The organism is Brevundimonas sp., assembly GCF_965227765.1.
GTDB lineage: Bacteria > Pseudomonadota > Alphaproteobacteria > Caulobacterales > Caulobacteraceae > Brevundimonas.
In genome coordinates this window covers 670,091-725,943 of sequence record NZ_OZ245778.1, presented here as the reverse complement: position 1 = coordinate 725,943, position 55,853 = coordinate 670,091, and the positions used below count along the sequence as shown (strand labels likewise).

At 64.3% G+C, this 55,853-nt stretch carries 54 protein-coding genes, 1 tRNA gene and 1 pseudogene (2 of these 56 running past the window's edge); 24 read left to right on the top strand and 32 right to left on the bottom strand.

Features of this window, described 5'->3' with window-relative positions; all coding sequences use genetic code 11:
• The 5 genes from hemC to ACO05L_RS03570 form a co-directional block, all read left to right on the top strand.
• A protein-coding gene (gene hemC / locus ACO05L_RS03590; RefSeq protein ID WP_421730804.1) for a hydroxymethylbilane synthase crosses the window boundary here: on the top strand, positions 1–792 show its 3' portion. It extends 189 nt beyond the left edge of the window; only the last 792 of its 981 coding nucleotides appear in the window; the start codon falls outside the window, past its left edge; its stop codon occupies positions 790–792.
• A 113-nt stretch (positions 793–905) separates the two neighbouring features.
• A complete protein-coding gene (locus tag ACO05L_RS03585) occupies positions 906–1,511 on the top strand; it encodes a uroporphyrinogen-III synthase (RefSeq protein ID WP_421730803.1) in 606 nt (201 codons plus the stop codon).
• Between the two features lie 161 nt (positions 1,512–1,672).
• Positions 1,673–1,748 (top strand) — tRNA-Thr (locus ACO05L_RS03580).
• A gap of 425 nt (positions 1,749–2,173) precedes the next feature.
• Positions 2,174–2,785 carry a site-specific integrase gene (locus tag ACO05L_RS03575; RefSeq protein ID WP_421731623.1) on the top strand — a complete coding sequence of 204 codons (612 nt, stop codon included), beginning with the start codon at positions 2,174–2,176 and terminating at the stop codon, positions 2,783–2,785.
• Positions 2,786–3,220: 435 nt separating this feature from the next.
• Positions 3,221–3,697, top strand: coding sequence for a thermonuclease family protein (locus ACO05L_RS03570; RefSeq protein WP_421730802.1), 477 nt, complete (start codon positions 3,221–3,223; stop codon positions 3,695–3,697).
• 268 nt (positions 3,698–3,965) lie between these two features.
• On the opposite strand, the gene ACO05L_RS03565 is transcribed toward ACO05L_RS03570, so the two are convergent.
• Positions 3,966–5,579, bottom strand: coding sequence for a GmrSD restriction endonuclease domain-containing protein (locus ACO05L_RS03565; protein ID WP_421730801.1), 1,614 nt, complete (start codon positions 5,577–5,579; stop codon positions 3,966–3,968).
• A 987-nt stretch (positions 5,580–6,566) separates the two neighbouring features.
• Between ACO05L_RS03565 and ACO05L_RS03560 the strand changes: the two genes are divergently transcribed.
• From ACO05L_RS03560 to ACO05L_RS03535, 6 genes are all read left to right on the top strand, one after another.
• Positions 6,567–6,989, top strand: coding sequence for a hypothetical protein (locus ACO05L_RS03560; protein ID WP_421730800.1), 423 nt, complete (start codon positions 6,567–6,569; stop codon positions 6,987–6,989).
• Between the two features lie 95 nt (positions 6,990–7,084).
• Positions 7,085–9,502 (top strand): M10 family metallopeptidase C-terminal domain-containing protein, encoded by a 2,418-nt coding sequence (locus tag ACO05L_RS03555; RefSeq protein ID WP_421730799.1) that lies wholly within the window; start codon positions 7,085–7,087, stop codon positions 9,500–9,502.
• An 84-nt stretch (positions 9,503–9,586) separates the two neighbouring features.
• Positions 9,587–9,817: a hypothetical protein gene (locus tag ACO05L_RS03550; RefSeq protein ID WP_421730798.1), complete on the top strand. Its 231-nt coding sequence runs from the start codon at positions 9,587–9,589 to the stop codon at positions 9,815–9,817.
• Between the two features lie 36 nt (positions 9,818–9,853).
• On the top strand, positions 9,854–10,168 hold the full coding sequence (locus ACO05L_RS03545) for a hypothetical protein (RefSeq protein ID WP_421730797.1): 315 nt from the start codon (positions 9,854–9,856) through the stop codon (positions 10,166–10,168).
• Positions 10,161–10,859, top strand: a complete 699-nt coding sequence (locus tag ACO05L_RS03540) for an SOS response-associated peptidase (RefSeq protein WP_421730796.1) — start codon at positions 10,161–10,163, stop codon at positions 10,857–10,859. Before ACO05L_RS03545 ends, ACO05L_RS03540 begins: the two co-directional genes overlap by 8 nt.
• 468 nt (positions 10,860–11,327) lie before the next feature.
• Positions 11,328–11,600 (top strand): hypothetical protein, encoded by a 273-nt coding sequence (locus ACO05L_RS03535; RefSeq protein ID WP_421730795.1) that lies wholly within the window; start codon positions 11,328–11,330, stop codon positions 11,598–11,600.
• 70 nt (positions 11,601–11,670) lie between these two features.
• On the opposite strand, the gene ACO05L_RS03530 is transcribed toward ACO05L_RS03535, so the two are convergent.
• Entirely contained in the window at positions 11,671–11,868 is a 198-nt protein-coding gene (locus tag ACO05L_RS03530; RefSeq protein ID WP_421730794.1) for a hypothetical protein, read from the bottom strand.
• 648 nt (positions 11,869–12,516) lie between these two features.
• On the opposite strand from ACO05L_RS03530, the gene ACO05L_RS03525 reads away from it, so the two are divergent.
• The gene (locus tag ACO05L_RS03525) at positions 12,517–12,681 is read left to right on the top strand and encodes a hypothetical protein (RefSeq protein ID WP_421730793.1); all 165 of its coding nucleotides are present in this window, start codon (positions 12,517–12,519) and stop codon (positions 12,679–12,681) included.
• A 605-nt stretch (positions 12,682–13,286) separates the two neighbouring features.
• Here ACO05L_RS03525 and arsH read toward each other — a convergent pair.
• From arsH to ACO05L_RS03510, 3 genes are read right to left on the bottom strand one after another with little or no spacing between them, the layout of a single operon-like run.
• Complete coding sequence (arsH, locus tag ACO05L_RS03520) at positions 13,287–14,030, bottom strand: arsenical resistance protein ArsH (RefSeq protein ID WP_421730792.1); 744 nt, start codon at positions 14,028–14,030, stop codon at positions 13,287–13,289.
• The gene (gene arsC, locus ACO05L_RS03515) at positions 14,027–14,452 is read right to left on the bottom strand and encodes an arsenate reductase (glutaredoxin) (protein ID WP_421730791.1); all 426 of its coding nucleotides are present in this window, start codon (positions 14,450–14,452) and stop codon (positions 14,027–14,029) included. Before arsC ends, arsH begins: the two co-directional genes overlap by 4 nt.
• 7 nt (positions 14,453–14,459) lie before the next feature.
• Positions 14,460–14,795, bottom strand: a complete 336-nt coding sequence (locus ACO05L_RS03510) for an ArsR/SmtB family transcription factor (RefSeq protein WP_421730790.1) — start codon at positions 14,793–14,795, stop codon at positions 14,460–14,462.
• An 82-nt stretch (positions 14,796–14,877) separates the two neighbouring features.
• On the opposite strand from ACO05L_RS03510, the gene ACO05L_RS03505 reads away from it, so the two are divergent.
• Positions 14,878–16,161, top strand: coding sequence for an arsenic transporter (locus tag ACO05L_RS03505; protein WP_421730789.1), 1,284 nt, complete (start codon positions 14,878–14,880; stop codon positions 16,159–16,161).
• Positions 16,162–16,242: 81 nt separating this feature from the next.
• Here the strand turns inward: ACO05L_RS03505 and ACO05L_RS03500 are convergent, their stop codons facing one another.
• Positions 16,243–18,222 (bottom strand): hypothetical protein, encoded by a 1,980-nt coding sequence (locus tag ACO05L_RS03500; protein ID WP_421730788.1) that lies wholly within the window; start codon positions 18,220–18,222, stop codon positions 16,243–16,245.
• A 395-nt stretch (positions 18,223–18,617) separates the two neighbouring features.
• Between ACO05L_RS03500 and ACO05L_RS03495 the strand changes: the two genes are divergently transcribed.
• Together ACO05L_RS03495 and ACO05L_RS03490 are read left to right on the top strand one after the other, a co-directional pair.
• Positions 18,618–19,019 carry a hypothetical protein gene (locus ACO05L_RS03495; protein ID WP_421730787.1) on the top strand — a complete coding sequence of 134 codons (402 nt, stop codon included), beginning with the start codon at positions 18,618–18,620 and terminating at the stop codon, positions 19,017–19,019.
• A gap of 95 nt (positions 19,020–19,114) precedes the next feature.
• Positions 19,115–19,486 (top strand): helix-turn-helix domain-containing protein, encoded by a 372-nt coding sequence (locus ACO05L_RS03490; RefSeq protein WP_421730786.1) that lies wholly within the window; start codon positions 19,115–19,117, stop codon positions 19,484–19,486.
• 28 nt (positions 19,487–19,514) lie between these two features.
• Here ACO05L_RS03490 and ACO05L_RS03485 read toward each other — a convergent pair whose 3' ends face one another.
• The 3 genes from ACO05L_RS03485 to ACO05L_RS03475 are packed head-to-tail and all read right to left on the bottom strand — an operon-like array spanning position 19,515 to position 27,641.
• Positions 19,515–22,190: a hypothetical protein gene (locus ACO05L_RS03485; RefSeq protein WP_421730785.1), complete on the bottom strand. Its 2,676-nt coding sequence runs from the start codon at positions 22,188–22,190 to the stop codon at positions 19,515–19,517.
• Positions 22,191–22,192: 2 nt separating this feature from the next.
• Positions 22,193–24,934: a hypothetical protein gene (locus ACO05L_RS03480; protein ID WP_421730784.1), complete on the bottom strand. Its 2,742-nt coding sequence runs from the start codon at positions 24,932–24,934 to the stop codon at positions 22,193–22,195.
• Positions 24,935–24,938: 4 nt separating this feature from the next.
• Positions 24,939–27,641, bottom strand: a complete 2,703-nt coding sequence (locus tag ACO05L_RS03475; protein ID WP_421730783.1) for a transglycosylase SLT domain-containing protein — start codon at positions 27,639–27,641, stop codon at positions 24,939–24,941.
• A gap of 420 nt (positions 27,642–28,061) precedes the next feature.
• Here ACO05L_RS03475 and ACO05L_RS03470 point away from each other — a divergent pair, with 420 nt between their 5' ends.
• Entirely contained in the window at positions 28,062–29,543 is a 1,482-nt protein-coding gene (locus tag ACO05L_RS03470) for a hypothetical protein (protein WP_421730782.1), read from the top strand.
• A 141-nt stretch (positions 29,544–29,684) separates the two neighbouring features.
• On the opposite strand, the gene ACO05L_RS03465 is transcribed toward ACO05L_RS03470, so the two are convergent.
• Positions 29,685–29,930: a helix-turn-helix transcriptional regulator gene (locus ACO05L_RS03465; protein WP_421730781.1), complete on the bottom strand. Its 246-nt coding sequence runs from the start codon at positions 29,928–29,930 to the stop codon at positions 29,685–29,687.
• A 153-nt stretch (positions 29,931–30,083) separates the two neighbouring features.
• Here ACO05L_RS03465 and ACO05L_RS03460 point away from each other — a divergent pair, with 153 nt between their 5' ends.
• Positions 30,084–30,731 (top strand): hypothetical protein, encoded by a 648-nt coding sequence (locus ACO05L_RS03460; RefSeq protein WP_421730780.1) that lies wholly within the window; start codon positions 30,084–30,086, stop codon positions 30,729–30,731.
• Positions 30,728–30,952, top strand: coding sequence for a hypothetical protein (locus ACO05L_RS03455; RefSeq protein ID WP_421730779.1), 225 nt, complete (start codon positions 30,728–30,730; stop codon positions 30,950–30,952). Before ACO05L_RS03460 ends, ACO05L_RS03455 begins: the two co-directional genes overlap by 4 nt.
• 194 nt (positions 30,953–31,146) lie before the next feature.
• Here ACO05L_RS03455 and ACO05L_RS03450 read toward each other — a convergent pair whose 3' ends face one another.
• The 8 genes from ACO05L_RS03450 to ACO05L_RS03415 all read right to left on the bottom strand — a co-directional run bounded on the left by ACO05L_RS03450 (position 31,147) and on the right by ACO05L_RS03415 (position 38,585).
• Entirely contained in the window at positions 31,147–31,812 is a 666-nt protein-coding gene (locus ACO05L_RS03450) for a hypothetical protein (RefSeq protein ID WP_421730778.1), read from the bottom strand.
• 249 nt (positions 31,813–32,061) lie between these two features.
• Positions 32,062–32,664 carry a hypothetical protein gene (locus ACO05L_RS03445; RefSeq protein ID WP_421730777.1) on the bottom strand — a complete coding sequence of 201 codons (603 nt, stop codon included), beginning with the start codon at positions 32,662–32,664 and terminating at the stop codon, positions 32,062–32,064.
• Positions 32,654–33,064: a hypothetical protein gene (locus tag ACO05L_RS03440; protein WP_421730776.1), complete on the bottom strand. Its 411-nt coding sequence runs from the start codon at positions 33,062–33,064 to the stop codon at positions 32,654–32,656. Before ACO05L_RS03440 ends, ACO05L_RS03445 begins: the two co-directional genes overlap by 11 nt.
• A 49-nt stretch (positions 33,065–33,113) precedes the next feature.
• Entirely contained in the window at positions 33,114–33,491 is a 378-nt protein-coding gene (locus ACO05L_RS03435; RefSeq protein ID WP_421730775.1) for a hypothetical protein, read from the bottom strand.
• A 422-nt stretch (positions 33,492–33,913) separates the two neighbouring features.
• The gene (locus ACO05L_RS03430) at positions 33,914–36,376 is read right to left on the bottom strand and encodes a bifunctional DNA primase/polymerase (protein ID WP_421730774.1); all 2,463 of its coding nucleotides are present in this window, start codon (positions 36,374–36,376) and stop codon (positions 33,914–33,916) included.
• Positions 36,373–36,900, bottom strand: a complete 528-nt coding sequence (locus tag ACO05L_RS03425) for a hypothetical protein (RefSeq protein ID WP_421730773.1) — start codon at positions 36,898–36,900, stop codon at positions 36,373–36,375. Before ACO05L_RS03425 ends, ACO05L_RS03430 begins: the two co-directional genes overlap by 4 nt.
• 176 nt (positions 36,901–37,076) lie before the next feature.
• Positions 37,077–38,266 (bottom strand): IS3 family transposase gene (locus ACO05L_RS03420; RefSeq protein ID WP_421729385.1). Its coding sequence is split into 2 segments (ribosomal slippage): positions 37,077–38,014 and positions 38,014–38,266, totalling 1,191 coding nucleotides; the frame shifts between segments, so codons are not numbered across the junction.
• 127 nt (positions 38,267–38,393) lie between these two features.
• Entirely contained in the window at positions 38,394–38,585 is a 192-nt protein-coding gene (locus tag ACO05L_RS03415; RefSeq protein WP_421730772.1) for a helix-turn-helix transcriptional regulator, read from the bottom strand.
• A 94-nt stretch (positions 38,586–38,679) separates the two neighbouring features.
• On the opposite strand from ACO05L_RS03415, the gene ACO05L_RS03410 reads away from it, so the two are divergent.
• Complete coding sequence (locus ACO05L_RS03410; protein ID WP_421730771.1) at positions 38,680–39,087, top strand: hypothetical protein; 408 nt, start codon at positions 38,680–38,682, stop codon at positions 39,085–39,087.
• On the opposite strand, the gene ACO05L_RS03405 is transcribed toward ACO05L_RS03410, so the two are convergent.
• The 3 genes from ACO05L_RS03405 to ACO05L_RS03395 form a co-directional block, all read right to left on the bottom strand.
• Positions 39,077–39,283 (bottom strand): hypothetical protein, encoded by a 207-nt coding sequence (locus ACO05L_RS03405; RefSeq protein ID WP_421730770.1) that lies wholly within the window; start codon positions 39,281–39,283, stop codon positions 39,077–39,079. The genes ACO05L_RS03410 and ACO05L_RS03405 overlap by 11 nt on opposite strands.
• 58 nt (positions 39,284–39,341) lie before the next feature.
• Positions 39,342–39,659, bottom strand: a complete 318-nt coding sequence (locus ACO05L_RS03400; protein ID WP_421730769.1) for a hypothetical protein — start codon at positions 39,657–39,659, stop codon at positions 39,342–39,344.
• Positions 39,660–40,520: 861 nt separating this feature from the next.
• A complete protein-coding gene (locus ACO05L_RS03395) occupies positions 40,521–41,774 on the bottom strand; it encodes a tyrosine-type recombinase/integrase (protein WP_421730768.1) in 1,254 nt (417 codons plus the stop codon).
• 339 nt (positions 41,775–42,113) lie between these two features.
• Between ACO05L_RS03395 and ACO05L_RS03390 the strand changes: the two are divergent.
• Positions 42,114–42,362, top strand: a pseudogene (locus ACO05L_RS03390) (transposase); the annotation flags it as partial.
• A 50-nt stretch (positions 42,363–42,412) separates the two neighbouring features.
• Here ACO05L_RS03390 and ACO05L_RS03385 read toward each other — a convergent pair.
• From ACO05L_RS03385 to ACO05L_RS03360, 6 genes are all read right to left on the bottom strand, one after another.
• Positions 42,413–43,036, bottom strand: a complete 624-nt coding sequence (locus ACO05L_RS03385) for a methyltransferase family protein (protein WP_421730767.1) — start codon at positions 43,034–43,036, stop codon at positions 42,413–42,415.
• A gap of 61 nt (positions 43,037–43,097) precedes the next feature.
• Positions 43,098–44,492 (bottom strand): sensor histidine kinase, encoded by a 1,395-nt coding sequence (locus ACO05L_RS03380; RefSeq protein ID WP_421730766.1) that lies wholly within the window; start codon positions 44,490–44,492, stop codon positions 43,098–43,100.
• Positions 44,489–45,163 (bottom strand): response regulator, encoded by a 675-nt coding sequence (locus tag ACO05L_RS03375; RefSeq protein WP_421730765.1) that lies wholly within the window; start codon positions 45,161–45,163, stop codon positions 44,489–44,491. The genes ACO05L_RS03380 and ACO05L_RS03375 overlap by 4 nt, the downstream gene beginning before the upstream one ends.
• Positions 45,144–46,676 carry an ArnT family glycosyltransferase gene (locus ACO05L_RS03370; protein ID WP_421730764.1) on the bottom strand — a complete coding sequence of 511 codons (1,533 nt, stop codon included), beginning with the start codon at positions 46,674–46,676 and terminating at the stop codon, positions 45,144–45,146. The genes ACO05L_RS03375 and ACO05L_RS03370 overlap by 20 nt, the downstream gene beginning before the upstream one ends.
• 89 nt (positions 46,677–46,765) lie before the next feature.
• Positions 46,766–47,053, bottom strand: a complete 288-nt coding sequence (locus ACO05L_RS03365; protein WP_421730763.1) for a lipid-A-disaccharide synthase N-terminal domain-containing protein — start codon at positions 47,051–47,053, stop codon at positions 46,766–46,768.
• Positions 47,050–47,808, bottom strand: a complete 759-nt coding sequence (locus ACO05L_RS03360) for a glycosyltransferase family 2 protein (RefSeq protein ID WP_421730762.1) — start codon at positions 47,806–47,808, stop codon at positions 47,050–47,052. The genes ACO05L_RS03365 and ACO05L_RS03360 overlap by 4 nt, the downstream gene beginning before the upstream one ends.
• Positions 47,809–48,064: 256 nt before the next feature.
• Between ACO05L_RS03360 and ACO05L_RS03355 the strand changes: the two genes are divergently transcribed.
• Both ACO05L_RS03355 and ACO05L_RS03350 read left to right on the top strand, forming a co-directional pair.
• Positions 48,065–49,687: an NAD(P)/FAD-dependent oxidoreductase gene (locus ACO05L_RS03355; protein WP_421730761.1), complete on the top strand. Its 1,623-nt coding sequence runs from the start codon at positions 48,065–48,067 to the stop codon at positions 49,685–49,687.
• Between the two features lie 168 nt (positions 49,688–49,855).
• Positions 49,856–50,161, top strand: a complete 306-nt coding sequence (locus ACO05L_RS03350) for a hypothetical protein (protein WP_421730760.1) — start codon at positions 49,856–49,858, stop codon at positions 50,159–50,161.
• A gap of 76 nt (positions 50,162–50,237) precedes the next feature.
• Here ACO05L_RS03350 and ACO05L_RS03345 read toward each other — a convergent pair whose 3' ends face one another.
• From ACO05L_RS03345 to ACO05L_RS03325, 5 genes are all read right to left on the bottom strand, one after another.
• Positions 50,238–50,609: a hypothetical protein gene (locus ACO05L_RS03345; RefSeq protein ID WP_421730759.1), complete on the bottom strand. Its 372-nt coding sequence runs from the start codon at positions 50,607–50,609 to the stop codon at positions 50,238–50,240.
• A 4-nt stretch (positions 50,610–50,613) separates the two neighbouring features.
• Positions 50,614–51,939 (bottom strand): homogentisate 1,2-dioxygenase, encoded by a 1,326-nt coding sequence (hmgA, locus tag ACO05L_RS03340; protein WP_421730758.1) that lies wholly within the window; start codon positions 51,937–51,939, stop codon positions 50,614–50,616.
• Between the two features lie 133 nt (positions 51,940–52,072).
• Complete coding sequence (locus tag ACO05L_RS03335; RefSeq protein ID WP_421730757.1) at positions 52,073–53,194, bottom strand: acyl-CoA dehydrogenase family protein; 1,122 nt, start codon at positions 53,192–53,194, stop codon at positions 52,073–52,075.
• Positions 53,195–53,331: 137 nt separating this feature from the next.
• Positions 53,332–54,516, bottom strand: coding sequence for an acyl-CoA dehydrogenase family protein (locus ACO05L_RS03330; RefSeq protein ID WP_421730756.1), 1,185 nt, complete (start codon positions 54,514–54,516; stop codon positions 53,332–53,334).
• Between the two features lie 72 nt (positions 54,517–54,588).
• The gene (locus tag ACO05L_RS03325) at positions 54,589–54,843 is read right to left on the bottom strand and encodes an Lrp/AsnC family transcriptional regulator (protein WP_013268338.1); all 255 of its coding nucleotides are present in this window, start codon (positions 54,841–54,843) and stop codon (positions 54,589–54,591) included.
• A gap of 44 nt (positions 54,844–54,887) precedes the next feature.
• Between ACO05L_RS03325 and ACO05L_RS03320 the strand changes: the two genes are divergently transcribed.
• Together ACO05L_RS03320 and ACO05L_RS03315 are read left to right on the top strand one after the other, a co-directional pair.
• Complete coding sequence (locus ACO05L_RS03320) at positions 54,888–55,724, top strand: alpha/beta hydrolase (protein ID WP_421730755.1); 837 nt, start codon at positions 54,888–54,890, stop codon at positions 55,722–55,724.
• A gap of 83 nt (positions 55,725–55,807) precedes the next feature.
• Positions 55,808–55,853, top strand: the 5' end (the start) of a protein-coding gene (locus tag ACO05L_RS03315) for a bifunctional 4-hydroxy-2-oxoglutarate aldolase/2-dehydro-3-deoxy-phosphogluconate aldolase (protein WP_421730754.1). The gene runs 626 nt beyond the window's last position; 46 of the gene's 672 nt are visible here — the first part of the coding sequence; it begins with the start codon at positions 55,808–55,810; its stop codon lies beyond the right edge, outside the window.

The window sequence follows — 55,853 nt, the reverse complement described above, 5'->3', positions numbered from 1 at the left end:
AAGGCCCTGTTCACCAAGGAAATCGAAGAGGCCCTGCTGGACGGCCGCATCGACGTCGCCATCCACTCGATGAAGGATGTTCCCGCCGAACAGCCCCCCGGCCTGATGATCGCCGCCATCCCTGAGCGCGAGGACGCCACCGACGCCTTCATCTCCAGCCAGTATGAATCCTTTGACGCCCTGCCCGTTGGCGCGCGCCTGGGTACGGCATCCCTGCGTCGCCAGGCCCAGGCCTTGGCCCTGCGCCCCGACCTGAAGATCGAGATGCTGCGCGGCAATATCGACACCCGCCTGCGCCGTGAGGCCGAGGGCGAGTTCGACGCCATCCTTCTGGCCACCGCCGGGTTGAATCGGCTGGGTCGGTCCGAAGCCATCCGCGAGCGCTTGTCGCTCGACGCCTTCCTGCCCGCGCCGGGCCAGGGCGCCCTGGCCATCCAGACCCGCGAGGGCGAAAACAACGCCGCCTGGGTGCAGGCCCTGAACCACCCCATGACGGCCCTGGCCATCGCTGCCGAACGCGGCGCCATGACGGCGCTGGAGGGCTCCTGCCGCACCGCCGTGGGCGCCCACGCTACCTTCGGCGACGGCCATCTGCTGCTGACCACCGAGATGCTGAGCCCTGACGGTTCGGCCCGCTGGCGCCGGTCGGGGACCCTGGGCGACATCCACGCCGCCGACGCCGAGGCCGGCGCCCGGACGCTGGGCGAGACCCTGGGCGGTCAGGTCCACGCCATGGCCGGCGATCAACAGGTCAGCGATCAGCAAGTCAGCGATCAACAGGCCCAGCCCTGACCGAGGCCGCCACCCCCGCTCCGACCGGCAAGGAGCCGCGCGTCTGGATCACCCGCGCCCAGCCCGGCGCCGCGCGCACCGCCGCCCGCCTGACGGCGATGGGCTACCAGCCGGTGATCGCGCCGCTCCTGGCCATCCGCCCCCTGCCCCAGCCCGAACCCGACCTGACCGGCGTCACGGCCCTGGCCTTTACCAGTCCGAACGGCGTCGCCGCCTTCGCCGCCCTCAGCCCCGACCGCAGCCATCCCGTCCTGGCGGTCGGTGACGCCACCGCAGCCGCCGCCATCGACCAGGGCTTCACCGATGTCGCCTCCGCCGCCGGCGACCTGATCGCCCTGGCCGGCCTGATCCGCGCGCAAAACTTCCCTGCTGACGCCGTCGTCCTGAACATCGGCGCGCGCGAACCCGCCGGAGACCTGGCCCAAGCCGTCGGCCCGGCGCCCACAGTGCGCCGCCTGCCGGTCTATGAAGCCATGGAGACAGACATCCCGACGCCCGACGCCTGCGCCGCCGTCCTGATCCACTCGCCTCGCGCCGGCCGCGCCCTAGCGGCCCGCCTGGCCGCGACAGCCGGCGCCCCCGGCCTGTTCTGCATCGCCATTTCCGAAGCCGCGGCTGCGCCCCTGACGGCCCGCTCTGTCACCGCCGTGCACGCCGCACCGCACCCGGATGAAGACAGCCTGCTGGGAACGCTTGGCAAGGCCGTATCCCCCGTATAAAGAGCCCTCCTCCGCGCCGGGCCACGCCCGACGCTAGGGCCGCTTTAGCTCAGCTGGTAGAGCACATCATTCGTAAGTAGCGGGTCGCCCCCTATTTCCGTTGTGGTTCCAGTCAGTTGGGTTTGGGCGGTCAAGTCTAGTAGTGGAATAGTAGGGTTTAAGCCGCTTTAGCTCAGCTGGTAGAGCACATCATTCGTAATGATGGGGTCAGGTGTTCGAGTCACCTAAGCGGCACCACACTTCTCGGGGGAATTGAGCCTCCCGCTACCACCCCGCTGGAAGCTTCCGCTACCACATCGCTACCACGCGCCATTGCCAGCTTGGCGGCTGACCGCGCCCGCCACGCGCGCTCCGCCAATACTCGCCGTGCCTACGCATCGGACTGGCGCGATTTCGAAGCAGCCTGTCTGGCGCTGGGCCTGCCGTCCGAGCCGACGTCGGCAAGCGTGTCGATATACCTCGACCAACTCGCTCGACGCGGCGCGAAGGTTGCTACGATCCGCCGTCGGCTAGCATCCATCAACCATTGGCTTCGTACGGCTGGCAAAGCTCCGCTGTCTGTAAGAGAGGAGCCACTCGCATCTGTTCTACGGGGCATTCGGCGGGACATTGGCGCGCCCGCGTCATTGGCCCGGCCGATTGAAGTGACCGAGGTTCGAGAGATGGCGACTGAGTGCTCGAACTCCTTACGCGGCGTTCGCGACCGGGCCCTAATACTGCTTGGATTCGCGGGAGCCCTCCGCCGCTCTGAACTAGTAGGCCTGGATTGGACAAACGCGGGCACGGGTGGCGGATGGATCGAGGAGGCACCTCAAGGCCTCCGTCTGCACCTCCGTCGCTCCAAAACGAACCAACTGGGCGCTTTGGAGGAGGTTGCGATCTGCCGAGGCGCATTTGCATCGACCTGTCCTGTTGTCGCCCTGGAGGCGTGGCGTGGGCGAGCGGGCGGCGATGGGCCTGTGTTCCGATCCATCAGCAGGGCGGGCGCTTTAGGTGAACGCCTAACGGACGGCAGCGTGTCGCGCATTCTCAAGCAGCGGGCTTCTGCTGCAAGCTTGAGCGCCGGAGCAACGTCTGGGGAAGCTCTCGCTATCGCGAAATCAACATCGGGCCATTCTCTTCGTGCAGGTTTGGTGACCTCGGCCTTCGCAGCCGGCCTGACCGCGGAGGACGTGATGCGGCAGACTCGGCACCGCGACGTGCGCGTCCTTCTAGGTTATCGCCGCCATGCAACGGCGTTCGTGGGCAACGTAAGCGGGAGGGTCGGCCTATGATCATTCCGCTGACGATCCTCGCCATGCAAGTCGCAGCACCCGATGTTGAACTGCGAACCGCAAGTGTCGAGTGGGCCCGATGTGCGGAGAGAGCAGCGGTGTTTACAGCCAGGACGGCTGAGACAGCCGAGACTGCGAATGAGCTTGCCCTAGACCTATGTCCCACAGAGGCAATCGCCGTAAGCCATGCTCTGCAGCGTGCCTATTCCAACCCTGTGGTTCGCGCTGAAGAGGAAGACTTCTATAGAAGGGTTGCTGGAGCAAGAAGCCTGATCCGAATTCTGTTCGAGCGAACTTGTCCGTCCACCGAAATTGAGTGTGCGGCCTTCTTTAAGGATTCTGTCGGGATGGAGAGACCTTGATTGCCTTGCGAAAGACGCGGCTTCAGACCCCGATCTATCCGCTCGGCATGGACTAACCGCTGGCAGTGTTCTGATGATCGCCCTCCCTCCTGAACCGTCCGCCATCGTCGGCCGCGCCTCCGTCATCGACGGCGACACAATCGAAATCCACGGCCAGCGGATCCGCATCTGGGGGATCGACGCGCCGGAGGGTCGGCAGACCTGCACTAGGGGCCAGGAGACGTACCGGTGCGGCCAGGAAGCGGCTAACCAGCTCGCGGTCTACATCAGTGCCCAGCCGGTTACCTGCGAGCCGAAAGGCCGACCAGACCGCTACCGGCGCATTGTGGCCCGCTGCGAGGTGACTGCTCCGTGCGAAGACGCCGACTGCACCAATCCGACCTTCAGGCGCGACCTTGGCGGCTGGATGGTTGGATCAGGCTGGGCCGTCGACTTCCCGCGGTACAGCGACGGAGAGCACTCCGAACAGCAGTTCGACGCCCAGGAAGGGCGCAAGGGCATGTGGGCCGGGGAGTTTCAGATGCCTTGGGATTGGCGGGCGGCGAGGTGACCCGCTCTCTTGCCTTGATAGAGGCGGGCCGAAGTGTGGGCTGAGAGCAACAAGATCGCGCGATGCGGGAGGTGCTGTGTGTCGTCGGCCGCCGTCGAACTTATCGAACAGTGGCTGAGCTGTAATAACGGACAGGAAGCCCAACCCGTGCAAACCGACCCGAGGCAATCGGAGCGGATCTGTCAGGCCTTGCGCGATTTAGAAGCCGCTGGCGAACCAAGCCTCACCGGTGGTGAGGCCGCTCTGGCTAAGGTTCTGCGACCTCCGGTCAAGCACCGAGCGAATCCGACTTAGCTGACGCTTCCTTATAGGTGGTATTGCAATATGGATGGGTGACCTGAGCATTGCCAGAGTGCGCGCCGCCTCCGTCGGCCTTCCGCTCGACGTGATCAGTCGTCATGGAATTGCGATGGAGGAGGCCGTTGCAGATGCCGCAGCGGGCACCGCTTTGGACAAGTTCGCTCACGAACGCCGCAGACTTGGTGCTGCTGCTGAAGTTTCGCTTCGACGCCACGCTTTCTCGAATGGGGGCCGGGGTCGAAAAAAAGCGAAAACGGTGGTCCGTGACCATTCCCGATATAATCTCGTTCTCGCCCTTACCGGCCCACAGTCCTTCCAGCGCAAGCATCATAAAATCCTCGAGGGCCGGCCGACTTCTATGACCTGCACCTAGGTTTTTGACGATGAGCGTGAACGCCTCTTTGCGTGCGACAAGAAAGTCTTCGAACGCCCGTCGCACTCGCGTAAACTCGTTTAGTTGACCTTTGTCATGGAGCTTTTGAACGACCTGTAGGACGGCGAGGAAGGCAACCGGCTGAAACGCTCCGCCGCGAGTATAGAAGTACACCAAGGGATGCAGGCCGAGCGCGGCGGCTGAAGTCGTCGTTACCCGCTCCAGACGCTTTTGGACCGATTGCAGAAATTGCAGGGTCTTTGCACCATCGGCATCGACCATCAGCGGGTCCTTCGGGCCGATGCCATTTACCAGATTAACTAGTTCAAACACAAAAGGCAGAGAACTGTATCCCCGTCCGCCAACTGGCACGTCCGAACTCTTGATTGGCGATCCACCCATAGGGGGAAGATACAAGGCGTCATGAACTGCCTTGCCGACCCTCTCAATCTCCTGTTGAATCTCGAGAGGATACTCCGCCCAGTATTTGTGCCCTGCCCCACCCCTGTTGATGGCACGGGTCGCGATGGCCGTAGCCGAGCGCCTCCCTCTAAGAATCCGCTTCTCAATCGGATCTACCGGGGTCGGGGCCTGATTGATCTTGAAGAATGAATTCTCCGCGCCAATCGCATCACCCGCGGGCACCCACTGCGCAACGAACGCATTGGTGTTCATCATCCCCACACGCTCTCGGCTTTTCTCGTTCGCGTACTGCGTTTTGCTAGAGTCGACGTAGGATGCGTAGGTTCCAATGTTTGTCTCGACTAGCTTCCTGGTCTGTTCAGCCAACCTCTTCTGCTCTTCTGGCACCTGATTTTGAAAATAGTTCACAGATCGAGACTTGTCGCCGTAGTCATCATAAATCCACGCCAGCATCGCGCTCAGCCGATGGGCACCATCAATAACGAAAACATATTGGCCAGAGCGCCAAAGGATGACAGCTGGTATAAGATCGCCGTCGAGGAATGCCGCAACCAAATCTACGATCTTCTGCGGAGTCCAGTTGCTTGTCTCGCGCTGGAAGTCAGGCTTTCTAAGGCTCTGTGCGAAGAATTCTTCCCGCAGCATACCCATGCCTATCGTCCCGATTGGCTGTCCCTTGTGGGGGGCGGTTGGCGCCGCGAAATCTTCCCGCGGAATCAGGGCGTCCAAATTGACTCCGTTCGCCGCCATGCCGTCTGCTCCGCGCAACCTGTTCGAAACGGCCACGCTAGCGCTCTCCGCTGGGGAGTCGAGTTGCTTGGTGACGAGAAGTATAATGATGTCTGTCGATAACTAGAACAAAGAGCGAACATATCGCTTGCCGATCGGCCCCGTCCCGAGCCACAACGTTTGCCGGGTCGGTACATCGGAGAACGTAAATGAACGACGGACCCTTGGCCGCCATGTTGGCGGAGCTGGATGCGGAACTGGCGCAGCAGACCGATCCTTACCGCGTCGCACGACAGGTGCTAACTTGCCTTGAACGGCGGGCGCCGCAAGCAGTCTTAGGTTCTGCTGCCGGTATCGAACTCCGGCAGCTGGGCTGCGCTACCCCGCCACAGTGGGGATGACATGCCCGATCCGAACAAGCGCCGACCGGCGCGGGAAGACGTCGCGCCCGAGCATGGCCAGCGACTGATCGTGCAATGCGATCGACCGAGATGCGGGCATGCCGTGCTGATGGAGCCGGGCCTCATTTTCGGCGACCGGCGAAATTGGCCGGTAGAGGGTCGGTCGTCTCGGTTCCGATGCCGGTGCGGATCGCGTGAAGCCAAAGTCAGCTACACCAGCCACGAGTCCGCCAGGAACGGACCTATCTCGGCCGACGCCCTGAGGCTGTGGTTCTGATGAGCCGGTCGTCCGTCCCCTCCATAACCCTCGTTTGCGAGGTCCGTCGCAATCGCGCCTTGGATGGCGCCGTCTTGGGTCTAACACTCTATGGCTTGGGCCGGCGGACACGCTTTGCGCCCGTAAGTCAGGTGCCGGCGTTCGACGGCGATGTCGCCTGGTTCCAGTTTGTGCGAAAGCCGAAGACCCGGCTGGGCGTAGTCTTCCTCGATCAGGTCGATCAGCCGAACCGCCGGGTCCACTGGTCGCGTCCCTGACATGGGCCTACGTGAAAAACGACCCAGCATGATCCTAGAGTATTCAAGGACCGTGAGCTCACTCAGAGCCCACGGCTCCGACGTCGTCGCGCGCTGCGGCCGATGCAAGATGTCGAAGCCGATCGACCTAGCGGCCATCGAGGTGGAGCATGGGCCGCTCTACAGCTTCTGGAACCATCACCCGCCGTGCCCTGCTGAGGGATGCGACGACACATTGACCTTCATCGCCACCCGGGAGGGCGACGGGGTATGGCCGCTGCATATGAAGGAAGGCGAGCCAGGGCAGGTCCGGTTCATCCAGGCGGCATGGCGGGCCGATCGCCTGAACAATGACCTGGGCGGCCGGCTGGCGCTGCAGCTGATGATCGGGGTGATCCGGCAGCTGAGCCGCTACAGCATGTTCACGATTGAGGAACGGCGGGAGGTGATGCGAGATGCGGTTGCGACCCTACCAACGGCCCGCCAGGACGACGCCACTTGGTTGATCGAGCATTACCTGAATTTGGGGCAGGAACGCCCCGGGTGGCGATGAGGGAACCGTGCCTGATTCCACTACTAGCTGAATTGATCAATGCTTGGTAACGACGAAGCCACTTAAGCCAGTGCCCTGCGAAGGCGGAGATCATCGTGACGGTTTTCAATGGTTCACCCGATGCCGACGTTTTCGTGGGTGGCGCAGCGAATGATACAGCCACGGGCCTTGGCGGAGACGACAGACTGTCTGGAGGCGATGGGTCAGACATCCTTGAGGGCGGAGATGGCGACGACATTCTGTCGGGCGGCGATCAGGATCCGGAATATGAGCCTTCGTGGACCCTATCCAGTTACCTCCTCGATACAGGATCGGATGTCGATTACCTGAGCGGTGGCGACGGAAGCGATGTCGTTTTCGCAGGCTATGGCGATCACGCGGATGGAGGCGCTGACGGTCTATTGGGGGACACGCTGTTTATCAGCTTCCTGGCCGCACCGACCGGCGTAACAGTCGATTTCACACTCTCAAGTCAGACGATCGGTGGAGGTCTTATCACCGGCTTTGAGGATTTGGCCGTGGTCCAAGGGTCGAACTTCGACGACCTCATCGTCGTTGATTCTCAAACCTCTCGCGGCTGGCTTACGGCCGTCTACGGCATGGGCGGCAACGATCAACTTTTCGCCGGATACTACACCGGATCGATGTACGGAGGTGAAGGCGACGATCTGCTGGATGGCCGAGGTCGATACTATCTCCGCTTTCTCGACGGCGGGTCGGGGAATGACGTCATCTATGCGGACAAGAACGGCGTCGAAGCCCACGGTGGAGATGGAGATGACTTTATCCAAACCAGCGGAAGCGCTTTCGGAGGCGCCGGCAACGACACGATCGAAGTCCTGAGCAACTACGCCAATGTTGCGGATGGCGGTTCCGGCGATGACTTGATCCGGTCATCATCACCAGACCGGCTCTCGGTTTTTGGCGGTTCTGGCTCGGATCGTTTCGAGAGCGCTCTGGTTGAAAACACCTTTGACGGCGGCAGTGGCATCGACACCATCGATTACACGATCAGCGAGTACGGCGTCAGCGTGAACTTGCAGAATGGCCAAGGCGGAATGACCGACGTCGAGAATGCCGTTGGGTCTGAGTTTTCAGATACGTTGACCGGCTCATCCCGGGCCAATGTTCTCGATGGTGGTTCAGGCGATGACGTCCTGAATGGCAAGGCCGGCGCTGACACGATGAACGGCGGCGCTGGCGACGACACCTATTATGTCGACAACACGGGCGACGTGGTGGTTGAGGCGGACGTAGCAGGGGCTGATCGGGTGATCAGTTCAATCAGCTATGTGTTAGGGGCCAACGTCGAGAACCTGACCCTATCTGGCAAGGCAGCGATCAGCGGCACGGGCAATGCCTTGGCCAACAGGCTGACAGGAAACGTTGCTGACAATGTCCTTAACGGTGGGCTGGGGTCAGACAGGATGGCTGGCCTAGGCGGAGCGGACATCTATTATGTCGACGATGTCGGTGATGTGGTCGTCGAGTTGGACGGTGAGGGGACCGATCTCATCTACAGCACCGTCACCTATTCCCTGGCGGGACAGTATGTCGAGAAGCTGACGCTTACAGGCTCGGCGAACATCAACGCCACGGGCAACACTTTAGACAACACGATCGTCGGAAACGCGGGCGCCAATGTCATCAATGGCGGCGCTGGCGCGGACATCATGACGGGCGGCAAGGGCGCCGACACCTTCTATGTCCAGAATGCCGGGGACAGGGTGATCGAGCTCAACGAGAGCGGAATCGATCTCATCTACAGCACCGTCACCTACTCGCTTGCCGGGCAATACGTCGAGAAGCTGACATTGACTGGGTCTGCCGCGACCAACGCGACGGGTAACACCCTCGCGAACACCCTGGTCGGCAACTCAGGGGCCAACGTCATCGACGGTGGGACGGGCGCCGACATCATGACCGGCGGCGCGGGGTCGGACGTCTATTACGTCCAGAACACCGGCGATCGGGTGAATGAGATCAATGAAGCCGGCGTCGACCTGATCAACAGTTCGGTCAGCTATTCCCTGGCGGGCCAGTACGTCGAGAAACTGGTCCTCACGGGTTCTGCGAACATCAACGCGACGGGCAACACGCTGGACAACACCATCGTCGGCAACTCGGGTGTCAACATCATCGACGGCGGCAAGGGTGCAGACCGCATGCGCGGTGACGGTGGCGCCGACGTCCTGACCGGCGGATCGGGAGCCGATACATTCGTCTATGACAGCACAGGCGACTCCACTGTGTCGGCATTCGATCGCATCACCGATCTGACAAACAGCGACCGCATCGATCTCTCCGACATCGACGCGCGGACCAATGTCTCGGGCAACAACGCCTTCGTTCTGGTCGACGCCTTCTCTGGCGTGTCCGGTCAGATCACCGTGACCTATGGCGCCTCCGCTAACCTCACCACAATCCTGATGGACACCAACGGCGACAAGGTCGCGGACATGAAGATCGTCGCCACCGGCAACCATGCAGACTTCGACAACTTCGTGTTCTAGAACTGACCTGACACCGCTCAGATCGCCGGCCCCGACTCCACAACCACTGACCTTCGTGGCACGGTTCGGTCGGGAGGTAAGCTGATGCCGATCAAGAAGACGAACCTGAGGACCGAAGCGGGCGTGCGCCTGGATCTGATCGAGAAGATCAGCGCTCACGGCAAGGTGCTGGACCAGCACTACCGCCTGTCCACGATGCGGCCCAACCAGCCGCGCATCATGGCCGCCCGCATCGAGGCCGAGGATGCTTATGATCTGGAGGTGATCGCCTCGCTCATGGACCCCATCGTCCAGAGACTGACCACGCGCCACTGACTACACAACCGACCGGGGGCGTGGCAGGCTCGGGCCATGAATGACGGCATCCTCGCAACCCATGTCGACGAAACTTTCCCGACCATCACGGTCGAGATCGCCCAGGCCGTGTTCGAGGCCATAAGGCCAAGTCTCCGAGAGCCAACCGCTGCGCCGTCAGACGTGGACGCGACCGAGGCCTGGCGCACTGTGGTCCGCTTGGCGTTTGCCATGCCTTTCGCAGACCTGCGCGACACACTGGGGCGGATGCAGCAGGCCGATGGCCCCGTCGCGCGGGATGCGGAGTACGCCTTCACTTGGGGCATCTACCATTCGCGCGCCGAGGATGAGATCGCCCAAGACCATGTGTAACCTCTACCGCCAGAACAACGGCCCCGGCGACATCCTGGCCATGACCCGCGCCCTGTCGAACAACGCCGGTAACCTTGAGCCGCGCGACATCTATCCAGACTACGCCGCGCCGATCGTCAGGCTAGATGCGGACGGTGAGCGCGAACTGGCGCTGGCCCGCTGGGGGATGCCGTCTTCGAAGAAGGCGCTGTTCGACGCCGCGACCAAACGGGCTGACAAGATGCGAGCCAGGGGCGGCGAGGTCGACTTTCCCAAGCTGCTGGAGCTCGAGCCCGACAGCGGCACCACCAACGTGCGCAACACGGTCTCGGCCCACTGGCGGCGCTGGCTTGAGCCGGCCAACCGCTGCCTGGTCCCGTTCACGGCCTTCAGCGAGCCTGGCCGCGACGCGGCAGGGAAATACACGCCCGTCTGGTTCGAGCTACCGGATCAGCCTCTGGCCTTCTTCGCCGGTATCCACCTCCGCGACCACACCTGCGTCCGCAAGATGAAGACCGGGCCGGAGACCTGCGACCTGTTTGCCTTCCTCACGACAGAGCCCAGCGAGCCGGTGAAGTCCGTCCACCCCAAGGCCATGCCGGTGATCCTAACGACCGAGGAAGAGCGGGACATCTGGATGCGGGCACCGTGGGACGAGGCGAAGGCGCTTCAGCGGGCGTTGCCGGATGGAGCGCTGGCAGTCGCCGCATGAAGCCTCATCCAGAGCTGCACTTCAACTCCAATCCCGCTTGGATTCCACTGCTACGAGCTTGGGCCGACGGCCGCTCGGACGTCGCAGAAGTTTGGCTTTTTGGTTCAAGGGTAACAGGCCGGCGCCGGCCAAAGGGAAAGCCGGCCCTAGTCCCAGATCTCGACATCGCCATTGTTCCTGTCGACCGGAGCGACGGAGGCAGCGACCTTCCATGTTTCGACGCGATTTATGAGATCCGTGACCGCTTTATCCCAGTGAGAGCTGAATTTGAGACCCATGATCCGGATGGTAGCCATGATCTAGATGACTGGATTAGGACGACCGGCGTCCGCATCTGGCCCTGAAAACGTCTAAGCCCGCCACCCCGCGAAGGGCGACTGGCTGGAGTCCGTGAGGTAGATCAGGACGTCGCGGCGTGATGTTGGCCAGGGACTCCCGCCCGTTGGCCGACTCGGCTAGGCACACTGCATGACCCTCGACGAACTGAACGATAGACTCGATGCCATGGCAGAGGCTGCCGCCGGCGATCCCCAGCAGATGCCCGGCCTGATCACTATCAACAGTGACCTCTGGGTCAAAGACCTGGCCGACATGCGGGCTCCCTGCAAAGCGATCCATGACGGAATGCGTTATCGCGATGTGGTGGTGCAGGTTTCGAGCGGCGCCAAGACCGAAGTGCTGACCCGAACTCAGGCGGACGGCCGAGGCGAGCCCTACCGCGAGATGATGCCGAGGCCCTGAAACAACGAAGGCCCGCCACCCCGCGAAGGGCGACTGGCCATTGAACTATCCGGAAATCCCGGAGAGTTGGTCAGGGCGTAGCGGGCGACGCCGGACACTCGAACGTCAGCCGCGCGCCGTTCTCCACGACCCAGCGGCAGATGCGCCCGACCGCCTTCCAGCCGTCATTGCCAATCCAAGTGGACTTCATGAACTTGTAGAGGCCCGGGGCCGACGACGAACCCGCCTTCACATAGGGCCAGTCGTTGCTCTCGATCTTGGACAGCATGGGCCAGTAGTCGCCGGGATGAGGTCTGGAGATGGGGTCGCAACGGGCACCCGGGACGTCGAAGCCAGCTCGCGGACCTTCGCGACGGTATCACCACCGGCCCAGCCATCCTCCTTGAGCGCAAACGTTCATTGGAACAGGCGAACGAACTCATCATCGCAGATGGCAGCCGCGGGTCGAACTCCAAGTTGTGGGAGGGGTTGCGCAGTCCGTAAGTCCGACTACTGTCGCCTGCCTAACAGGGGGCTTATCGAGATGACATTGTCTGAACAGGATCGGGAAAAGCTGAAAGCTCTATTGAGTGAGTGGCAAGCTGACGCGGCGACCGGAGGCTTTACCAGTGAACGGGTTAGCCGCACCATGGTCGCGCTGTTGTCATTGTTGACTGCTCCTGACCAGAACAGCAGCTCTTAGGCGAACCCGCGCAGGACTACCGGCGGCCAGGGCGATGCGTCAGTCATCATAGCGCGCCCTGGTCATCCTCGCTGTCGTCGTAGGCCTGATGCTGATCGCGATCAGGCACGGGCTTGGGCGCGGGCGAGCGTCAGCCATGACGGTTCGGTCACGGGTCAGTCTCCGGATTTTCGGGGCGTTATTTGCGGCGACGCTGAAACGCCGGCCACTCGCTCGCATTAGCGAGCTATGTCATTGGCTTCACAGACACTTCGGGATCACGCGGCGCGGTTGCTGCGGCTCAGGCAGCTGCAGCTGGCGACCAATGATCGGCAGACACTCGCCGCGATCGACGAGGTGATTGCCGAACTCGAGGAGATGATCTCGCGGATGGAAGGCAAGTCGCCCGATATTCGGTGATGCGCACGGCGTGCGCGTGGGGCAGGGTGGCGGTACGGCTTGCACTGCCCCGTGCAGGTCGGACGGCTCGGCCAGCCTTCAAGTTCCAGCTGGTCGGGCCGTCAGCTCAGATGATGCAGGGGCGGGGAGGTCGCCTAACGTCGGTCTTCGTGCCACGAAGGGCGATGTCCAAGAATGATGACAATGGCGCGTGGTTAGTCGTCGGAGCCGTCGTCGCTCTAGCCGCCACCAGGCCAGACATATTGGGCCGCTTGATCGGGGTTGGCGCGTGGGCCTTGGTGATCATTCCACTCTTGTTATTTGCCATCGCGGTCGGCTGGTGGATTGCGAGGACTCTTTGGCCAATCATGCTTGGAGTCATCTTAGCGCTAATCGGGTCGCAGCTTGCGGGCCGGTGGGGCTTGGCACTGGGGCTCGCCACCGCGGGATGGCTGATCTGGGCACATGCTTGGTGGCGCGAAGCGTACGGCGACTCTTTCAAAGAAAATGTCCCCGACAGGGGGCAATCGCCGTCGTGACAGGATTCAGAGCGTGGGGGTCCGCTATGCGGACGGGAGCCGATGACCGCTTTCGACCCATTACGGACATTCCGAGAGGAGGCTCCGTTATGGCTGTCCGGCTATTGCGGACAAATCCGCCGATCTATCCACTTGGTGACCTTCTGATTTTCGCTCGGAGTAGCGGTCCACAAGCTGCGCGGCGTGAGGCCGGGTCAGGACCGTGAACCGCACCAGTTCCTCCATCACGTCGACGATGCGGTCGTAATAGGCCGACGGCTTCATCCGGCCCGCGTCGTCGAATTCCATGAAGGCCTTGGCGACGCTGGACTGGTTGGGGATGGTGATCATCCGCATCCAGCGCCCGAGCAGGCGCAGGGTGTTGACGGCGTTGAAGCTTTGCGAGCCGCCAGACACCTGCATGACCGCCAGGGTGCGGCCCTGGGTCGGGCGCATGCCGCCCATGTTGAGCGGCAGGTGGTCGATCTGCAGCTTCATGATCGCCGAAATCTGGCCGTGGCGTTCCGGGCTGCACCAGACCATGCCTTCGGACCACATGGCGTGCTCGCGCAGTTCGTGGACGGCCGGATGGTCGTCTCCGGCGACCTGATCGGTCAGCGGTAGGTCGGACGGATCGAAGATGCGGGTCTCGCAACCCATGGCCTGCAACAACCGCGCCGCCTCCTCGACGCAAAGGCGCGAGAAGGACCGCTCGCGCAGGGAGCCGTAGAGCAGCAGAATGCGCGGCGCGGGATTTCCCGGACCCAGGCCCTGCGCGGGCGTGGTCGAGAGATAGGCCGGATCGAGGGCCGGCAGATGGTCGGGATCGGGCAGGTCGCGAAGGCGGCTCATCGGATCACGCGGCGCCCGTCGGCATCGACCACGACCTCGCCGTCTTCCTTGGCGAAGGGCTTCAGTCCCTCCTGGGGCAGCAGGTCCAGCACCGCCTCGGACGGGCGGCACAGTTTCACACCCATGGGCGTGACGACGATGGGGCGGTTCATCAGGATGGGATGCGCCTCGATCGCATCCAGCAACTGATCGTCCGAGAGGTCGGCGTCGTCCAGGCCCAATTCGGCATAGGGCGTGCCCTTCTCACGCAGGATGTCGCGCACCGAACCGCCCATCCGTTCGACCATCTGCGCCGCCAGCGCCCGGCTGGGCGGGGTCTTCAGGTATTCGACGACGTGCGGCTCGATCCCGACATGGCGGATCAGCGCCAGGGTGTTGCGCGACGTCCCGCAGGCGGGATTGTGATAGATGACGACGTCCATTGGGGCCTCAGTCGCAGCAGGGGGCCAGTTCGGCCAGCAGGGGTTGGCAAAGCTCGGCGCGGCCCTGGCAGCAGTCCTTGAGCAGGAACAGGACGACCTCGCGCAGCCGATCCAGATCGGCGCGGTAGATGATCGAGCGGCTGCGCCTCTGCGCCGTGATCAGCCCGGCGCGGGACAGCACGCCCAGGTGCGCGGACATCGTATTGGTCGGGACGGCGAGCCGGTCGGCGATCTCTCCCGCAGGCAGGCCTTCGGGTTCATGTCGAACCAGCAGACGAAAGGCGTCCAGCCGCGTGGACTGGGCCAAGGCTGCGAGCGCGAGAATGGCGGGTTCCGATTCCATTATTCCAAGATACTGGAAATGCGGTCGAGTGCAAGCTAGAGGGGGGGGCGAGGTCGCAGGTCGGCCGCTGCGGAGCCGCCCCATGATCGTCGCCCTTTTGATCTTCGCGGTCACCATCACCCTGGTGATCTGGCAGCCGAAGGGCCTGCAGATCGGCTGGAGCGCGATGGGCGGCGCGGCGGTCGCGCTGTTGCTGGGCGTCGTCACCATCAACGACATCCCCGTGGTCTGGGGCATCGTCTGGAATGCGACCGCGACCTTCATCGCCATCATCGTCATCAGCCTGTTGCTGGACGAGGCCGGCTTCTTCGAATGGGCCGCCCTGCATGTCGGTAGCTGGGGCGGCGGCCATGGGCGCAGGCTGTTCGTCCTGTTCGTCCTGCTGGGGGCGGCGGTGTCGGCCCTGTTCGCCAATGACGGGGCGGCGCTGATTCTGACGCCCATCGTCATCGCCATGCTGCTGGCGCTCGGCTACGGCCCCAAGGCGACCTTGGCCTTCGTCATGGCGGCGGGCTTCATCGCCGACGCCGCCAGCCTGCCGCTGGTGGTGTCCAACTTGGTCAACATCGTCTCGGCCGACTTCTTCGACATCGGCTTCGACCGCTATGCGGCGGTCATGGTGCCCGTAGACCTGGCGGCCATCGCCGCGACGCTCGCCGTCCTGTTCGCGGTCTTCGGGCGGGACATACCGAAGGCCTATAACATCGATCGCCTCGCCCTGCCGGCGACGGCGATCAGGGATCGTGCGACCTTCGTCGCGGGGTGGATCGTTCTGGCCCTGTTACTGGTCGGCTTCTTCGTGCTGGAGCCCAGGGGCGTGCCCGTCTCGGCCGTCGCGGCTGCGGGCGCAGCCATCCTTCTTGTGGTCGCCGGCCGGGGTGCGGTGATCAGCACAACCAGGGTGCTGCGCGAGGCGCCCTGGCAGATCGTGATCTTCTCCCTGGGCATGTATCTGGTGGTCTATGGGCTGGGCAACGCTGGCCTCACCCGCCATGTCGCAGGGCTGCTGGACGGGTTCGCGCAAGGCGGGGTCTGGGGTGCGGCCTTCGGAACCGGCTTCCTGACAGCCTTCCTGTCGTCCATCGCCAACAATATGCCGACCGTCCTAATCGGCGCCTTGTCCATCGACGCATCGTCGGCGACGGGCGCGGTCAAGGAGGCGATGATCTACGCCAATGTCATCGGCAGCGACCTGGGCCCCAAGATGACGCCGATCGGGTCGCTGGCCACCTTGCTGTGGCTGCACGTCCTGGCGAAGAAGGGCGTGAAGATCGGTTGGGGCTACTATTTCAAGGTCGGCGTGGTCATGACCGTGCCGGTGCTTGCGGTCGCCCTCGCCGCTCTCTCGTTGCGACTGATCGTATAGGCTCAGGCAGTTGGAGAGATGTCCGCTTCCCACCCATAGCAGCCATTCAGCGGGTCCGCTCTGAGGCGAGCCGTTGATCCGCTACCCGTTATTCGAACGGCTGATCTCGGACCAATAGGACCCCTCACAAATCAGCATGAGCTTGTCGCGGATGTTGGTCAGGGTGAAATCGGAGCCGGAGAGGTAGATGTTTCCGCCGCTCGTTGTTCCATCCTTCACCACCACGTTCTGTGCGCTGGTGGCTTGTCGGAGAATGAGGATCGTCCCGATGCGCCGATCTGTCGGGAGGTTGGTCAGATCATCAGAGCCGGCCCCGCCCTCGGTCGCGACGCGGCAGAATGTGGCGCGCGGTTTGAGTAGGCCGCTGGCGATCGTGTCCACAATCGAAGCTCCCACCGACAGGAAACCCGACACGTCCACGTTCCCGCTGCGGACCTGCTGGCTGTAGGGGTCGTTGCCATTGAGCGGAATGCCTAGAGCGCGGCAGGCCTCGACGGCAAAGGCCGCATGGCCAGCGGCTCCGGGGTGGACCGTGTCCACGAGGTTGGCCGGATTCCGAGACGGCTCGCACTGATCAAAGCGGACCAGGCCGTAATAGTTGGCCGCCGCGAAAGCCATGATGGCCTTGCGGTAGTCGTCATAGGTGTAGCCGGGCTCCTGCACCACGGCGCCACCGCCAGGGCCGCCGTTCGAGGGCGGGGAGATCGGGGGTACGGCGATATTGTAGCGAACCCCCGTCACCCGGCTGTTCAGGCCGATGATGAAGGTCTCGATCTCGGTGATCATCGCCGCCGGGGTCAGGTGACTGCCCGAGTAGATGTTGTTCGTGCCGAGCTGAAGCTGAACCACCTTGCTCTGATCGGAGTAGTAGGCGTTCATGATCGCGGCGATCCGGTCGAGCTGGGTCGCGCTGTTCCAGTGCTGATAGCCCGTGCCGGAATCGGCGGCCATGTAACAGAGAGGCCGGCGACTATCTCCGATGGTCACTACGCCTTGAAGCAGGACGTTGCCGCCGGTCGCTCGAAGCTGAACCGTATCAAGCGGATCGACGCTCACAGTCGATGCGATGGGATAGGTCAGGCCCAGACGCTTGACGCCCGTTCCGCCCGCTGTAGCGATGGTCGAGACCACCACGCCGTTGACCACGACCTCGACAGAACCCGGAGAGCCATCCGCGTCATAGAAGGCGTCAATGCGCTGATAGGCGCGCCCCGTGATGGTGATGGACTGTCCGGCTGTCAGCAGGAGGCGATACTCTGCCAGCCCCCCAGCAGTCAGCGTTCCGTCGCTGCTGACGCCGTACTGATCCAGGCTCGTCGCCATGTTCAGGACCACGCCGTGCATTTGGCCACGATCACGACCGGGGCCGTTGTCGGTGAAGTTCATGACCGAGCGAGTGGTCAGCAGGCCGAGGCCGAGCTTGGGATTGGTCCCAGAGCCGCGCGTGATGCTGTCGCCAATGATCATGACGCAGCCAGCTTCGAACCGTCCGATGACGCCCGTTCCGGCCATCCCCCGGTTGTCGACAAAGCGCGGATCGGTCAGGTCTGGCGCCTCGATATTGTGTCGTGCAGCGTCAGGGTCAGCCACGTCGCTCAGGTTCGCGGCCTTGTCCATCTTGCCGTACATGGCCAGCTCGCCGGTGGCCTCAGCCACCGCGTCGTCCAACTGTTCCTGCAGGTCGTCCGCGCGATCATCGACGTAGCGAGCCAGGTCCTGATCGACCGCCGTCAAACGGTTCAGGGCCTGATCGACTGACGACACGGGGGTGCTGGCGGATGGCGCGAAGTTGCTGGTCCGCGCCCGCTTGATATTCCGCTCGATGCGGACTTTCGTGTTCGAGACGGCCGTGTTCAGCGTGACGGTGCCGCCATCGTAGCCGCCGCCGTCGAGGATCGTTCCGCTGAACGTGAACCCCGACTGCAGCAGGGCGACCCCGTTGACCAGGACGGTCAGGTCGGCCTTGGCGAAGATCGAGAAGCTGATCGGAAACGCCGATGTCGAGCCCACAACCGTGAACTGGCGAAAGGTGGGCTCGTCGGGAATGGTAAGTCTAGCCATGCCCGCACGTTGCTGGGTGGGGGTTATTGGCTCAACGCACGCGGCGTCGTGCGTTGAGCGGCATGACTGGTGGTTCATCGTAGGGACGCCTTAGGGCGAACTGCGCGGCGATCCTTGGTTTAGTCTGGCCACAGTCGGCCAGGGGTCGCCGCCTTTACGCGCCCGGTGCCCTCTCACATATCCCGCTGTGTCCCACAGTCGTTTTTTGACGCTGGCTCAGCTGGACGCTGCGTAGGACGCTCCGACCTAGAAGCGGCCGTTTTTTTTAAGTCCCAACATCCCGCGGTTAATCAGGCCCAGATAGTCTGAAGGCGTCCGGGTTCGACCTATGTCGTGGTCATCCCGTGTCCGTGTTTGTGCTATTGCTGGCTGGGTCCCACAGCCTTGGAGGAAACGTGGCCGTTGGTTTCCAAGCAGATGCTGCACGTCAACGGGTTGTGGTCATCGTGCAACCTGGCGCTCGCTGGACAAGGTTTCACGCAGTCGTTCGGGCCGAGCTGCTTGCAAATCCTGAGTGGGCAGACTGGCATTGGATCGTTGTTGATAAGGGGCCGATGGAAGATGTGGATGTCCCAGAGATGGTGGAAACGGGAAACGTGTTTCGCTCTTTGACCCGAAAGCCGGGCATTCAGACCTATACCGTCACGGTCGTTGCAGACCGCCATTTTGGGTTGTGGGCGCCAGTCATTGATCGCTTCTATGGCGGACGCCGCCACCTTTGGTCCGACTCGCTGGAAGCAGCGATCGCCCTGCTCGATCGACACCTAGAAGCCGACAGGCTTTCTAAGAAAGCTTAGCCCCTCAGCAGGCATTCAGAGCGTCCAATTACAGGCATGGCTGACAACGGCGACCATCAGACGTATCGTACGCTGAGTATGGCCAGGTGACGCGCATGACCCGAGATGGACCACACCCTGTAGATATCCATGTCGGAAAACGCATCGTTGAAATTCGGTCGGGACTGGGCCTGACCCAAAGCGACATCGCCCGACACCTTGGCCTGACGTTCCAGCAGGTGCAGAAGTACGAGAAGGGCAGCAACCGCATTTCGGCTTCCAAGCTTTTCGCGATCGCCTCGCTGCTTCAAGTCGATATTGCAGCCTTGTTCACCGGGCTTGGTAAAACTGCAGTGCCCGAGGCCACAGCCGCTCCGCATAACGGCGATACCATGGAAATGATCAGCCTCGTTCAAACCCTGCCGGTTGGCCTTCAGCGCCTCGCCCTCGACTTAATCCGAACCCTCGGCCCGTCAGATCCACGCTGAAGACCTGCTGTGCAGGTGCGGCTGCGGATTAGCCGGGCACCCTCTCCCCCGTTGCCCACCACTGATCCTGGCCATTCTGGGTCTTCATGCGCTGCCGGCGCCGCTGAAAGTCCTCTTCGGCTTCAGGGTCGACCAAGCGCTGGATTTCATCGACGACCAAGCGATTGTAGGCCGCCCGTGAAAACCAGAGGTTTGCTCCGGGCACCCAGGAGCGAAGCAGGTTGGTCCCATCCCGGCCGATGTTTGCGTCGCCGACGGCCTCATCCAGATTCTTGCCCTTTTGCACTCCTTCCGAGATCGAGACAGCATTGCCGATCGTCGCGTCCCAGGCGTCTGCGACCATCTGGCCACCGGGGCCGAAGGCTGCCGCCTGACTGGTCTTTCCATTGCGGCTCTCACTGGCGTAGATCGCATCGTTCAGCACGCCCAGACCGCCCCCCTGCAGCATTGCCGCCATCCAGAACCGAGGCTCGTTCATGGGCTTGGGTTCGTTGCCCTTGGTAATTTCACGCAGCTGGATGCTCAGGGCTCCGCCGATCGTCAGGAACATGACCATGGGCGCGATGCCGGCGGCTGCCGATACTAGTGGTGTCATGCCCTTGGCCTGCCCGCGCAAAGCCAGCTCTTCGTACCAGAGATGTGAGGCGGTCAGGCTGAACGACCGGAACTGCGCCCAACTGCGGCGCATCTCGCCCGCAACCGTGCCCGGCCTGGTTTCGCCCAGCAACTTGGCTCGCGTCCACAGCGATCCCTGCGGCACCGCAAGGCGCGTCTCTATGTCCACCGCCTCGCTCAGGCGCAGGGCCAGAGTCTGGTCGGGCACGTCCGTCGGCCGGAGAAACTGGACGCCGGGCTTGGGCTCCCAGACCGGAGCCGAGCGGATCGTCGACCAATCGGCCTCAGTGAAGCCGCGCGCCTTCAGCCAGATCGCAAACGCCTTGTCCTCGCTGTCGCCGCTAGCCAGTGCTGCAATCGACTTGTCCCGGCGGTCATGCAGGGCGCCCATGAACTCGCCCTGGAATGAGCGCTTCCGGCCGGCATCCCATGCCGTCATGCCCTGCACTCGCATCACCGCCACGGGAGCGCGGCGAGCGAAGGCGTTCAGATTGCCGTCCATACGCTCGCCGACGGACAGAAGGCGAAGATTGTCCTGGGTCGCGCGGAGCATGCCATCGGTGGCGTTCTCGATGATGAAGCCGGAGCGGCGAGCCGTGTGACGGCCAGAACCATCGACCGGGTTCAGCAGCGACATGAGCCGCCCCATGTCGCCCGTCCGGGACAGGCCGCTGAAGGCCCTCGCATAGGCGCCATACACGGGGGCCGTGGGGATGTCGGAGATGATGGCCGAGCCCAGTTGCGCTGCCGTCGACATGGCTCTCGCCGATGCGCCGAACTGCGCCAGTCGCGAGTTGACCGGCGTCGACAGGCTGCCGGTGAAATGTTCCAGCATCGTCTCGGCCGTCGACACGTAGGACTCTGCAGTATCAACCGCGCCTTTGACGCCGGCCGCTTCTTCCAGCGCCGCCTCGCGACGGGCGGCCTTGGTCAACCAGTCCCATTGCGCCGACGGGTTTGGTCCGAGGATATGCATCTGGGCGGTGTCACGCGACATCTCATCGATATGGCCCATCATGGTCGAGAAAGGATCGGCGTCGCCGAACGCCTGCTGATAGGCCATCCAGTCGTCAGCACTTTTGAAGATCAGGAAGCGAGAGTCGTTGCGGCGCTTGGCGAGAGCCGAAAGACCCGTATGCGACTGAGCGACGGACTTGTCGGCGCCGTTGGTGGCGATGCTGTACCAAACGTTGCCTAGCGTTCTCGCCAAAGTCGTCTCGGTGAATGGTAGGCCGGTCGTTTCATCGATCATGCGGGCGCGGTCCAGCCGAGGCAGGACTTCCGATATCCAGCGCTCACGACCTGCCGCCCGCACGGCGTGTGAATCATGGGCCTGGGGCATGCCCCAGTTGTCGATCTTTCCGATCGATCCGCCGGCGGCGTTGAACTTCAGCCGCAGGTGTTCGGCGGTTTCCGTCCAGGCGCTCGCCAGCATCTTCGCTGCGGCGTCGCCGGTGTCCTCGCCGAAAGCCTCGCGAACGAGGTTGGTCAGGTCGGCGCGGCCCGGCTTGTCGAAGCCTGTCCGGCTTTCGAACCGCTCGATCACGCTGGCCATCATGGCGTCGGCCTGGCCCCGGATCGCACGGTAGCGACCCTCGATGCTGGAGAACGGTGCGCCCGACAGGCCGGGCTTGTTTTCGACCAGGAGTTCCAGCGCGCGGCCAAACATGGCCTTGTCGTAACCGCCGGGCCCGATGTTGTCCGGCGTAACGCCTTCGTCGGCGAATCCGTCCGGCGGCCCGGGCGGCTTGCGGCCGAACATGCGGTCCAGCAGGCCGGGGGTCTTGCGACGCGCGCCGATCTTGTCGGGGTCCACATAGCCGCGCGCCTTCTTGTATTCGGCGACGCCGTCGAGGATCAGTTGGCGACTACGAAGCATCAGGGCCCGTCGACGCTTGGCCTCGACGGCATCGAGTTCGAGCTGCCGGATCACGGCATCAGCAGCCTGCCGGTCGGCGTCGACAGGGCCGAACGCTTCCGAGGCGGATGCGTGGGCCTCATCGTAGGTCTTGCGGGCGCGGTCGGCGACTTCAGCGGTGATCTCCCCCTTGCCGACGGCTTCATCGATGCAGCCTCTGAAGGTGCCCATGTCTATGCTCTCCCAGGCGCGCAGACGTTCAGGACGTCGAGCGCTCGTTGTTCGTCGCCGATTTCCGGCAGGTCGTCCCACAGGGCCGCGGTGCGCGCCTCCGCTTCAACGTCTTCCGGTTTCGGCTGAATTTGTTCGGTCTGTCCGCGCCCGCCCGGTTCGTCGAACGGGCGTAGGGACCGCATGGCCATGTCGGACGGCCGGTCAGGCGTCAGGGTAACGCGGCGCAGAGCGTCGGTCTGATCGCCCAACTCCGTCGCGGCCCGCAGCTCGTCGATGATGGCCCGGACGCCTTGGGCATTGGTCATGTCGCCCCGCGCCACAGATGATGCCGCCTCGCCGAAGGTATCGCCGACCTGGCCGACGCGGAGCGACAGGCGGTCAACGGCTGCAGACGCGGCGAGGTCACGCGCCAGGCGCTGCTCGTTCGCCGTGCGCGCCAATGCGTTGCCGCCAGCCTCGATGGCGTCGGCGTTTCGGATCAGGGCGCCGAACAGTTTTGCGTCCGTGCGAAGCTGTTTCAGGACGGCGGCGCGAAGCCGGGCTCGAGCAATGAGGGTCGACTGTGCGGGGACGCCGCCGAACATGTCGGTCTGCAGGCCATTGGTGGTCGCCCAGTCCGCCAGCCGGGATTCCTGAACGAGCGCGCGGGCCTCGTCCAGCGAGCGGGGGTCAGCCTCACGCATGAGGTCGACCATCGACAGGTGAAGATCCATCCGGTCGGCGGCAAGGTCGCCGATGACCGCGCCATAGCGGTCGGGGATGACGCCGTTTGCCACCGCGCCGAACGCATCGTCCGACAGGCGGGCGAGGCCGCGGGCGTTGGCGATGAACTCGCCGGTCAGGGGAAGGCTTCGGTCATTGATGAGGGCGGGCGCTTCCCTGAACACCTTGGCGGCGTCGAGTATGGAGCCGGCGCCCTCGCGAATGTTCTTCATGGCCGCAATCACGCGAACCTCGCCGGGCTCCCAGCCGTCAGCCTGGCGGAACAGCAGGCCATCGAGCGTGGCGGACGGGTCTTCACCGCTCTGGATGAGACGCCGAGCAAGGCCGCGCCGTTGATGGCCGTCCGCAACGATGGTTCTGCCGTCGCGGTCTTCGAACAGGATCGAGCGGCCTGCCGCCGTGCGGTCCCAGGACGTGACGCCGGCAAGGCGGTCGGTCAGGCCCTCGTCGCCGCTGGCCTTGTACTGGAACTGCGCCGGGTCGGCCTCGACCTGCATAGGGTCGAACGCGCCCGAGGTGACAGGGCGGCCCTGATATTCAAAGGCTTCTTGGCCAGCAGGTTGGGCGGCGGTGGGCCTGCTTGGGGCGTCGGGTGTGGGTCCGGCAGGGGTGGTTTCGCCCGCCAGCATCTTGGTCTCGGCCGGCGTCAGGCCGCGCTGCGTCGGGGTCGGCGCACTGGCGATCAGCTCGTCGATGTCGCGTGCAATGACGGGGTTGGCTGGCAAGGGCGAGCGCAAATCGGTCATGGCGTCGACGGCAGCCTGGTGGGTTGCACCGTCGACAGGACCGACGCGGGCCACGTCCAGCCGGTCCCCATCGATGCGGGCGAGCGCTGCGCGGACCGCGGGCGGGATAGGAGCGTCAGAGGCGGTGCGCGATCCGGCGTCGATTTCCGATGCGAGAGCGCTAACGACGCCGCCGGGATCACGGTCCAGCGCACGTCCAGCCGCGCCAACGGCTTCAAGCCCGCCGTGCACGACCGCGCCGACCCCGGCTGCGGCCAGGGTCTGAAGCGGCCGGTATTCCGCCTCGATGCCGGAGGCAATGTCCGCGCCTTGGGTCACCGCGTCGCCAGCTGCGTTGACTGCGACGCCGCCGATGATGCGGCCAGCGACCGTGCGCCCTGGCGAGATCATATTGAGAGGGTCGGCACCACCGCCCGCAAATACGCCGCCCAGCGTCGCCGCGCCGCGGGCCAACTTGTGCAGCGCGGATGCGTCTCCGCCGTCCCACGCGTCGGATTCGGCCATCAGTCGGTATGCGTCGCGGCGCTCGTCCTCCAGGTCACGGGCCTGCTGGCCGAAGCTGGCAAAGCGCAGGGCCTGGCCGGTCTCAGGATCCTCGAACTGGTCATAGCCGCCACCGGCCGCCCAGCGACCAAGCGCCATGGTCGGATTGGAGTTGGCCGCGTCTTCAACGGTCGAGGTGAAGCGCTCGCCCAGGCTCCGGACGCGCGGGGAGGCCGTGGAGCCATCCCCCTGCGTCACGTCGGCGGCGGAGGCCCGGCGCACAGGGCGCGCGCCAGGGAAGCGGCTTAGGGGGCCTGAGAAGCCTTCAGGCGTCTCCAGCCACAGCGAGCCGTCGGAGCGGGTCACGGCCTGCGCACGGCCGCGCGGGGTGTCATAATAGGTGACGGCGGGTTGGCCAGACAGCCGCGATGTCAGATCGGCCCGGCTCTCGACGCCCGACAGTTGATCGGGAAACTCCAGACGCATGGCTTCCAGCCGCGCCTCATAGTCGAGATCGGTCATGTAGCCCGCGCCGTCGGCTGCGGACTGTCCGGTCATCATCACGGACGGCGGAACGCGGCGGCCCAGCAGGGTTTCGACCTGGCGATGCCGATCCCAGAGGGCGGCCTGCATGGTGCTTTCTTCGCGCGCCATCCGCTCGGGCTGCGATGACGTGCGGGCCCGGCGCTCGACCGGCTCCCAAAACGGGCGCGGGGCCTCAATAGGTTGGGGCGCTTGGGCGGGAGTGCGAGGGCGATCGATGGCGCCGGCGGCGAACTGCTGGGTCATGGTCCTAGTCCGGCCTCACCGCGTCTGGGCCCAGGCGCTGGCGGATCGTCTGTCGGGCGGCTTCCAGATTGATCTCGAACGGCCGACCGTCACGGGTCACGGCGACCCGTCCACGCTCGTCGGCCAGGTGGAAGTTGCCTGTCGGCGAGGCGACGGGGCGAAGGCGAGAAGCGGTGCGCGCGGGCATGGGTTCGCCGTTGCCGAAGACCGGGCCACGTCCGCCCGAGACCCAGGTCTCGGCCAGCAGCTCCAGCGCGTCCTCGAACTTGTCGCCGTTCAGCCAGCGAGGGACGATGACGGACGCACCGTTGACCTCCGCTGCGCCGCCATACTTGTTCTGGCCCCAGGTCGTGCGCCCGAGCGCCGCCTGGACGTAATAGCTGGCGGGCCGCTCCACGCCGGACACGTCGTCGGCAAGGGCAGCGGCCAGCGCAGTATTCTGGACTGCTGACAACAGCGACGGGTTCTGCGCCAGCAGAGGTCGCCAGCGCACTATCTCGGCTGTCACCTCGTCGCGACGCGGCGTCGGCAAGGTCTGGCCCGCGGCGCGGAGCGTCAGGCCATGCGCGGCTGCGTCTGCGAACCGGCCATCGCCCCCCGTCGCGGCGAGGTCGGCTATGTGAATCGGGGTCGAGGCGTCGGAGCCCTGACCGATCTCGGCCAGCAGGTCGCGCGCGCCGCGTCCGCCGATGGCTGCAGTCGCTGCGCGGGCGAGGGTTACGGCCTGGCCTGGGTCGCGCTCGATCCGATCCTTGTATGCCGCGCGCTCGCCATTGGTCAGCAGGCGGAGTGGCGCGCCGCGCTGGTCGGCGAGTTGTTGACCGAGATTGACGCGAGCGCGCAGGCCTTCCTGCCACGACGCCGCCGACTGACCGCCTTGGAACACACCGTCGACAGCGAGGGGAGGCAGGGCTGCGAGGCGATGTGAACTGGCGAAGGCGAGCGGGTCCGACGCAAAGCCTTGGGTGGCGTTCGTCACCAGAGTTTCAGCCTGGGTCGCGCGCCATGCAGCGGAGTTGCGGCCCTGGCCGAGAGCTTCAGCCACCTTGCGCGGGTATTCTGCGGATCGTGGATTGCCGGCCTGCTCGATCCGATCAAGCCACTGGTCGATGGTGATTTCGCCGGTGCGCGGATCGCCCTTGCCGACGACGCGCTTGCCGTCGACCACGGTCACAGTCCCGACAGGCTGCAGCCAGCCATTCACATTCCCCGAACCTGCATGGTAGGCGGTCGCGGCCAGAACGGCGCTGCCGTCGTATTCTGCGACCAGCTGCTGCAGGTATCGGCGCCCCAGGCGCTGGTTATATTCCGGGTCGTTCAGCAGCCGATTTTCGTCGTATGGCAGGCCCTCAAGTCGGGCCATATCGCGCGCCGTGCCTGGCAGAAGCTGCATCGCGCCGACGGCCCCACCGCCAGCAGGGCCTGCGCCGTCCGGGTCGCGGCTGATGCGGGCGGGATTGTTGCCCGTCTCGACCATCCGGATCGCAGCGGCCAGGGCGTCGAAGTCTTCAGGCGTGTTCAGCGGGCCCGACAGGTCGTCGATATTGGTCCGGTTGCCGCCGCTCAGCGCAGCGGTCGCGCGGCGGATGGCTTCATCGCGAGGCAGGCCGACGAGGTCGCCGGTCAGGCGATTGCGTTCGCTAGCCTCCGCTTGCTTCCGGCGCCACTCTGCGACGCCCGATGCGCCCAGCGCAGCCTGCACTTCGCCCTCTGACAGGTTGGTGGGGCCCGCGCCGATCTCAATGGCGGCGGCATCGTCCTCGATCCGCCGGTTCATCTCAGTTTCCACGCGGGCGCGTGTCGCCGTGGCGATGTTGGCGCGGTCGTTCGAAAGGTCGATTTCCTGATTCACCGCGGCGCGCGCCGCCTCAAACGCGCTCTGGCGTTCGTCCGGCTCCAGGTCCGGGGTCGTCAGGATTTCTTGCAACGAGGCGATGGCTGCATCGGGCCCGGCAGAGCGCAGGGTCGTGACTGCGTGGTTCGTGAAGACGGCGGCCTTCGACGCCACCATGAACTCGCGGTCGTCAGATGCGGCCTCGGCTTCGGTATAGGCGATGGCGGGGTTGTTGAGACGGGACTGGATCAGTGCATTGCGCTCATCGTCGAGCAGCTTGTATTCCGGCGACAGGCTCTCGCCATCGCGCAGCATCCGCACAAGCTGGTTCGTCAACGAGCCCTGGCGCGTGCCGATCTCGACATTCGCCTCCTGCACAGCGATGCGGCCGGCCTGGTCGGCAACGGCGGCACGACCGGCACCGATACGGCGGGTCATGTAGGTTTCGAGCTGGACGGCGAACTGCGGTTCCGCCTGTTCGATGTAACGATCTTGCAGCGCGGCGGCGGCCCGCTCGTATTCCGGCAGGTTGGCCGCGTGTTCTGCCTTCAGCGCTGCTTCAGCCACATCGAAATCGTTGGCGCGGCCGGCCACATAGGCCTCCTCGGTCGCGGCGAGACGCGCCTCGTAAACGTCGCCAAACCGCAGAAGGGGCTGGGCGACCTCGCCGCCCGCCAGCAGGGTTGCCGCGTCAGCCTGGCCCTTCGCCTCGGCCTTGCGGACCATGCCGGGTTTGGCAGCGTCTGTGATCTGGTCGGCCAGTCCTCCGACCGCCTTCCACATCTGCGCCTCGCCGGTTTCGAGGTCGACCGAGGGCGCGATGTCCGAGACCTGGATTCCGCGCCCGCGTTGAATGTTCTGACCCGTGGCCATCGTGTGTTGCTCCCTTAGCGAGAGCGACGATGCGGGAGGGTGTCAGATGCGCCAACGCACGGGGAGAATTAGTAACGACGGTCGCCGAACACGGGTTGACCTGTGAGGGTTAGCAGTGTTCCACTTTAGGTGGAGGGTACTATGCAGATCAGAACCGCCGCATTCATTCTTGCCACAGGCTTGGCAGCATGCTCGAGCGCTTGTGCGCAGACTAATCGTCAGGCCCCGCCTCCAGTGTCCCGGGCCGCGCCCGCACCGTCACCTACGGTGGGCTCTTGGCTTGAAACTCAATTTTCGAACCTCATCGGCACCTGCACAACCGTGCCGCTCAGGCTCGATCGGGGAAGAAGGGAATCCGACCGCCCCGTACTGTCCGCGATCCCCGACCTCGTTTCCGAACGATTTCAGGCCCGGGCAGCGTTGCCCTTCACCGAGTTCTCCGGTGAATCCCTGGCAATGCTCTTCGGTCGGGTTTTTAGAAAAAATGATAAAGGTGAGTACGAGAATCTAGGTTCGGATTTGACGATCGACTACGGTGTATTGGGAAGTCGGCAGTATAATGCCCTGAGGGACAACGTCTCGTATAACTATGACTGTCTCACAGCCTTATCCGGGGCGGTTAAAACAAAAGGAAAGCTGACCCTTGGCGTGCTGGATTTGCAAACGGCCATCGGGGCAGCGGTCGATGACAGTGACAGCCGAAATATTAGTCTGGTGTACGGGGAGTTCCCGTCACCGGTACCTCATGGCTTGAGCATAGGTGGAGGCGGAGTTTACGACCCTGTTGACTCCTTCCACTACGCCGTCGGTTTGTGGAACTGGTACAGCCTGAATACTCCGCGTATCGGGCAGTCGAACTACGTGATCAGCGTCTTCAAGGGGATCACGATCTACGATTTTCAGAATGTCAGGTTAAGCCGCTCAGCCAGCGGCGACGGTTCGGTTAGTGGCTCGGCTGGTGCCGGTGCGCTGTCGCTCAGTGTGGATGCTACCGGAAGTGCGAGTATCAGCACGGGTTCCGGCCTGCAGGCCAGCGGCTTTCGCGCTATCGCCTTTGACCAAGATCCCGTCGCGTCTCTCCGGCGGATCGAGCTGCCTGGCATGGACGCCGCTGCCGGTTTAGCTCGTCGGGCCCCGTCACGGCTTGAGCGTTCAGGTTCCGAGCCCGTAACTGTCTACGGGGATGGGCCGATCGATCTAGCGCACTTCGTTCCAGGCCTACCAACGCGGATTTGCCAGCGAGCTTGGACGACGTCCTCAAGCGGCTACACGCTTCTTCAAGATCCGCGGTCCGTCTCAAATGAAGCTGGGGCCAGAGGATGCATGTTTTATGCTCGCTTCACGCCACCAGCCTTTGCTGAAGGGGGAGACGGCTATCTTCATCCTACGTATGAGGTCAAGACAACGTTCAACTCTGGCGAAGCTGAAGCAACGGATCACGACCTTGTTTTGGCCATGGCGCCTGAGAACGTCATCGATGCTCGACGATTCCCCCTAGTTAGGGCTCTCATGGCGCCGCAGCCGGTTGTCGCTCATAGCTTTGGCGTGACGAGCTTGTCTGGGGAAGTCAGTTATTCAGTGCTCGTCGACACGAACCGACCGGCTCAGCGCGTCGTCCAAGTGGCCTTGGGCCTCACCTGTGGAGCGATGGCGCGAGTTGACGTTCTCGTCGATCCCGACACCATCAAACTAACTCTTCCCAGCACTCTCAATCGACCGGCGGGACTGACAATGAAGTACGCTGGTTATCTCCCGGGAGGCACAGCGGAGACCGCGATATCAAACCTACAATGCGATATCGATGGCACGGCCCAGTTCGAGCTAGCGGGCGGACGCGTCGTTACGCGAGCGCTTGGTCGTCACAAAGTAACTCTTCCAGCGCCTTCACCACCGGTCGGCTAGCTCAGGTTTGCTTGGCTCGCTCAACCGCACGCCTAGACACTTCAGCGCTAAAAAAACTCGCGCCGGACACAGGTAAGGAAGAGCCGCGCGCCGTATTTTCCCCCTCCGCCCCGCCTGCCGGCAGCTCAGACTTTCTCCCTATTAGGATTGAGGCGCGATGCGCCTGGCCCCGGCAGTGGGCGGGCTCAGCACCTCGATGCCATGCCGGCGGAAGGTTTCGACCAGTTTGGCGGCGGTTACGTCTTCGCCTGTGGGCGGAGAGCGCTTGCCGTTCTCGATCAGATAGACCGTTGAGAAGGCCACGCCGCTCTCGCGGGCGAGGTCACGCATCCCCCACTTGAGGATTGCTCGGGCGGCGCGGAGGTTTTCAGGGTTGAGCTGGGTCATGCCGCTACATACCGTCACTACCACGTATTGACAACGCAGGCGACCCATCACTACACCATAGTGACGTTAACCATGCCGGTTAGCGACGACCGGGACGACCGGCGGCGTTTCTGAGGCCCCGCCAATCGTCCCATAGCCAAGGGACAGAACCCCATGACTACCGCCGATCATACCACAGACCGAGCCGCCTGGCAGGGGGCGCTCGCATCACATGAAGCCGCCGTGGCAGCATTGGACGAGGGCAGCCGTCCTGAGGTCGACGATGACCCAACCGAAGTGCTTTACGAAGCCGAGGGCGCGGCCTGGTTAAACGTCCTGCACACGCCCGCGCCAGACATCGGGGCGCTAGCTCACAAGTTGCGCATGGCCTTGACGGCCTATCACGATGCCGACGAGCCCGATGGTGACGACCTGGCTCTGATGCAGAGCCTACTCGACAGCCGAGCACAGGACGGCGGCGCGTTGCTGGTGCGGGCGTGGCAGGATGCTTTGCGTCTCGCTGGCGTCGAGCACCCAATCGTTTCGATGCCGCGCAGCCTCGACAAGCCCTGGCCCGTGTTTGCAGCCGACTACCGGCAGGCTCTGGCGACGCTTCAGGACATGCCGGGCGACACCGACGCTTTCGACAGCGCCGCCTCACGTCACACGACGCTGTACTACGCTCTGCTGGCCTATCCGGTCAGCACGGTCGAGGATCTGGCGGAGAAGGGCGACCTGATCGCTCTCGACTGTCAGGACGGCACGCAGGCGATGCGAGCGCTGAACGCCGACGCTCGCCGTATCGCGGAGGCCGCGAAGTGAGCGCGACGACCTGGGCCAACCTGACGTGGGACGAGATCGCGCCAGGCTTGAGAGCAGTCCACCGCAACGGCCCGGCCGTGGCGCTGCTCGCTCGCGACGCGGGAAAGAGCCCCGGCGACGTCACTTCGATCTGGCTGGCCAATGCGCCCGCCGAAGTGCTGCCGGTCCTCATGTTCGCCGACGGCTCCATGATCAGCATGGAGGGCGAGGGGCAACTCTGACTGACACGGCAAGCTGAACGACCAAGCCCGCTCGGAGTGATCCGGGCGGGCTTTTCTATGATTTCTAACGCCTGATAATCAGGTGTTATCGGGCGTTAGGCAGGTGCAGTCTCTTTGAACGGCGCGGCTGACGCCTAGCCGTTAGCGGTTAGCCGGCGGCTCAGAGAGACAGCGCCGAGCCCCTATTGCTGCGTTCAACTCGCCGCCTTCGCCGACTTCCGTAGACGCTTGCGCTCGGCGACGAGTGCATCCCACTGCGGCTGATATTCGCCCATCACCTCATCAATGTCGGACCGCAGCCGATCTCTTTCAGCATTCGTTTCCAGTCTGACCCACTCCGGCCCGCTCTGCGGAATCTGGACGCGTCCCGGCCAGCCCGGCGGGCAGAAGCGTGGTTGGAAGTGAATCCAGAACCGAAACGTCTCGCCCTCGGCGCCGATCTCCACTCTCGTCTTTGTGTCGCTTCGCAGCACATGATCGGCCCGTGCGGACGGCGGATGGCTCGCAACCCGTGCCACCCAAGCCTCACGATCTGCATAGTACTTCGCCGTCCGTTGTTCAGTCTGCTCCCAAATGCGCTCGCGCTTTGCCTGCTCCATAGCGTCGACTGCGGCGTCGGGGTCCCAAGGGTTCGTGCTTTCCAACGGAGACGGCGACTGAACAGGCGCGGCATGGCCGAGAAGGGCGAGCACATCGACTGTCGCGAAAAGCTGCTTACGCATGAGAGCGTGACGGGCCGGCTTCAGCCAATTGGGGTTGTCGTTCCGCTTCTTGCGGATGGTCGCGGGGGAACACCTAAACATCTCGGCGACGTCTCCGACGGTGAGCAGCAGCGGCAGATTCTTATAGTCTAGGGGCATCGGATCCTCGCACCGCCGGGCGGGCCTTCGCACCCGGTGGCAGAAGGCATCACGCTCCCGCGAAACTGTCTATGCTGTGGCCCACGGGGTCTAGCCGTTTACTCTCCTCGAGCAGCGCCCGATACTCTGCCGATCGAACGTCGCCACGTTCATCCAGCCTAGGCTGGGGAAGCCGACGGCGCAGCGCCTCCGCCGCCTCGACACGGCTGGGCAGGGGTCCGTCGCACGGACGCGTAATCACCGCCGCCATCAGTCGACAGGGACTGCAAGCGTGTCCTGTAGCTCGGCCATAGCCGCCTCGACGGCGTTCGCCTTGGCCAGCAAGTCCGGTCGCTCTTGAAGCCACGGATGATCCAGAACGGACACCTTGAACGAAAGGCGCGCGATGTGGGTCCGGTCGAGTGTTTCGTACTGGGGGAGGGCCATAGATGATCGCGTCCCGTCTCTGTGTCTGCGCTGGCCGTGAGCGGCCTTCGTATCCCCGCCCGTCTTGCGGGGATGCTGCGCCGGTCGGGCAGGTGCGGGCGTGGCGCCGATGGCGTCGGCCGTCGGACGGTCCATCAGCACGAGGGCCAAGCCCAGCGCTTCGAGCTGGACGGCGCCCATGCCGGTGATTCTGATGTCGCCGGCGGGCAAGACTTCGCTGGCCTGGCTGAAGTGGGTGGCTATTCGGCCCTGGGGTGCAGCTGGCCGTTCGAGTTTGGCCGTGTAGCGATCCGAATAGCCCGCATGGGTGTCCATCTCTTCGCCGGTCCATCCCAGGCTGTGACGCCGGGCGATCAGGGCGTCGGTAATCTGGCCACGGTCGGACAGGGACAGCGGCGCGAAGGGCGGCAGGGAATCACCCTTCATCGTCGGATCCGTCCCGAGAGGGCGGGGCATATGGCGGGAGTTCAAAGACGCCGCTGCCGTCAGGCATCGCTGCGCCCGTTCCGCCGGTGGTCACTAGGATCTGGATCACCTGGCCGGCAGGTGGGTTGTCGTCGCGGCGGTGCGGACCCAGCTCGCCGGCTTTCTCCAGCAGGGTTCTCGCGGCCTTGAGTTGCACCTCAGGCGACGCGGCGTCGGCAGCGAGTTTGGCGACGACCAGCCAGGCCTTGCCCGTTTGGTTGGTGAACCATGCGCGCTTCAGATCGGAAAGCCGGGCCAAAACGTGCGGCTTCTTCATGGCCTTCTGGAGTGATGGGCCTTGCATACCGGCGGTTTCGGCGGCCTCGCTTATCGTCAGGCCGCGCTGGACGATAAGCTGCAAGGCGGCCTCAACGGGCGGCCTAATCTGCGGCTTTCGTGTCTTGATGGACTCAGGGAGCGTTTCCATGCAGCATTTGTGCAGCGCTCCAGCGCGGTCCCCAACGCACGGGCATGGCGTCCCGCGCCTCTGCGAAGTCAACCACGTCGCACGGCTGCCATGGCGAACCGGCCCGGGAGAGGACAGCTTCCAGAAGCTGGACACGTCCCGCCCAGAAGCCCCGCCATTCGACGCTGGCGTCGTCAGTCATTGGCTCCAACTTCGCGAGGGCGTGGATGCTGGCGTCACGAAGGCGGATCATGGAATCGCGGTCCACGTCGACGAGAAGCGCCAGAACGTCGGACGTGAGGCTTTCTGCGACCATGGCTTTTTCGGTGAGCGCGTCCACTGCCCTGGTCAGTTGCTCGATGGTCATGGGTTCGGGGGTCATGCCGGCTGACCCACCGAGAGACCACAATGACCGACGGGGGCTCTCGTCTCGTGATCGACGACCCCCGTCCATCGGAACATGGCGCATCTATCGGCGACGCACTGTCCCCTCGTCATGGGGCAGAGCATGTCGGTGGCTTGTTCGCGGGAAAAGGTGACGGCTTCGGAGTTCATCGGATCGTCTCGCTAAGGGGCAGTGTCAGGGTTTTCTCGTGAAGGGTCATCGGAACCTCGAAAAGGAAGAAAAAGAGAGAGGGGGGTTATTCTCTGACGGTGAGACATAAAGCCCGGTATCACTGGCTTTGCGGGATTTTTGGCTCATGACGGTGAGGGCCAAAAACCATGACGTTGAGGCCTTCGCATCCCCCTCACGGCACACCGTCGGGCGCAACGGCAGTGTCAACGTCATGCCCATTCCCGCGCTCATCGGTCGCCCAGCCAGGTGTATATCTTCGGGCGCTTGTTGTTGGCTGCGACTGGGCCGGGATCCATCCGGATCAGCTCGGCGGCCTCCAGCCCCTTCACGATTTCTTCCAACTCGCGGGTCTTGAAGGTCGTCAGTTTCCGCAGCAGGTCACGATGGGAGATTGGGCTGTTTGACCGGATGGCGCGAACAACCTTGGCCCGGTCGCTCTGGGTCTGGTTCTCGGACATGAACTCGCGGGCATCCAGCAGCATGCGGTTCGCGCACCACATCGAGACTTCCTTGGCCCAGGCGAAGCACTCCCGGTCGATGACCGGGCGGGTCGGATCGCACCCCATTGCGCGGATCGTAGCCAGCCGGATTGCCTGTTCGGCCGCACGGGCGAAGAACGATTCCGCATCAGAGGACTCGTCCAACTCCTCCGCCCAAGCCAGATATTCCCGGTTCAGGGCGCCGTCCTCACCGTCCTCCCACTGGGCGACGGTATCGGGCCGGTCGCATCGCCCGAAATGCATGGTGGCTTTCGACAGGGGGTCGCCGGATCCGTAAATGGCGAGCATCCCGGCCGTAATGGAGGCGGGCACTTCGAACAAGTCGGCGCTCGGCTTGTGGACGGCGGGCCGCTCCTGGGTAGAGAACAGAAGCCAGCGGTTCAGAAAGCCGTTGTCAGTGTCGCCCGCCTCGATGGCCTTGAAAAAATCGTCATGGGTCGAAGCCCCGAGGATCGACAGGGCGGGGCTCCAAATCGGCTCCATGTCCTGACCTGCCCAGCCCGGCGGCGGCAGCATCTTGAAAGACTTACCCCAAGCGGTGCGCAGGACGGCTGTGATCGCCTGCTCGTTGCCGCCCGAGGTCCGCTTGTTGATGCGGCGAAGGAAGCCGCCCAGCTCGTCGATCGGGTTGAGCGTCAGCGGCTGCTGGCTCAGGCCGCGATACACCGCCTGAAACGACATCCATTCCCCCTTGCCGATGTGGCGGGTCATGTCTGCGGCCGACAGGAGGCGGGCGGCCATGTCGAGGCCGTGATCTTTCCCCGCCCCAGATTTGGCGCAGGCGAGCGCATAGAGGTGAGTCCCCGACCCTGTCGGCCCCGCATAGCGCCGACCGCCGCAAGTGCCCACGACGGTCAGGGCAGTGGCCAGGGCCAGGACACGCTGCGGTTTGCGAGCGGAAGCCGTTACATAGTCGATGATCTCGCCGACCAGACCGGGCACCTGCAGCAGGTGCGCCGGCATCTCGACCGAAATGTCCTTGTGCGTTGGCGCGTTGGCCACGTCCGGCATGGTGTTCGCGCCGCTCCCCGGCTCACTTGCGCCTTCGGTCTGATCCTTAGCAGGATTGGCCGGAGGCGTTTCTTTTGGCGCCGCCCTCTCAGGCAAATTCCGCAACGGCGCAGGGAGGTCGGATTCATCATCGACAGGACGACGCGACGACAGGTCGATGATGACGTCGGATCCGAAGTCGTCGGTGATGCCCAGCTGATCCTCCAACCACGACAGGGCCTCTGACGGCGTGATGTCGAGGGCCCGCTCGACAACGTCGATCGCGGTCAGCCCGCCCTCTGACGGGTCGGCGCCCCAGTCGCGAATGCCTGCGGGACACACCGACAGATTGCGCTTGCGGTCGCCGGCGTTCGTCTTTCCGGTCCCCGATGGGCGCCAGACCGGCACGGCTTCCCAGCCGCCACGCGCAGGACACGTGCCGGGCAGGTTAAGCGCGGGGAACCAGTCGCCGATCCGAGACAAGGCGACCGCCTTGGCGACAGACCAAGGATCGCTCGGGTCATACGGGCCCAACGGCGCGCGCTCCTCACCACCAGCTCCACCACTCGACCGCCCGCCACGGGTCCAACCGCATTGTTCGAGGGCTTCCTCCAGCGCCTCCATGTCCTCGACGGTCAGGACAGGCAGGTCAGCGATCGGGACTGGGCCACGCGTGAAGACATAGGGGGCCATCGTGCCGGGATGGATGGATGGGGGCAGGATGCAGAACCGGCCGCGCGCCAAGACATCCAGCAGACGCCCGTCCGGCCCGTCGTAGGATCGCGATGCGAACCCCTTGGGAGCCAGATAGAAGCGCGTTTCCCCTTTGGCAGCCCGCTTAGCCATGGGAGAGGAGGGAGCGGCCCGCAAAAGAGTGTCCAGCGCATCGCCGGTGGCGTCAAAGTCCAGAGCCACGAGGACAAGATCGTCTCCATCGGCGCCCTGGCCCGCGGACGAGCCCAGCACAGCTCCGATGTTCCCGTCCGGTGCCTTCATGGCCATGTTCAGAAGGAAGCCTGACAACGGCTCGTCGACGGCCTTCGACCAGTCCGGCAGGCCTTGCCAGCCGCCGCCGATGTAGCGCCCCGGCGCTTTTCCGCGCCCTGCCCTGGTCATCGCCGCCGGCAAGGCGGGCAGGACGTTGAAGCCGAGCGCCTGCAAGTCAGGGGCGGCGGATGCGAAGGGGGACAGGGCGCTCACAGACCGTGCGCCTTGTTCCATACATCACGGGCGCCGAAGACATCTCGCCCGAACTGGTCGTCATCACGGGGGCGGTGGCCGAGCAAACCGCTTGGAATCACCAGCCGTTCCAAGGTAGCGGTGTCGAACACCGCAATCGCCTCGCCAGTCGCAAACCATGCATCGTCTTCGGGACGAACCGGACGAACACGGTACTTTCGCATGCTGTGATCCAGCGCCCAGAGTCCGTCGTCTTGACCGTCGTCGGCGAATGGTGCGCTTGAGACACGATCCTCTTTCCGGGTAGCCATCGGGCGCACCGCCCCCGCTGCTGCTTGTTCGGTCTTCGATTGGCGCAAGGACGCTACCGCTGCAGACAGCGCCTTCCTGGACGCAGTCAGGCGCAGCGCCGTGTATCGACGACGCGCTGTTCCGGTGTCATCGCCGGGCAGCAGGTGACCGGCAAACCAAGCTTCACGCTGAGCTGTGGCGGCGTCCGCAGCGGGCTTGAGGCGCGCGTAAACCTCATGGGGTTCTTCGGCCATCAGACGGCGACCCGCTCTGAAGTCGATGACCGGCGCTGCTCGCCGCGCCAGATTCGCAGGTCGTCGCGGTCATAACTGACCCGACCGCCGATTTTCAGGAAGGTCGGACCGCAGCCCTGGACCCGCCAGTTATTGAGAGTGTGTGCCGACAGGCCGAGTGACGTGACCCCCGTTTCTCATCCAGCCATAACGAGAGTCCTTTGGTGATCTGAACTGGTGTTGGCGGGGTTGGCAATAGGCCGGTCTGAGCAGCCATCAACCAGCGCAGCAGACCGGCCGCTGTGTCCGGTGAGCGCCTGTGCGTAGGCCTTGGGCGTCAGCCATCCCAGCTTCGAGTGCGGCCGGGTTTCGTTGTAATCGCGCCGCCAGGCTTCGAGCACGACACGGGCGTGCGGCAGGGAGCGGAACAGCGTCTCGTTCAACAGTTCGTCGCGCAGCCGACCATTGAAGCTCTCGTTGAAGCCGTTCTGCTGGGGCTTGCCGGGCGCGATGTAGTGCCAGCCCACCCCGGTGTCGTCGGCCCAGGCGAGGATGGCGGTGGACGTATATTCCGTGCCGTTGTCGCTGATGATCGTGTCCGGCCGTCCCCGCCCCAAGATGATGGCGTCGAGCTCGCGCGCCACCCGTCGGCCCGACAGAGACGTGTCGGCGACGAGCCCGAGGCATTCGCGGGTGCAGTTGTCGATCACCGTCAGGATGCGGAAGCGCCGCCCGTCCGTCATCTGGTCGGAGACGAAGTCCAGCGACCAGCGCTGGTTCGCGACCAGAGGAATCTCCAGCGGACGCCGCGTGCCCATGGCGCGTTTGCGCCCGCCGCGCCGGCGCACCGTCAGATTCTCCTCGCGGTAGATCCGCTGGACCCGCTTCCTGTTGACCGCATGCCCCTCGCGCCGAAGCATCACATGCAGACGGCGATAACCGAACCGGCGGCGCTCCTGGGCGAGGGCCTTCAGCCGATCCCGCAGGGCGCCGTCGTCCGCTCGTGTCGCCTGATAGCGCACGCTCGTCCGATCCACGCCCAGCACCCGACAAGCCCGCCGCTCGCTCATCGCGTAGGCTGATTGCAGGTGCGCCGCCGCCGCTCGATGCGCAGCGGGCGTCACCACTTTTTTCCCAGCAGATCCTTCAGCGCGACGTTGTCCAGCATCGAGTCCGCCAGCATCCGCTTCAACTTGGCGTTCTCCTCTTCCAACGCCTTCAGACGTCGGGCCTCCGACACGTCCATGCCGCCATACTTAGCCTTCCACTTGTAGAAGGTCGGCGAGCTCAGCCCGTGCTTCCTGCACAAGTCTGCCACCGGAACACCGGCCTCCTGCTCGCGCAAGATTCCGATGATCTGCTCTTCCGTGAACCGTGATCGCTTCATTCTGTCCGTCCTTTCGAGGGGCGGACTCTAGCTATTCCTGGAGGAGTTTCAGGGGGTCACGTCACGAGAAAGGCGGCAGCGTCGTCGACGTTGAGGGGCGGTTCGAGGCCGAGGGCAGCTGTGCTCATCACGACACCGCCTGCTGGCGAGCCGCGAACCAGGCGTCAACGACCTCTCCAGGAAAGGCAACGCGGTTTGCCGTGAGCCGGGTGGGCTCGGGCAGCTCGCGGCGAGCCACCATATTGTAGACGGTGCCTCTGCTCAGGCTTGAGCGCCGGCAGAATTCGAGAATGGAAACAAAACGATCGGGGGTGGCCATAGCGGCATTTCCTAGTTTGCGCGCCCTTGTGGCGGGCTGACAAACAGGAAGTTGGAGCCGATCCAATCACGCTAAAACGCACAGCGGATTTTCCGTGACGGTTTATCTGGTTATTGGCGTTCCGCGGCTTGGTGACCAACGCCACCATGTAAGGCTGAAGGCCGACCTAGAGGCCGACGTGCACAAGGTTACGTGCGACCTGGACCATCTGGACGCCTGTATCAGGCTATTCGACCCCGCGGCGGATACGCGGGCCGTGAAGCGCCACGCCACGAAGCACAGGGCGAAGAAGGGTCAGATGCGCCGGTTCGTACTGGACCGGCTGAAAGAGGCGACAGGGCCGACCACGTCGCGGGACATCGCAGAGGCGTGGGTCGCGGATTGTGGGCTGAACGCCGACGATGGCACGTTGGTAATTATCGGGAAGCGGCTGGGGGCGTGTCTGACGGCGTTGCAGCGGGGTGGCGTCGTTGTGGGAGAGGGGTTCTCAACTAGGAATTAGGGTCTGAACTGAGCAGCCACCCGTCAGGCTTGGACGGCTCAATCGCCTTCTCGATCGCCTCTAGACAGAGCCATTCGTCGTAGTGGACGCCATCGTACTCTTTAGACAGCACGAAGTCCTCACCCCAACCGGTGCTCCACATTTCGGAACCGGGAAAAATGGTTTCGATGAAATGGCCGCCGTATGGCGCGAACATTCCCTCAACCTCCTCCCGAGTGAGGAATCGCGAAACACTCGCCATACGGCTACGTTTATTAGGCTGCTAGCGGCAACTCAATCACGAATTCTTCGGTGTATACCCGTTCGTGTTGCGACCTAACGTGCATATCCACATCGCAGGGCGTTGAGCGTTTAAGCGCTTCGTCCAGAGAAATAGCGCATTCAACATGAACGGGCGCTATCCCCTTACGCTTCAGTAGCGCCCCGATTGAGGGAGCGATCATCTTGAAGACGTGTTCTTTGTCAGAGCCAGACAGCAGCAGGCCGGGAAGATCTGCGCTTGAAACTCGCATGCCGCCATCTTCACGTTCGTGAAACGTGACTGTCACCACCATAAACCGGGGGCTGGTCATTTCGCCCTCCATGGAAGCCCTTCTTTCAACATATAAGTCGCTGGTTAATTCGCTAATAACCGCGCTATGCGTCGCTTATGGTGACGCATATGGTCGTCAACGGTCAAGTGACAACGGTGTAAACCCCGCATAGTTTCCCACTGTGTGGGCTTTAAAGGGTGTTTGAGAGCTATTATCACGCAGGCTGGCGCTGCCAATACCCTTTCCACTGAGCGACACCGGCGCAGCCATCGTAGCGGCCACGATGTCGCCGAACTGGCCAGCGTTCGACTGGCGGCGGTTATCAAAATGCTCCATCCGTGGAGATTTCGCACTTGGACTACGCCGTTGCCAATCGGCGCCCCTGAGCGAGGCGATTTTTCAGCGTTGCAGGCGTCTGGGATGTCACAGCTGCTTTCAAATCTGGCCCCCACTCAAAGCCCCGCGCGGTCGCCCACTCTTTGGCAAAGGCCAAGCTTTCTTGCCGAAGGTGCTTGAGGGCGACCGTATCGGTCATGGGGCGGTGACTCGACGCTTTGATCCGATCGACCGCGTGGACAAGCGCCCGCAATCGCTCGTCCGGCCATGTTGTTGGCCGACCGCGCGTTGGCGGCTGCGACGTCAGGCCAGACATAATCGCTGTATCCGGCGCAAGAGACGGTAGAACCCCCATGCCGATAGAGTACCTCAATCCGGGCACGACAGCTGCCATCTGGGCAACCCGCCGAGCTAGCGCCCTATCGCCTTTCGGAACGGTGCCGCCGGTTGCTTCAATCAGGATTTTAGCGCGTCGGATCTGCTCACACCGCACACCCACGGGGCGCTTGCCTCTGGGAACTTTAATCGGTCTATCCCATTGGATCGGCCCCTCTTCAAAGCAGCTCACTTCCGCTCCCTCAAATGGCGACCCGTCGCGCTGGCCAAGGTCTGCAAGGCCTCATCCGTGTGATGGGCGTAGCGCTCAGTGGTCCGACTGTCGGTGTGTCCCAGCGCCCTGCCCACAAGAAACAGGCTGCCGCCCGCTGCCAACGCGAAGCTTGCGAAGCTGTGACGGAGGTCGTGCATACGAAGCCCAGACAGCCCTGCCCGCTCCTTCACCCGGTCCCAGGATCGGGCAACATTGCCGGTTGCGCTTGTCCCTGAAGTTGATGGAAATACGAATGACGAACCGGATCGCGTGAGCCCGGCAAGGACCGCAAGAGCCTCGTCGTTCAGGTGGATCCGGTGGACGCCCGTGCTCCCGCCGGTCTTGGTCCGTTCAGGCGGGAGGATTAGCTGACGCCGAGATTCATCGATCTCAGACCATTGCAGCCCAACGATCTCCCCGCGCCGGGCCCCAGTTAATAAGAGCAGCCGGAAAATTGCGGCGTGGTCCGACTTCAGTGCACCGTCCACGATCATCTCATCAAGCGTGTCCAACAGTCGGCGCGCTTCTTCCTGCGAGAGAAAGCGCTCCTTGGCGACGGCCTTTGGCAACCGCGCTGATGACGAGACCGGGTTCGCATCAACGAAACCTCGCTCCTTCGCCCAGGTGAACATCGACGATGCCGCCGCGCGGCTGCGCCGGGCAGCGCCCATGCCTCCTTTGGTCACCCCACCGCGCCCTTGCTTTTTGGGCGCAGCCGTCTTGCCGGCCGCTATGTCGGACACGGCGCTGGCGATGTCCGAAGGAGTGACATCGCGCGCCCTCTTCCGGATTAGCAAAGGCGCAACATGGAGACGGAGGTTCGCGGCGTCGGCGGCCCATGAGCTAGCGCGCTTTCCGGGCCGTTCAGCTGGTCCCTCGGTGATGTAGCGCTCCACCAGGTCCGGCACGAGCAGGTCCCTGCGCCTGGCCTGCTTCGCGGCCGCGACGTCATGGCCTTCGTTTGCCGCCACACGCGCCGCCGCCGCCAACTGCCTTGCTCGGTCCGCGGTCACTCCGCCGTCACCGGCCTTGGCCGCGTGCGTGCCCAGCGTCAGCCACGCCTGTTTGCCGTCCACTCTGTACTTGATGGCGTATACCCGCCGACCGGACGCATAGATGCGGATGCAGAATCCCGGGATTTCCCTATCCCAGATACGTGTCTCGCCGCTGGCCGGAACCGGCTCAGCATCGACCACGCTCTTCGTCAGCTTTCGCTTCTCCGCTACCAACGCCAGGGCCCTCCGCTACAACTCCGCTACCAGCATAGCAGGAATTCGTGGGATGTCGTGGTTAAAGCCCGTTAGCTCGCCGCCCTCCAAACCCTTATGGACATTACATTCCGGGGAGTGCAGGTTAGTCGAAGTTAGAAGGAGGAACAGGGATGCCGATCATTCGTAATGATGGGGTCAGGTGTTCGAGTCACCTAAGCGGTACCACTACTTTCCCTAGCATCGGACAACGGGAACGGCCCAAAGGGCGATAATCCCACCCCATACCTCATTCCCAAGCCAAGGCTCGATGATCGTCGGGTGTTGAGCAGCATCATTTTCGTCAACCGCAACGGGCTTCGCTGGCGTGACGCGGACGGGTTCAGGGATGCCCTTGGAGGCCAAGGGGATCACGCCTGCATCCCTGGTCGGAAATCCCGGACCGTGCCTGTCCGTTACGACAAGCGCCGGTACAAGAGCCGAAACCGCATAGAAATCATGTTCTGACGGCTCAAAGACTGGCGTCGCGTCGCCACCCGCTACCACCCATGCTCGACCGTCTTCCTGTCCGCCATCGCCCTCGTCGCGACCGTGCTGTTCTGGCTATGAGCCCTGAACCCTGAGCTCTGACCCTAAGCTGCTGGCGCGCCTATCAAGATTTAGGGGAGGTGTATCAAGGTCTGCAGCCAGCCGATGTCCTGCAGATGTTCGATGCCCTCGAAGATCGGAACGGCCAGCAGGAAGACCAACCCGTCCTTGATGGTCCGCAGGAAGAAGACCGGCTGCACCTCCAGCGTCTCGCGATCCCGCCACTGACTGAACTTTGGCCAGAAGCGCGGCGTGCGCCCAACATAGGCGGTATAGGTTTCCCCGAACGTGGCTGCCAGCCAGACCTCCTCGCGCTGCACCGTGGCCCGGAACACAAGCCATGCGATGACGACGAAGGCTACGGCGATCGCCAGGCTTCCTGTCTGAGCGCCGATGCCGAAAGCACCGAAGAAACTGAAGACATACAGTGGGTTCCGGCTGATTGAATAGGGGCCCATATCAACGATCTCGGCCTTCTTGCGCCCGCCGATATAAAGCGAGCACCATGCCCGCCCGACGATGCAGATGGCGATCGCCCCCAAACCGGCGAACTCCAGTCCCTGATGGAAGTCGGTCTCTCCGCCAAGGGACTGCGTGACCGCCGCAAAGGCGACGGCGCCCAGGATACAGGCGAACAGCACTGCTTTTCGAATGAGTTGAACCCTGTGCAGGGTGTCGGTAATCGACGGGGTCATAGCTGTTCCGGTGCGAAGAAGGGCCGAGCAGGGCCGGCAGGATATTCAGGCCTTCCGGCCATCAGTAATCGACAGGGGCGGGAAGCGTGGCGGCAGGCGGGTTCGCGAGACGCAGATTGACGGAGAAGACGCTGCCACCACCGGGACGATCGGCGACACCAACAGACCCCCCCAGTTGTTCGACGATCTGACGGACGATGGCGAGGCCCAGGCCCGAGCCGCTGCCGACGGGCCGATGACCGCGCTGGAACCGTTCGAAAAGTAGCCGCCTGTCCGCCTCGGCGACACCCTCACCGCGGTCCATGACGTCGAAACCGCCACTCGGCCGCGCCAAGATATCAATCGGGCCGGACCGGGTGTGGCGCAGGGCATTGTCGATCAGATTGGCGACCACGACCGTCAGGGCCGACGCATCGCCATAGACCATGATGGGCTTTCCGGATGCGACATCCAAAGCGATCTCGCGGCCCTGGCGCACGGCCAGTGGCGCGACCTCGGCGACGGCGTCCAACAGCAACCGCCCCAGATCCACCGGCGCCGCGCCGATGGGGCGTGCATCTAGCCGCGCGGCCTGAAGCAACTGATCCACGACGCGGTTGATCCGGTTCACGTCACCCTGCAGCGTCGCGCGGTCCTTCGTCGATTTCAGCCCCTCGACCCGGGCGGTCAGGATGGCCAATGGCGTGCGCAGCTCATGCGCCGCGTCAGCGGTGAAACGCTTTTCCGTGTCATAGGCCTGGGACAGTCGGGCGAGAGCCAGATTGACCGCATGAACGAGGGATACGACCTCGCTGGGCAAGCCATCGACAGGCAGAGGGTTGGCCCGTTCGCCAGGCGCCAGGGCGGCGGCAGCGGCGGACACGCGATCAACGCGGCGGAACAGCACCGTCAGCGTCAGATAGACGACACCGAGAACCGTCAGCAGCAGGGGCAGGGTCAGCAGGAGGCTGGCTTCGGCGAAGTCGTAGGCGATGCTGTCCGCCAGCACGTCGTCCTTCAACTGGTCCTGGGCTACGACGACCTGATAGGCGCCGACATCGCGGGCATAGGCCAGCCAGGATCCCCCGTCGATCGGAGCGACGAGGAAGCGCGTGTCCGAAGGATGGCGCATGCCGCCTAGCAATGCCTCCGCCCGCGACGATGACTGAGCGACGATCCGCCCGGAGCCATCTCGGACGATGAACATGAAGTCGTCTCCAGCACGACGATAGGCCGAAGCGAGATCGAGCGGCATGGGTTTGACGGTGCCCTGGGGCGTGATCAGGGCCTCCCCGACAACGACCGCCTGCTGCTGGATCGCCATTTCTGTCAGGTTGTCGATCTGAAGCCGGGCGTTGAACAGGATGAACAGCAGCGGACCCAGGATGGCGACCACGGCCAGGACGGACAGCCGCATGGCCAGCCGCCGCTTAAGGGACCAGGGACGGGCCTGCACGTCGTGTGCCGGAGAACTCATCTGACGGGTTCCATCAGATAGCCGATCCCGCGAAGGGTCTGGATCTGGGGGGATGCGCCCGAAGTGTTCAATCGGCGGCGCAGGCGGTGGACCAGAACCTCGACTGCATTGGACTCCAGCTCTTCGCCAAAGCCGTAGAGGGCGCTTTCGATCGACGGTTTGGTGATGACCCGGCCAAGCTTTCGCAGGAACAGTTCCAGCAGCGCACCCTCGCGTCGAGAGATGGTCAGAGGATGGTCGGCCACGGTGACGATACGGGTCGCCAGATCCAGAGCCACGTCGCCATTGGCCAGAATCGGATCGCGGATCGCACTTGGCCGCCGCAGGATGGTCCACAACCGGGCGACCAGTTCGGCCATATGAAAAGGCTTCAGCACATAGTCGTCGGCGCCGACCTGAAGACCGTCTATCCGGTCCTCGACCGCGTCGCGTGCGGTCAGCATCAGAACAGGCGTCCCGTCGTTGTTACGCCGCAACTGACGCAGGAAATCCATGCCGTCGCCATCTGGAAGGCGGCGATCCAGAACCACGACATCGTAGGCTCCCGCTCGCGTCGCGGCGTCGGCGTCGGCAATGGTCGCGACGCCATCGACGACAAAACCCGCATTACGAAGGCCCGCCAGCAGCAGAGCTGCTAGTTCGGCCTCGTCCTCAACGAGAAGCAGACGCATCGCGCGGCTCCACAGGCGAACTCGACGCCGCCGTCCACACGCCTAGCATGCCTCCGCGATAGGGATGAAGTTCGACCGGGGTCGCCTCCAGCGCGGGGGAGTGTCGCCAGGCCTGGACGACCACGCCGTCGGAATGGGACGCCATCCAGTCGCGGGCGGCCTCCGGCGCGATCACCGTTACCGGCCGATCCAGACGGGCGGCATAGCCGTATTCCCCGGCATAGGAGCCGACCACGGCGACCTCCTTTTCGTTGATGCCGGAGGCCAGATACGGCGTGACCCAGGACGCGTCGTAAAGCGCCAGCCCCCCCAACACCGCCAGCGTGTGCAGGCCGGTGAAGATCGACGCAACGGCCGCCGCAGCCGCAGTCGCGGGCATGGCCCTGAGCTTCCACACGATCACGCTCAAAATCATGGTGACCAGCCCGCCGATCGCGAACGGATAGGGCGGCCAAGTCTCGTGCAGCAGGTCCAGCGGATAGATCAGGACCAGCAGGGCGCCCACAAGAAAGGTCGCAACGCCGAACGCCGGTTCAGGCAGGGCGCGCCGTCGCGCCATCAGCAGAGCGAGCCCAATCGCGAGGGAGGGGATGGCGGGTGCGACGTAGTGGACCTGTTTGCCGGAGACCAGGCTGAACAGGATTACCGTGCCACCGGCGGCGATCCAGACGAGGCGATTCAGCCGCGATCCAGGTTCGCGAGACCGGTCGAGAAGCGCGATCCAAAGGTTCCGACTCAGACTCCACGGCAGCAGCAAGAGCGGGGCCAGCGCCAGATAGTACCAGACGGGCCGGGCGTGATCGAAGGCATTGACCATCCGCCCGGTCGTCTGCCCCCAGAGAATGGCCCGGGCGAAGTCGGGACCACCGGCGTGCGCGGCTGGCAGCGCCCAAGCCAGGCCGATTCCAATTCCAATCGCCAAGGCGGCGATGACCCCGACGTACCAGACCGCCCAGTTCTGGCGACGCGCGGTCCAAAGAGGCGCCAGCAGGGCGGCTGGCATTAGATGGATCAGGCCGGCAGGCCCCTTGATGAGCAGGCCCGCGCCGATCATCAATCCAAACAGGCCAAAACCCGCGAGCCTGCGACCGTCCGCGGCGATGAACAGGCCGATCAGCCCCGCAAGACACGCAGCCGTCAGCATAGCGTCGAACATTACCAAGGTGCCGGACACGACGAAGACCAGAAAACCGACGGCGATCAGAGCCGCCTGGTCGCCCGTCGCCTTGCCGCCGATCATCCCGCCTAGTCTTGCCGTCAACCAGACCGAGATCGGCAGGAAGGCTGCGGGCACGAGACGCGCGACAAAAGCGTGCTCGCCAAACGCGCCCCAGGCCAGGTTAATCAGCCAGAACAGCATCGGCGGCTTGTGGCTATAGGCCTCGCCATTCAGGTGCGGCACCAGCCAGTCATGCGATTGACGCATCTCCCAGGCGACAGTCAGGTATCGGGTCTCATCGACCGGAATGAGCGGCCGTAAGGCGATGGCGGCCACGACGAAAATTGTCGCCAAACCTACGGCCCCTATCAGCGCGCCTCGCCGGACGACGACGCTCCGCAGCAGGCCAAGAGATAGGGTCGGGTTCGGAAACGAGGCCAGGCTCATACGGTCACCAGTCCCCGACCCTGTTCCGTGGTCTTCTTCAGATGCAGGTGAAGGTTCCGCGCATAGACCGCGAGCCCGGCCGCCTGCCCGGCGACGAAGATGGGATCACGACGATGGACCGCATAGATCAGCAGCGCCGTGCCGCCGAGCAGCGACAGGTACCAGAAGGCTATCGGCAGCACGCTGCGGCCCGAGCGCTCGCTGGCGAGCCACTGCACCAGGAAGCGGCCCGAGAACAGCGCCTGTCCGGCAACACCCAGAAGCATCCAGACTGAAACCGTCACAGGTCCACCAGTTCGGGTGTCGCACGACGGGTCTGCAGCCAGGCGACGCCTGCCAGATCGACGACACCCGCGCTCAGCCGATCCCAGGTGCCATATTTCGATGCGCCGGTGTCGCGGGGGCGATGGTTGACATCTATGGCCGCGACCTCGAACCCCTCGCGCTGCACCAGGGCCGGCAGGAAGCGATGCATGTGATTGAAATACGGTAGCCCGAGGAAGACTTCTCGGTCGATGACTTTCAGTCCGCACGCCGAGTCGCGCGCGCCGTCGTGCAGTATCCAGCCGCGGATGGCGTTGGCGAAGCGGGAGCTGAAGCGTTTGGCGAAACTGTCCTGGCGACGCGCTCGGCGGCCAGTCACCAGCCGAACGCCGGATTCCCGGCTGAGCCGCCCATAGGCCTGGAGCAGGCGGGGGATGTCCGCAGGATCGTTCTGGCCATCACCGTCAAGGGTAACGATCAGGTCGCCGAGCGCGGCCCTGACGCCGGTACGAACCGCGGCGCTTTGGCCATGGTTGCGCCGGTGCTGGAGAATCGACAGACGGGGCTCGTCGCGGGTCAGCGCCTGAAGAATGGTCACCGTGTGATCGCTGGACCCGTCGTCAACGACCACGATCTCGTAAGCCGGGTCTGGGCCCAACACAGCGCTGATTTCTCGCACCAGCCGGCCAATGGCCAACTCTTCATCCATCACCGCAATGACGATGCTGACGGAGGGATCGCGCAAACGATCGCGAGGGTTTTCCGTGAACGCCATGACAAAACTCCGGACGTGCATTGCGGCACGACTCGTCGTTTCGGCAGTCAAACTTACGGCAACCTTACAACCTCAGTCGGCCGGAAGCTGACCTCAACCTAGTCGATGGCCGTTACAAGGATGCTCGTTCTGGTTTCGCCTAGCGCCCGCATCAAGGCGCAAAGGCGCATCCGCTTGGGCGTCGCGTGCGGGCTGGCGCGCAGCGGACTTGATCTTGCCTCATGCGTTTGGCGTCGCGAGTGGTTACAAGGCGCCGATGTTGCGCCTTTCAGAACTCAAGCTGCCGCTCGACCATACGCCGGAGGCCTTGCCCGCCGCGATCGCCGCCCGTCTGGGCGTGCAGCCGCGAGATCTCATCTCCTGGTCGATCTGGAAGCGCGCGCATGATGCGCGACGCAAGTCGGCGATCCTGAAGGTCTACATCCTCGACGTCGAGGTCAGAGACGAGGCCGCGGTGCTGGCCCGGTTCGCGAACGACGCCCACATAAGGCCGACGCCCGACGTGGACTATCGTCCGGTCGCTGTCGCGCCCGAGGGCGGGCTCAAGCCTGGGCGCCTGCGTCCGGTCGTGATCGGAGCGGGGCCTTGTGGTCTGTTCGCAGGGCTGATCCTGGCCGAGATGGGCCTCAAACCGATCATCCTCGACCGCGGCAAGGTGGTGCGGGAACGGACCAAGGACACCTGGGAACTGTGGCGCAAGGGCAAGCTGCATCCGGAATCCAACGTGCAATACGGCGAGGGCGGCGCGGGCACCTTTTCCGACGGCAAGCTCTACAGCCAGATCAAGGATCCGCGCTTCCTGGCCCGCAAGGTGCTGACCGAGTTCGTCGCAGCCGGCGCGCCCGAGGAAATCCTCACCGAGGCCCACCCCCACATCGGCACCTTCCGTCTGGTGACCATGGTCGAGGCCATGCGCGAGAAGATCGAGGCCCTGGGCGGCGAGTACCGCTTCGAGCATCGGGTCACCGACATCGACCTGGACAAGGGCGCCATTCGAGGCGTGCGCCTGCACACCGGAAAGACGCTGGAGGCCGATCATGTGGTCTTCGCCATCGGCCATTCGTCGCGCGACACCTTCGAGACCCTGTATGAGCGCGGCGTCCATATCGAGGCCAAGCCGTTCTCGATCGGCTTCCGCATCGAGCATCCGCAATCCTGGATCGACCAGGCGATGTTCGGCCCTTGCGCCGGCCACCCCGACCTGGGCGCGGCGGCCTACACGCTGTCGCATCACTGCAGCAACGGGCGCACCGTCTATAGCTTCTGCATGTGCCCGGGCGGCACGGTGGTGGCGGCGACCAGCGAGCCCGGCCGCGTCGTGACCAACGGCATGAGCCAGTATTCGCGCAATGAGCGCAACGCCAACTCCGGCTTCGTGGTCGGCATCTCGCCGCAGGATTACGGCAGCGATCACCCGCTGGCGGGCATCGAACTGCAACGGGATCTGGAGACCCGCGCCTATGCGGCCGGCGGCGGCGACTATTTCGCGCCGGGTCAGTTGGTCGGCGACTTTATGGCCGGCCGCGCCTCGACCGAACTGGGAGAGGTCGTGCCCAGCTACAAGCCGGGCGTACGCCCGACCGATCTGGCGCCCCTGATGCCCGACTATGTGATCGCCGCGATGCGCGAGGCCCTGCCCGTCTTTGGCAGAAAGATCGCCCGTTATGACGACGCACAGGCGGTTCTGACGGGCGTCGAGACCCGCAGTTCGTCCCCGGTCCGCATGACACGCGGCGCCGACTTCCAGAGCCTGAACGTGCGCGGCCTGTTCCCGGCCGGCGAAGGCGCCGGCTATGCGGGCGGCATCCTGTCGGCCGCAGTCGACGGCATCAAGGTAGCCGAAGCCGTCGCCCGATCTATGCTCGAAACGGCGGCCTAATCCGCCCCCGGATCGCGCCCCCCTTCCCAAAAGGGGCAGACCCGCAGGGCTGATGCCGGGGTTCCGCCGCCCTTGCAGGTCAGCGGGGAGAACACATTCGATCACGACGGCGTGAACCCTTTTCAATCGGCGGCGTTGATCCGTCTCCACCAGGAAGGGACTGTATTCATGCGTAAACTGATCACCGCCACCGCCGCCGTCTTCATGCTGGCCGGCGTCGCCGCCTGCGGCGAATCCGCTGCTGACAAGGCCGCCGAGAAGCAGGCTGACGCCATCGAGGCGCAAGGCGAGGCCACGGCCGATAGCCTGGAAGCCCAGGCCGCCGCCACCCCGAACGAGGCCCAGGAAAAGGCCCTCAACGACCAGGCTGACCGCGTCGAACACAACGCCGACCGCGCCGCCGACCGGGTCGAGCAACAGGCCGGCAACGCCGATGGCGGCATGACCACCTCGAACACGCCGACGACCAACTAAGACGTCATCGGTCGAATAAACGAAGGCCCCCGTCGCGGATCGCGGCGGGGGCCTTTTGTCATCTGCTGGGTGGACCTCAGTCGACGCAGAGGGTGTGTTCGACCTTGCCGTCCTTGATCGTGGTGTGACAGCCGAAGCGGCTGCTGTCGGCGGTGCATTGGCCGACGGCCTCGGCGCCGGCCTCGGGGCGTTTCTCGTCGGCGGTGCGGCAGTCGCCCTGGCACTGGTCGTTGTCGGTGCACGCGCGGCCCGCATCGGCGAACAGGATGATGCACTGTTCGGACTGCATCCGACCGACGCGTCGGATTTCACCGCCTCGCGCAGCGCAGGACGCGGCATCGACGCTCTGGCCCGGAACGGCGGGGTCGGGCGCCGTGGCGTCAACGCCCGCCATCGGCGTGCAGGCCGAGGCCATCAGGGCCGCGGCCGCCAAAATCAGGGTGCGCATAAGGTCAGTCTCCGGCCTGGTTCGAGACGTCGCCCTTTGCGAATCCGGTCCAGACGTCATCGTAATCCAGCTGCATCGTCGGGGTTTCCTGCGCCCATTTCGTGACACGGATCGGCATCCGCGTCTCGAACATGAAGGCCAGGGTGTTCTCGATCTTGTGCGGCTTCAGCTCAGCCTTGATCGCCCCGTCATAGGAGGCCTGGTCGGGGCCGTGGCCGCTCATGCAGTTGTGCAGCGAGGCGCCGCCGGGTGCAAACCCGCCCGCCTTGGCGTCGTATTCGCCAGTCACCAGCCCCATGAACTCGCTCATCACGTTCCTGTGGAACCAGGGCGGGCGGAAGGTCTGCTCGGCCACCATCCAGCGCGGCGGAAAGATCACGAAGTCCATATTGGCCGTCCCCGGCGTGTCGCTGGGCGAGGTCAGGACGGTGAAGATCGACGGGTCCGGGTGGTCGTAGCTGACCGTGTTGATCGTGTTGAATCGCGCGGTGTCATATCGGTACGGCGCGTTGTTTCCGTGCCAGGCGACCACGTCCAGCGGCGAGTGATCGAAGGTGGTGACCCACAGTTGGCCCCCGTATTTCTGGATACATTCAGTCGGCCGATCCACGTCCTCGAAGGCGGCGACCGGGGTCTCGAAATCGCGCGGATTGGCCAGGCCGTTCGAGCCGATCGGCCCCAGGTCGGGCAGGCGCAGCAGAGCGCCATAGTTCTCGCAGACATAGCCGCGAATGACGCCCTCGCACTCGACGCGGAACCGCACGCCGCGCGGGATGACGACCACATGGCCGGGCTCCGCCTCGATCCGCCCCATCTCGGTGACGAACAGATGCCGGCCCTCCTGCGGCACGATCAACAGTTCGCCATCGGCGCAATAGAAGACGCGATCCGTCATCGGACGATTGGCGGCATACAGGTGGATGCCGGTTCCGACGCCCGCCTCGGGGTCGCCATTGCCGCCATAGGTCACCAGCCCCTCGACCCAGTCGGTCGGGGTCGCGGGCGCCGGCAGGGGATCCCAGCGCATCCGGTTGGGATTGGGCGGGCTCTCGGTGAACGGCCCGGAACGGACCAGACTCGCCTTCTGGCCCTGTGCGAACGGAACGTAGGCCGGGTGCTGGGCCGAGGGCCGCAGTCGGTAGAGCCAGGACCGCCGGTTCTCGCTGCGCGGGGCGGTGAAGGCCGTGCCGGACAGCTGTTCGGCATAGAGGCCCATCGGCGTCTTCTGCGGCGAGTTCTGTCCCACCGGCAGAGCGCCGGGGACGGCCTCGGTGGCGAAATGATTGCCGAAACCGGACTGATAGAGGGTCGCGTTGGATCGGCTCGTCATGGTGCGTTTTCTCCCAGGCCAGCCTTAACCCGTCCCAAAGCCGCCGTGAAGTCGCGCGACGGACGCTCAAGCCGCCCCGCTCGGCCCGGATCGGAAGAAAAATATTCCAACGACCCCGCTCCTGACTCGGCCCTTAGTAGCCCTGCGCCCGCGCCAGCTTCTCCTGGTGGAAGGCGGCGTCGCCCAGCAGTTCATTCAAGACCCGCACTCGCTTCATGAACAGGCCGACGTCGAACGCGTCGGTCATGCCGACGCCGCCGTGCATCTGCACCGCCTCCTGCACCGCCAGTTCGGCGACGCGCCCGGCCTTGGCCTTGGCGACCGAGACAGCCAGGCCTTGTGGGTCCTTGCCCGCGTCCAGCCTTTGCAGCGCGCCGATCACTGCGGCGCGCGCCAATTCGATCTCGGTGAATAGATGCGCCGCCCGATGTTGCAGGGCCTGGAACTCGCCGATCAACTTGCCGAACTGCTTGCGGGTACGCAGATACTCCAGCGTCACCTGAAACGCTTGGTCGCCCGCGCCGGTCAGGGACGCCGCCGCGCAGGCCCGGCCCAGATTCAGCGCGCCTTCCAGCAGGGCCTCTCCGCCATCGACCGACCCGATTACCGCGCCCGCATCGACCGCGACATCGGTCAGAACGATACGCGCGGCGTTGTGGCCATCCACCATCATGGTGCGTTCGATCTCGACGCCGGCGGCCTTGGGATCGACCAGGAACAGGGTCAGGCCGTTGTCGGTTCGGGCGGCCACGATCAGGGCGTCGGCGACATGGCCGTCCAGCACAAAGCCCTTGGCGCCATTGAGCTTGAACCCATTGCCTGATCGTTCGGCGGTGGTGGCGATGGCGGCGGGGCGGTGCTTGGCGCCCTCATCGACCGCAAGCGAAAGGATAGCCTGGCCCGCCGCGATCCTGGGCAACCAGGCCGCCTGTTGGTCGGCCGAGCCTGCATCCGCCAAAACCTTCGCCGAAAGCACGCCCGATCCCATGAAGGGCGACGGCGTCAGGGTCCGGCCCAGGGCCTCGGCCACCACTCCCGCCTCGACGGCGCCCAGACCCGAGCCGCCGTGTTCCTCGGGGATGATGACGCCCGCGAACCCCATCTCGCCGAACGCCTTCCACAGGTCGCGCGACAGGCCATCGGGATCGCGCTCGTCGCGCAGCTTGCGGAAATGAGCGATGGGCGCATTTTCGCTCAGAAAGCCGTCGGCGGCTTCCTTCAGCATCGTCTGTTCTTCGGTCAGGATCAGCGGCATCTTGGTTCTTCCTCTCCCGTCATGGTCGGCCTCGTGCCGACCATCCAGACTCCCGGCTTCGAGAGGGGGCGCACAGCGGCGGACGACGGTGTTTCTGGATCCTCGCCACAGGGGCGAGGATGACGATCAAGGGGTGGCTAGGCCCCCGGCAGTTGCAGCAGATGTTTGGCCAGGATGTTCAGCTGAATCTCGCTGGTCCCGCCCTCGATGGAGTTGGCCTTGGTGCGCAGCCAGTCGCGGGCCGCGCCGCCCTTGTGCGAGCGCTCGCTTTCCCACTCCAGAGCGTCCGAACCGCCCGCGGCCATGGCCAGTTCGTGCCGGCGCTTGTTCAGCTCCGAGCCGTAATATTTCAGCATCGAGGCGATGGCCGGCGAGACCTGCCTGGCCTTCACCTGATCCCCGACCCGCTCCATCGACAGCTGGAAGGCCGCAAGGTCGACTTCCAGCTCGGCGATCCGGGCACGGAGCATCGGGTCGTCCAGACGCCCGTCCGCTCCCACCCCGACACTGTCGCCCGCCACCTGACCCATGGGCCGGCCGCCGCCGATCATGCCCATGCCGCCGATCATGGTGCGTTCGTGGGCCAAGAGGGCCTTGGCCACGTCCCAGCCCCGGTTCAGCGTCCCCACCAGATTGGCCTTCTCCACCCGCACGTCGTCGAAGAAGGTCTCGCAGAAGGGCGACTTGCCCGAAATCAGGGTGATCGGCTTGGTCGTGACGCCCGGCGTCGCCATGTCGAACAGGACGAAGGAAATTCCCAGATGCTTGGGCGCCTCGGGATCGGTCCGCACTAGGCAGAAGATCCAGTCGGCCTTGTCGGCATAGGAGGTCCAGACCTTCTGGCCATTGACGATCCAGTGGTCGCCTTCATCGACGGCGCGGGTCTGCACCCCGGCCAGATCGGACCCCGCGCCGGGCTCGGAATAGCCCTGGCACCAGCGGATCTCGCCGCGCACGATCTCGGGCAGGAAGCGCTTCTTCTGCTCTTCGGTCCCGAACTGCAAAAGCGCCGGACCCAGCATCCAGATGCCGAAGCTCGACAACGGCATCTGGGCGTCGATGCGGCGCATCTCGGAGGCCAGCACCTTGGCCTCCTCGCGGCTCAGGCCCCCGCCGCCGTATTCGGTCGGCCATTCCGGCGCCGTCCAGCCGCGCGCGCCCATGACCTCCATCCAGCGCCTGTGCGCCGGGGTCTTGAAGGTCGGATTGCGCCCGCCCCAGACGCGGTCCTCGTCACTGTCCAGCGGGCCACGGCACTCGGTCGGGCAGTTCGCCTCCAGCCAGGCGCGCGTCTCGGCGCGGAAGGTCTCAAGATCAGCCATGTCGCGTATTCCCGCGTTTCCTCTGCGGAGAGGATTAGCAGGGTTTCAGCGGTGACGTAGCGTCACCAAACATCACTTCGACGGCAGGAAGGGCGAGAAGGTGATCACCGTGAAGGTGTCGCGGATGTGCGGACGGGTCTGGACGGACTTGGTCACGAAGGTGCCGATGTCCATCTCCTTGGGCAGCTGGAACTTGGCCAGCAGGTCGTACTGGCCCGAGGTGGAATAGACCTCGGAGACGTTCTCGACATTGTCCACCATGTCGGCGGCCACGTCGTTGGCGTGACCCAGCTCGCATTTGATGAAGACGAAGATGGCGGTCATCATGGCGTTCGTTCCCGTATGTTGCGGGTGTCGTAGCGGATGCGTGCGTGACCCGTAAGACCCCCTCCTCTCCAGACGCCAGCCTGGAAGCCCAGTACAACAACCGCGCCGCCGTGCCCGACCACCCCGCCGTCTTGGCGCGCTGGAAGGCCGAGGCCGAGGCAGCCCGCGCCGCCCATCCGCCGCTGGCCCTCCGCTATGGCCCTGGCGAGCGCGAGGTCATCGACCTGTTCGAGGCCGCGCCCGCCGCCGATCAGGACCACGCCCCCGTCGTCGTCTTCATCCACGGCGGATACTGGCAGGCGCTGGATCCGTCCTGGTTCAGCTGGATCGCGCCGGCCTTTCTGTCCCAAGGGATCAGCGTCGCCGTCCCCGGCTATGACCTGTGTCCCCATGTGCGGCTGGGCCGGATCGTGGCCCAGATGCGCGAGGTGACCACCCTGCTGCGCGCCCGCACCGGGGTCCGCCCCATCGTCACGGGACATTCCGCTGGCGGCCACCTGTCGGCCTGCATGCTCAGCGAGGGCAAGGCCTCGGCGGCGCTGGCCATCTCCGGGGTCTTCGATCTAAGGCCGCTAGTGCAGACCTCGCTGAACGACGCCCTGAGGCTGGACACGAACGGCGCCGCCGCCCTGTCGCCCCTCTTCTGGCCCCCGCCCAACGGCGGCGCGCCCGGCGGGACCGAACTGGACTGTTTCGTCGGCGGCGCCGAGACCGCCGAGTTCATCCGCCAGAGCCGCGACATGGCCGAGCATTGGGGCGCGAAAGGCGCCGACACCCGCTTCGAGGCGCTGGACGGGCTGAACCATTTCACCGTCCTGGACCCGCTGGCCGACCCCGACAGCGGGCTGGTGAAGCGGATCGTCGAACTGGCGCGGGCCTAGGGCGAAACAATAAGTTCCGGGACCGCCGGCTTCGCATCCCCCTTGCGCTGCGATAGACAAACCCACGATCCGGAGATGACTGCATGACCCACGACCGCCTCAGCGTGCTGAACGCCCTGCAACACCAGG

Excerpts from the sequence above, each read along its gene's own strand:
- ACO05L_RS03500 (WP_421730788.1), bottom strand. The coding sequence starts at position 18,222 with ATGGCTAGACTTACCATTCCCGACGAGCCCACCTTTCGCCAGTTCACG.
- ACO05L_RS03570 (WP_421730802.1), top strand. The coding sequence starts at position 3,221 with ATGATCGCCCTCCCTCCTGAACCGTCCGCCATCGTCGGCCGCGCCTCC.
- ACO05L_RS03425 (WP_421730773.1), bottom strand. The coding sequence starts at position 36,900 with ATGGCCGAAGAACCCCATGAGGTTTACGCGCGCCTCAAGCCCGCTGCG.
- ACO05L_RS03380 (WP_421730766.1), bottom strand. The coding sequence starts at position 44,492 with ATGAGTTCTCCGGCACACGACGTGCAGGCCCGTCCCTGGTCCCTTAAG.
- ACO05L_RS03360 (WP_421730762.1), bottom strand. The coding sequence starts at position 47,808 with ATGGCGTTCACGGAAAACCCTCGCGATCGTTTGCGCGATCCCTCCGTC.
- ACO05L_RS03415 (WP_421730772.1), bottom strand. The coding sequence starts at position 38,585 with ATGGCCACCCCCGATCGTTTTGTTTCCATTCTCGAATTCTGCCGGCGC.
- ACO05L_RS03535 (WP_421730795.1), top strand. The coding sequence starts at position 11,328 with ATGACCCTCGACGAACTGAACGATAGACTCGATGCCATGGCAGAGGCT.
- ACO05L_RS03480 (WP_421730784.1), bottom strand. The coding sequence starts at position 24,934 with ATGACCCAGCAGTTCGCCGCCGGCGCCATCGATCGCCCTCGCACTCCC.
- ACO05L_RS03335 (WP_421730757.1), bottom strand. The coding sequence starts at position 53,194 with ATGCCGCTGATCCTGACCGAAGAACAGACGATGCTGAAGGAAGCCGCC.
- ACO05L_RS03575 (WP_421731623.1), top strand. The coding sequence starts at position 2,174 with ATGGCGACTGAGTGCTCGAACTCCTTACGCGGCGTTCGCGACCGGGCC.
- ACO05L_RS03325 (WP_013268338.1), bottom strand. The coding sequence starts at position 54,843 with ATGATGACCGCCATCTTCGTCTTCATCAAATGCGAGCTGGGTCACGCC.
- ACO05L_RS03345 (WP_421730759.1), bottom strand. The coding sequence starts at position 50,609 with ATGCGCACCCTGATTTTGGCGGCCGCGGCCCTGATGGCCTCGGCCTGC.
- hmgA (WP_421730758.1), bottom strand. The coding sequence starts at position 51,939 with ATGACGAGCCGATCCAACGCGACCCTCTATCAGTCCGGTTTCGGCAAT.
- ACO05L_RS03355 (WP_421730761.1), top strand. The coding sequence starts at position 48,065 with ATGTTGCGCCTTTCAGAACTCAAGCTGCCGCTCGACCATACGCCGGAG.
- ACO05L_RS03460 (WP_421730780.1), top strand. The coding sequence starts at position 30,084 with ATGACTACCGCCGATCATACCACAGACCGAGCCGCCTGGCAGGGGGCG.
- ACO05L_RS03550 (WP_421730798.1), top strand. The coding sequence starts at position 9,587 with ATGCCGATCAAGAAGACGAACCTGAGGACCGAAGCGGGCGTGCGCCTG.
- ACO05L_RS03530 (WP_421730794.1), bottom strand. The coding sequence starts at position 11,868 with ATGCTGTCCAAGATCGAGAGCAACGACTGGCCCTATGTGAAGGCGGGT.
- ACO05L_RS03385 (WP_421730767.1), bottom strand. The coding sequence starts at position 43,036 with ATGACCCCGTCGATTACCGACACCCTGCACAGGGTTCAACTCATTCGA.
- ACO05L_RS03490 (WP_421730786.1), top strand. The coding sequence starts at position 19,115 with ATGACCCGAGATGGACCACACCCTGTAGATATCCATGTCGGAAAACGC.
- ACO05L_RS03350 (WP_421730760.1), top strand. The coding sequence starts at position 49,856 with ATGCGTAAACTGATCACCGCCACCGCCGCCGTCTTCATGCTGGCCGGC.
- ACO05L_RS03400 (WP_421730769.1), bottom strand. The coding sequence starts at position 39,659 with ATGACCAGCCCCCGGTTTATGGTGGTGACAGTCACGTTTCACGAACGT.
- ACO05L_RS03485 (WP_421730785.1), bottom strand. The coding sequence starts at position 22,190 with ATGGGCACCTTCAGAGGCTGCATCGATGAAGCCGTCGGCAAGGGGGAG.
- ACO05L_RS03475 (WP_421730783.1), bottom strand. The coding sequence starts at position 27,641 with ATGGCCACGGGTCAGAACATTCAACGCGGGCGCGGAATCCAGGTCTCG.
- arsC (WP_421730791.1), bottom strand. The coding sequence starts at position 14,452 with ATGGACGTCGTCATCTATCACAATCCCGCCTGCGGGACGTCGCGCAAC.
- ACO05L_RS03540 (WP_421730796.1), top strand. The coding sequence starts at position 10,161 with ATGTGTAACCTCTACCGCCAGAACAACGGCCCCGGCGACATCCTGGCC.
- ACO05L_RS03505 (WP_421730789.1), top strand. The coding sequence starts at position 14,878 with ATGATCGTCGCCCTTTTGATCTTCGCGGTCACCATCACCCTGGTGATC.
- ACO05L_RS03405 (WP_421730770.1), bottom strand. The coding sequence starts at position 39,283 with ATGTTCGCGCCATACGGCGGCCATTTCATCGAAACCATTTTTCCCGGT.
- arsH (WP_421730792.1), bottom strand. The coding sequence starts at position 14,030 with ATGAGCCGCCTTCGCGACCTGCCCGATCCCGACCATCTGCCGGCCCTC.
- ACO05L_RS03545 (WP_421730797.1), top strand. The coding sequence starts at position 9,854 with ATGAATGACGGCATCCTCGCAACCCATGTCGACGAAACTTTCCCGACC.
- ACO05L_RS03560 (WP_421730800.1), top strand. The coding sequence starts at position 6,567 with ATGTCGAAGCCGATCGACCTAGCGGCCATCGAGGTGGAGCATGGGCCG.
- ACO05L_RS03435 (WP_421730775.1), bottom strand. The coding sequence starts at position 33,491 with ATGACCCCCGAACCCATGACCATCGAGCAACTGACCAGGGCAGTGGAC.
- ACO05L_RS03330 (WP_421730756.1), bottom strand. The coding sequence starts at position 54,516 with ATGGCTGATCTTGAGACCTTCCGCGCCGAGACGCGCGCCTGGCTGGAG.
- ACO05L_RS03375 (WP_421730765.1), bottom strand. The coding sequence starts at position 45,163 with ATGCGTCTGCTTCTCGTTGAGGACGAGGCCGAACTAGCAGCTCTGCTG.
- ACO05L_RS03450 (WP_421730778.1), bottom strand. The coding sequence starts at position 31,812 with ATGCCCCTAGACTATAAGAATCTGCCGCTGCTGCTCACCGTCGGAGAC.
- ACO05L_RS03510 (WP_421730790.1), bottom strand. The coding sequence starts at position 14,795 with ATGGAATCGGAACCCGCCATTCTCGCGCTCGCAGCCTTGGCCCAGTCC.
- ACO05L_RS03465 (WP_421730781.1), bottom strand. The coding sequence starts at position 29,930 with ATGACCCAGCTCAACCCTGAAAACCTCCGCGCCGCCCGAGCAATCCTC.
- ACO05L_RS03445 (WP_421730777.1), bottom strand. The coding sequence starts at position 32,664 with ATGAAGGGTGATTCCCTGCCGCCCTTCGCGCCGCTGTCCCTGTCCGAC.